The following is a 57,671-nucleotide window of genomic DNA, read 5'->3' as shown; positions in this document are numbered from 1 at the left end:
ATCAGGATTACTGATTCAAAATTCTCGCTCTGAAAATTAAAAATCCTGTGTGTCCCTTTGCTTTCAATATATGTATATGCCTGACTCACTTTTTTTACTTCCAAAATTGGTACGGACACATAAACCATATCTAACTCTCTTTTCTGACCCAGCTTCCAATCTAAACGGTTAACGGGCAATGAGTTTGTAAAAGGGGTGGCAGATAAATCAACATCAATCGCTCCAGCCAACTGATCCATTCTGTTTCCATGCTGGTCGAACCATTCCCCATTTCCATCAGAAGTGATTTGAAGGATTTCCCCTCTTTTGCTAATGATATTCACGCTTTTTGTTCTCCATAAATGGTCCAATTCAATTTGATAATCGATTTGTACAGGAGCACCGGTTTCCAAATAAATTACTGTACTATGGGCGGAAATGGTACTTCCATTAATGAAAAGCCTTAAATATTCACAGCCGAAAGTTTCTTTATTTTCCCAAACCAACTCACTCGAAAACATACTCACACCCCTTAAAGAAATCGTTATTCACCTACTGCTTCTTGGAGAAAATTGATGAATGAAGAAGTAATTTTTTATTCTTGTCAAAAATTCCATGCCATTGCTGCTTTCGCTTCAACACAAAAGAAAGTGAGCCTGTCCTTCTTTTAAAAGCATTCTCTCTGCAAATATATCAGATAAATCCAGTTGCGCATACAATAATCAAAATATTCATTTAAAAGGTATCAATAAAATCTTCTTTAATTTTTGTGCATAGATTAGTTAAATCATTAATGTAAAAAAGAGAAAAGACGTCATGATCGCATCTTTTCTCCTTTTGCATAAATTCTTTTTTCTTCTATATAAAAGAAAACATTTAAGCTGACTATTCGACAATATTGTTCTTGTTTTTGTCTATATGCTTCTACTTAATAAACTTACTATTTTACCTTAATAGCCTAATCTTTTGATATTGAGTAGTCCTCCGCTTATTGAGATGATAATCACCACGGTTGTTTTGTCGGTCCAATAGTAAACTCATTTATATTCGTGTCTTCTGGCTGATCAATTGCGAATGCCACCACATTGGCCACTCGGTCAGGTGAAATGCCATATTGTTCGTAAATCGCTGTCATGCCTTCTGAAGTAGTCTGGTGTGTAATTAAATCCAATAATTCTGTATTAATCGCTGCTGGATAGATAGTCGCTGTTCGGATGTTCGTCCCTTCCAGGGCGGATTCCATCCGCAAAACTTCCATTAAATCACGGACGGCCCACTTTGTCGCTCCGTAAACCGCACCGCCTGGATAAGCCTTAAGCCCCGCGACTGATGAAGTAGTGATGATATGCCCAAATTTTTGCGAAGTAAATGTTGGAAGCACTGCGGCAATCCCATTCAAAACACCTTTGATATTCACATCGACCATATTGTTCCACTCATCAATTTTCAATTCGGAAAGCGGAGAATTGGGCATAACTCCAGCATTCAAAAAGATTGCATCGACGCCACCAAACGTATCTTTGGCCAATTTGACAAGCTGCTGGCTATCCTCTGGGTTGACAACATCAGTGACACGATACGCTACTTGGCCACCCATTGATTGGATTTCTTCAGCCAGTTTTACCAAGCGGTCTTCACGTCGAGCTCCAAGGACAATTTTAGCGCCTTTTTCTGCTAACAGCTTGGCAGTGGCTTCCCCAATACCTGAACTTGCACCCGTAATAACAATCACTTTATTTTCGATAGCCATATTATTTCTCACCCTTTCTAAAATACTACAATTGATGCTTTCTCGACATCTGTAAATAATCTATAATATTAAAATAAATTAAACAAGGCATAAAAATCGTTAATTTTAGCGGTTCTGTTGTTTACACGACAAACAAGCGAAAAATGTCGATTATGTAGAGAAAGGCATGGTGTTGAGAAAATGGCCAAAGTGGATAGAAGAATTGCTAGGACGCAGGATGCCATAAAGAAAGCATTCCTTGAACTGATGTCCGAGAAAACCTTCGATAGCATCACCATTCAGGATATTTCTGACCGGGCGAATATTAACCGCGCAACTGTGTACCTTCATTACTTGGATAAATTTGATTTGCTGGATAAAATCATCGAAGAGCATGTCCAAAACATGGCTAAGCTTTGTGAACTGGACGCTGACATGGATTGGATTGAAGCTACAGTCCACTGTATGGAGTACTTGGAAAGCAATTACTCTTTCTTCTCTCCAATGCTGGCAAGCGAAGGAGCTCCTTATTTTCGCAGCCGGTTCGTCCAGCACAATATCGAAGAATTCAAAAAAGACTTGGATGTCACGAAAGGCAAAAATCTTGGCCAAAATGAAGAGATAGTTGCTGAATTTGTTGCAAATGCGTACGTAGGGATAGTGGAATGGTGGCTAAAAAACGAAATGCCTTATCCTCCAAAGGAAATGGCGGAAAAAGTGGGAGATTTGTTAGACAGGATTTTATAATTTTCATGCCTCAAAATAAAGAAAGTCCGTAAAGGAGAGAATCTTCCTTTACGGACGAATAGATTGCCAACATCATTTACCTTTAAAGCAAATAGCATGTCATACATCTCGTTTATTAAAACTATAAATCGAAAAAAGAACTGCCGCTATTCCATAAAGCACCGCATACCAGATCATCACATTGCCGGGAACCGAGACACTTGTGAACATCCCGCCTTGCGCCATGGAAAGTGGGTTATCCGTTGTATCAAATAACAAAATGGTCATTTTGCGGTACATGGAGTCTATCGGAAAAACAAGGCTCATGATGATGCCGATGTTTACAAGGCTCGCTTTCTCGATTATTGCTCCAAATTGTTCGATAAAGCCTCCGATAAAGGCTGCCCCATACAAAATGATGGCAACGATCCCTCCATTTAAGGTTGTCATTCGTGTGCTTAATAACAGCCCGAACGCAATCAACACAAACGGCTGAATCGCAAAGACGCTGACAGCTTTAATCATCTGCATTGGAGTAAGGTTCAGCGCCATCCATTCCGCTCCAATCCCTTGATGCAGAAGGATAATGCTAAAAAAGAGCGAGATGGCATAGGCAATCATCAAAAAAGCCAATCCCATGAACTTTCCGAGCACAAATTGCAACCGGGAAATCGGCCGCATCAGCCATGTATCGATTTGGTGGCTGGATACTTCGCCTGAAATTGAACTGACACTGGACATGATTGCCAGCAACGCTGTTATAAAAGAAGAAAAATAAAGGCCGACTCCTAGAAGCTGAGAAGCGATGAACTGCTGCATTAAAACGACTTCAGTTCCTTGGCCAGCATTGCCGACTTCTTCTGCTCCTTCTTTTCCGGCAAAATAGATAGCAGTTCCATAAAGCGCCAGAAAAACAAGCGTCATAATGACGGTAATCAAGAAAATCCGCTTGGATATCATTTCTTTAACGGTTAATTTACTGATTGTCCACATAAGCGCTCTCCTTTTTCTGGTTCACCCAATACATGAAAACATCTTCTAGATGAGGGTTGATCGGTTTCACTTCAAAAACATCAATTTTTTGGGCAGATAAATAATGAAGAATCTTGGGTATATCCTTCTCATTCTCCAGCTGGATCAGCCAACGCATACGCCCTTGTTCCGCTTTGCCTTTCTGATAACTTGTCACAAATGAAGGAAATGGCACGCCAATGGAACCTTCTGTAACGACTTCCACTTGTGCTTCTGTCATCATCAATTCCCGCCAAGGCCCTTGTACAATCATTTCTCCTTCATGGATAATCGACACTTGGTCACACAAGGACTCGACTTCATGCAGCAAATGGCTATTTAAAAAAACCGTCTTTCCTTGATCACGCAGATACCCCATGAGATCTCGTACATCTTTGCGCCCAATTGGATCAAGTGCAGAAGTGGGTTCATCCAAAAAGATCACCTGCGGGTCATTTAATATGGCACAAGCAAGGCCGATGCGCTGCGACATCCCTTTTGAAAACCCACTGATCCGCCCATTTACCCTTCCGGTCATTCCCACTAACTCGATGACTTCTTCAATTCGTCTGTTCCGTTGCCGGATGGGAATTTTGCATAACTCCGCATGGCTGTCCAACAATTGCTTGCCTGTCAGCCAATCAGGATAACGGAACAATTCCGGCAGATAACCCACTTGTTCCCGCGACTTTGTCGTTCCAATCGGCTCTCCGAGTATGAACCCTTCTCCGCTTGTCGGCTTCAATAATCCAAGAAGAGTCCGAACGAAAGTGCTTTTTCCGGAACCATTCGGCCCTAAAAAACCATAGACTATTCCCTCTCCGATGGACAAAGTCACATTTGAGATGCCGCCTTTTCCATCATAGGTTTTCGTTAACGAATTTGTCTGAATAACGTTCATTCTCTTCCTCCTTAAGGTGCATTTAGAAAAGTTCAGAGGGCAACGGGCCACTCTGAACTTTAATATGAGTCAATTAACTTGTTCGCTTAAAGCTATCAATTCATCTGTGCTCATTGCGCCTTCAGCAAAAATTGTATGGATATCGCCATTCACCTGCCATACAATATAGGAATGCTCCTCGCTTTCTACGGCGACTCCTTGAGCATCGCCTACACGGACTTCGCTCATCTTAGATCCTTCTGTGGCTGCATAAGGAATTGGCAATGTCGATTCGATATCGTCGATTCCGGCCAATTGGGTCTTCACATTTTCAGGCAGGAATGGAAGAGATAGCAGCGTAGTTCTCAACTGCTCGATCGACACGCCTTCAGGAACATTGATTTCTGGGGATTTCGTGTGCATATAAGAGATATATTGGCCATCCATCACGTAATCTGTATGAATAGCTTCAAATGTTGATACGGAAAAAGGCTTGCCGTCTAATAAGGCTTCAAACTGTTGGTCTGAACCTAATTGAGCCAATAATTGATTCGCTTTTTCTACATCCAAAGTAAAAGTGATCGTAGATGCCGGAATCACGTTCACTCCTTCAACGTTTAAGTCACCTAGAGCAGGCACTTGATGGCCGGCTTTTTCAGCTGCCTGTTGGGTTTCAAAATACATTGTCTCCCCTGCAGACTCTGACTTTTCCAGCTGCCCAATTCCTTTCAAGTCGAGTGACCCTTCTTTGTTCTCGCTGACCCAGTTCTCGATTTCACTTATATCATTTGGTGTCAATGTCACCACTTCAAACTGATTGACGCGGAATAAGGATAGAAATTGATTGGCTTCCACCCGGACTTGAGGGTGGGCAAGTGAGCTGAAGATCGCTGCTGCAATGGCTCCTGATACAAGTAAACGTTTGGTTTTCGTTTTCAATGTACTCCATCCCTTTCTGTTTTTCGTCACTTTCTCTTCTGCCAGTTTTTGTTTTCCAGCAAGTTGCAGGTTTTCCTCGAACTTTGCCCAGGCTTGATTTGTATCGACATGAACATCTTGCGCCTCTAAAGCTTTCTCACAAAATGAGTGCAGTTTTTGCAATTCATCGATATTACCGCGGCAGCTTTGACAGCTCTCTAAATGTTTCATGATTTGTTTTTTCTGTTCGCGGCTGACTTCTCCATCTAAATATGCCTGCAGCATCCCCACATTGTGACAAGTCATTTATCTTCTCTCCTTTCTTCTATATATGAATCTTTGAAGCGTTTTTTGGCCCGAGCCAATATAGTTCCAATGGATAATTTTTCTACGCCTTTATCTTTGGCAATTTCATCGTAGCTGTATCCCGAAAATTTCATGAGCAGAATATCACGATCCCGCTCAGGCAATTTCATTAAAATTTTCTGAACTTCGCTGATGTCTTCAAGTTCCACGTATTGGTCTTCGATGGATCCAGCCGCTTCATTTTCATATACTTTTTGTTTGTTCATTCGGGCAAGATGGCGCTTTTCGGTTCGAATATGATTATAGGCTGTATTAACAGTCACTTTTGTCAGCCAGCCACTTATATTTTCGATAGTTTGGCGATCCGCATGATATAACTTTACAAACACTTCCTGCGCAATATCTTCTGCAATACTTTGTTCTTTAACAATAATGAGAGCTTTCCGAACGACAAGAGAGTAATGTTGTTTGAATAAATTTTGAAAGACATCTTCTTTAGACGAATTCCTGTTGTTATCGGACAAATTCGCCTTCACCTCCATCATTATTTCCTCCCTTCAAAAAGCCCTTATTATAATGACACCGGAATTCTTAATTTTATGACAATTAAACCGGCATTTCTTTTATTTTTTTCAAAAGGGGTGGAATAACACACCAAGCCAGACAAAGAATTTCCTAGAGACTATTGATTTCGTGGATAAAAGCAGCACGCCTTGTTTTCACAATGCAGTTTATTTAATTAATTTCATTATGAATTTAACACGATATTTATTGATTTACAATAAATATTTATTCAATTCTTTTAATTTAATGATTGGCTTTGCTTCCCGAATTTCGTATCATGCCAATATTCAAAGCAAAAGAAAACCGAAAAAAAGCATCTCATTTTAAGATGCTTTATCTGCCACATGTTGATTTCTCTTGTTTTCTTAAAATTTTTCAATTAGAGGAAACTGTAATTCGGTTTCTTCCTCCTAATTTCGATTCGTATAATGCGCTATCTGCTAATTCAAAGAGTTCATGCAGCGAATTTGTATGCTTTGGAAATTCCGAGAGTCCGATTGAAACCGTGATGGTTTTGCCGGGAATGATCATGGTCTTTTCGATTTTTTCCCGAATCTTTTCCGCTACCTTATTTGCTTCTGCAGCATCACTGTCAAGCAAGAGAAGAACAAATTCTTCTCCGCCATATCGAAAGCAGTAGTCATTTTTCCGTGTTGCAATCTGAATCGTCTCAGCCAGCATTTTTAATGTTTCGTCACCCATTTTATGTCCATACGTATCGTTGATCGATTTGAAATGGTCGATGTCCAACACCAGCAAAGAAAAAAGCCGCTCTTCTTTTGACCAGGCGTTCAAAACTTCGTCTAATTTCCTTCGGTTCGGTAGACCGGTCAAAGGATCGGTTAAAGCGGACTGAGTGAGCTGCTGATTATTTTTTTCCAGCAATTCAAGCGCGATACTGACACTTTTGGTAAGCGCATCGGCTTCCCGGTTCCAATGGGACTCTACAAGAGTGTCCTTCAGGGAATGAGAAACTTCTTTTCCTTCGGCCATTCGATTTGCCAGGTTGGCTAACTGGATAAAAGGTTTCGCTAACTTTCGGGCGATAAAGACCGATAATACAAGCAATATCAAGAATGGAAGCAATACATTCACCAATAGTTTTTGAAACTGTTCGACCAGCAAGTTCTGAACGAATGAATAGGGGGTTTGCTGCACAATTCCCCACCCTATTTCGGGCACCGCACTATACGCGGCAAGCATGGGAATTCCTTTCGTGTTGGTAACCAGTTCCATGCCACTTTGTCCTTGAACTAACTTTTGGACCATCGGATTTTCGAGCGCCCTCTGACCGATCAATTCACGTTCCGGATGGAATAAACGCGTTCCTTTTGGACCGACGACATAGTAATAAGAGCCATTTTTCTCAACCGCGTCGTTACCAAGAATCTGGTTCAAGGCATTTTGCTCCTGCAGATAGATGGTTCCGCCAATTATCCCTCTATAAGTACCGTCTTTGGAGTATAAGGGTTGGCTCATCAAAATCAGCAAGCGATTTGATGGTCCGATATACGGTGTAGTCAACATCGGTTTTTTCGCATCTAAAACTTCTTTTGTTACACCTGAAGTGATAGTTGTCCCTTGCAGTCCAACGCTTACCGGACTAATTGAGCGAACAAATCCTGTTTCATCTACCCATGAAATGGAGTTAAAAAAGCCACTGCTTTTTCGCAAAAGTTCTAATTGTGCATGGATTTCCTGATCGCTCATTTCTTCATGTTCTTGCATGAAGTCTGTCGTGGATTCCAGATTATTTCTCATCGAGACGAATAATGATTCGACCGAATGGCTCATTTTTTCAGATTTGGAGTAGTTCAGTGATAAATAAGTAGACATCAAGGATTCCTTATTGGAATGGTAAGTCGAAATAGTTAGAATCAATAGAGTGAAAACGACAGAAGTAGATACAAGAAAAGTTAACAGTGTTGCCAAGTTCACTTTTCGATTGGCAAAAAATTGTTTCATTTAGGAGTCTCCTTTAATAATATAAAAAATCATATTAACGTCAGTGATTTGTTGACGTTTTGTCTACTTTAAAATTGAAGTGTAGAGAATTGTAGTTCAATGGTCTTATTAAAAAAATAACATCTTCCATTATATAGTGTGCGTTAAGGAAATTATATAGGTATAAAGGTATTACATTAAAGATATTTTTTTGTTGCTATGTATTAAAAGTAGATGAATGAGCATAGAAGTGTTTGAATAATTTTGAACCGGCATCAATCTTACTGATATCTATTTCTTCACCCTTTCAGTCGATTCATCGCCTTCTAATTTGAATTTTTTTCTGTTCCAGTAAGCTTTGACGTTTCACTATTTTTCTAACAGTATTTTATAAAAGTAAGCCTATTGGTTCGATTTTTATTTTTTGTAAAAAATTTATATTAAATTAATATTGAATCCATACTGGCGAAATATTCTTGCCTTATCCTAATAGGTGGCATCACAACTTGCTTATATTATTTTAAGGAGGAATATGAGGATGAAACGCAATTTAAAAAAGAAGGCGGCTGGAGTATCCATAGCTGCCGCTGTAGCCATTTCTTCTTTAGGCTTGGCTGCAAATGGAACGGTAACAGAAGCAAAGAATAAGAAAAATGAGCCGACCAACGTCATCATGATGGTAATGGACGGAACAAGTGCTGGGGCTATCAACTTGGCAAGATGGTATAAAGGCGAAGATCTGGCAATGGATCAGATTCTTGTCGGGGGCATGCGCACCCATTCTGCAGAAGCTGCCATCACTGATTCGGCGCCTGCTGCTACTGCTTTAGCAACTGGAAACAAATCGAACGACAAAGTTGTCGGCCTTCTCCCTAAAATCGTCAATACACCGGGCGTCGATCCAGTTGACCCCGAAGATACATACAAACCGGTCGCTAACGTATTAGAAGGAGCACAATTGCTCGGAAAAGCTACAGGAATCATCTCAACCTCTGAAATCCAGCATGCAACGCCTGCCGGCTTCTCTGCTCATGCCGTTCACCGAAGCAACTACCAGGATATCGCTGAGCAGCAGGTATACCAAGAAATCGATGTTGTTCTTGGAGGAGGAAAAGAATCACTGTTGCCAGGAAGCACAAAAAATGCACGGGTTGATGGCGAAAACTTAGTTGAAGTGATTGATGAAAATGGCTATGATTTCGTGGAGACAAAAGAGCAGCTTTTGAATTCGGATTCTGATAAGTTATGGGGCTCTTTCGCTCCGTCAGCTCTTGCATATGACTTTGACCGGAAAGCTACAGAAAATGACCAGCCTTCTCTTGCTGAAATGACGAAAAAAGGAATTGATACCTTGTCAAAAGATGAAGATGGATTCTTCATGTTTGTGGAAGGAAGCAAAGTGGACTGGGCGGCACACGCGAATGATACAGTCGGAATCATTAGCGATGTACTGGCTTTTGACGCAGCCGTAGAAGAAGCGGTAGATTTTGCGAAAGCGGATGGCAATACAATGGTTATTGCTGTCAGTGACCACGGAAACAGCGGAATCACTATCGGAAATATGAATACCAACTCAAATTATCCTGAAATTCCCGTGTCCACTTTCATCGATCCTTTGAAGAAGGCATCCATGACCGTTGAAGGGGCATTGAAAACATTGAAATCAGACCGCTCCAACATGGAAGAAGCGGCTGCGCTTTATGGGTTGGATAACTTAACTGCGGAGGAACTAAATGCATTAAAACAATCGAAAAACTTGCAGGCTGACATGACCAACATGCTGGCACAGCGCGCGAACATCGGCTTTACGACTGGCGGCCATACGGGGGAGGACGTCTTCTTATACGCTTATGGACCGTCCAAGCCGTTTGGTCTGGTAGATAATACAGACATTGCAAAAACGATGGCGAAATTCATGGAATTTAATCTAGACAAAACAACTGATAAGTTATTCGTGAACGCGAAAGAATCCTTTGAAAACAAAGGATATACTACGCGCATTGATATAACGGATGCGAATAATCCTGTGTTTGTTGCAGAAAAGAACAAGATCACCATCGAATTGCCGATCAATAAAAATATTGCTCATGTAACTCAGAACAAAAAATCGTATACGAAGACGCTAGACGGAGTCAATGTTTATAATGGAAAAGACTTCTATGTGTCAGAAGATGCTTTGAATCTTTCAAAATAAAGTTCGTAACAAGTTGCTTTCTTCCAATCATTTTAATTTGGAAGAAAGCACTTTTTATTTAAAAAGAGAAGTGCTGCTGCAAGAAATTCCTCTTCGCGCCACTTTTTGATGTCCATTTTATCCTTCTCCCTCCTCCAAGAGTGCCTGTAGATTTTCCACGTTACATTTAAACCAGCCTTGTTATTCCTTTTAGGTGTTAGGTCGTTAAACACAAGGATAATCGATTATCCTAATACATCAACACAAAAAAAGGAGAGAAGCTGATCTTTAATCAGCTTCTACTCCCTTGTTCGTTTAAGCAGCTTTTCGTGTTTCGGCATATGTATACTATTTATCTAATGCGAATCTTTACAAAAATTAAAGCTGGAAAAACCTTTGCTTGAACTAAACAGCACAAAGGCTTCCCCTTAAACTTGATTGCTTAATTCAAACGATTTTGACCGATAGGCCGGAAAGAATTCCGTTCCTTCTTTTACATCGAGGGTTGCGCAGAGCTCTTTATAAATCTTTTCATCCCAAATTTTGCGTCCCGTATAAAATTTGAAAGCGGTCTGTCTGCCAAATTGCTTTTTGAATACGTAAAGATTGTCTTCTGCGCTGTTGGTTCTTCCTCCTCCGCCATGTATGAGGTCGATCCCATGCTCTTTCCCCCAAAGTGTCAAGGCATAATTCAAAATGGAAGCCGGCGAAAAACAATTGAATTCCGACAATGTTCCGGATAAATGGGTGTGTGCTAAATTTTTATAGACAAAGTTCAATCCTGCACCGATTACTTGGCCTTCATACAGCACTTCAACAAGCAAAACGTTTTTCCCCAAAAGTGAAAGCAAGTCATCGAAATACTCATCGCCGAAAAAATAATACGTATCGGCGTGATTGCGCTCCATGGTTGCATAATAGATTTTTTTGAATTCGGTCAAGTTGTCGGGGTTCAATATTACACGGTATTCCACACCTGCTTTTAATGCCTGCCGGATGTTTTTCCGGGCTGATTTTGAGAACTCGATCTCCACCGGCTGTTCATAATCCTTCAAATTGGTTCCGACCGTGTCACGAAGCTGAGTGACCTCGTAGCATTTATCAAAACTCTCTGCATTATTAAGCAAAGGATGGAAACGGATAAATTCACTGACGATCCGTCTTTCGGTGCAATACTGCTGGAAAGCAGCTTCGAAAGCTTTGATCAAATCATAAGTGCGGCCCTCTTCACAAAAAAGGATTTGAGGTCCGCCATAGCCATAAGGCGTCACCAAGTCATAATATATTTCCGCTCGGACCCGCAACGGAATTTCACGTTTGATGAAGGAGTGCCTCACCGTCCCATATTTATGTTGAAAGTTGAATATCTGAAAAGCCCCATTTTCCACTTTTTCAAACAAGCGGCCATAATTCTCCTCGAAATAGATATCTTGCATCCTATCGCACCTCTTCTCTTTCCAATTAAATGCCACAGCGAATTTAAAGTCCTTGTACATTAGTTGTTTATCGAATCATATTCAAAAGGAATAAATCTATAAGGTTTCAATTCTTTTTCTTCACAAATACACATCCAATTTATCGGAGTATGCTCTGCTTCTAAGCTTTTCGTCTATCCATTTTCAGAAGTGATTGATACATATCTCTATGATAAAAGAGCTAAGTGAAAATTAAGTGAAAATTCCGCATTTATAAAATAAAACCTTTTATTTGCTGCAGGATTTCAATTTTGAACTGGAGAAATTAATTACACATCAACATTAATCATGATAGGAGGAGCTACTTCATGACAATCGAATTTAAGCACATTCTCGCAGCTGTTGATGGATCAAAAGAAGCTGAAAACGCATTTAGAAAATCGGTTGAAATAGCCAAACGAAACAATGCCATACTTAACCTGATTTACGTAGTGGATACCCGCTCCTACGCAACCATGACCAAGCGGATACCGGATCCTACTGACGAATTCTTCGAGTATAGAAAAGAGCTGCTCGAGAATTATAAACAGAAAGCCCAAGATGCTGGCATCGCTGAAGTCAATGCGTTTGTCACGCCTGGTTCCCCCAAAAAAGTAATCTCACGTGATTACGCAAAACGGGTAGAGGCCGACTTGATTGTATGCGGTGCCCAAGGCATGAATGCAGTGGAACATTTTTTAATGGGAAGTGTGTCTGAACACATTGTCCGAAACAGCCCTTGTGATGTTTTAGTCGTCCGTCAAAATGAATCCGGTAAGGCATAGGGCGGAAAAAGAGCAGTGAGTAGATTATGAAATTGTGACAGGTTCCATGGTATACCTCTAAATTAAAAAAGCCCGGTTATCTTGATAGGCAAGTTAACCGGGCTTGCATGAGTAGCTGTCTCTCTTTTCATAAAAAGTACTAAAAAATTTTCTAAGATCCATTAAGAATAAAGAAAATAGAATCTTCTAAAGTACTGCTTTATTCCAATTTACTAGCTGCCATATAGGTGCAGCTTTTCAAAGAACATTTTAGCTTTCCCCTGTACCTGGCGCTAGTCATCTTTATCCACGAACTTTCCATGGCCCGGGACGGCTTTTTCCTTGAAATGTTCTGCCAGATCTGCAAGTCCGTTCACCAAATATTCACCGCTGATCGGTACACCGTGCCCTGTGAGAGCCAGTTGAGGCTGCAGCTGGGCGAGTGTTTTCACCGACTGTTCTGCGGCTTCCCAGTCCGGAGTTAAGTATACCGGCGGACCGCTGATCTCGAGCTCCTGTGTCATTACCTTATACAGCGAATCCTGTTTCACTGCGACGAATGCATCGCCGACGATGAGCGCTCCATCCGATTCACGGAAGAGCGATACATGCCCTTCCGTGTGGCCAGGTGTATGAATCCAGCGCCAGCCGTCCATTCCTGGCACCGTTCCGTCTGCCGGCAGCTCCTGTGCCCGGTTCCCGATATCGATCGCCTCGGTCGGGAACAATTTTGACATTTTCGCGACCATGCCGCCTTCAACGGTCATGTCCGGGTCCGGATATTCCCGTTTGCCTGTGATATAGGGAATCTCAAGTGGATGTGCATAGACCGGCACGTCCCACTGCTCCAGCAAGTCGATGAGGCCGCCGATATGATCAAAATGTGCATGCGTCAGGATAATCGCTTTCGGCGGATTTCCGTCACCGAAGCGTGCAGCTGCAGCTTCCTTGATAATATGTCCGGATTTCGGCATGCCCGCATCAATCAGCACCCATTCATTTCCGAGGCCGGGCTGTCCATAGAAAATGACGTTCACAATCTGGATGGTATAGCTGTACAAGTCCTTACCCAGCGATACGCCATCGTGGCTGTTTACGGAAGTCACCGGTTGGAAACGCTCCGTTGAAGAACTTCTTTCCATATCCATCGATAATCTCCTCCTATTTTAAAATTCTCCCCTTCTTTTCCCGTTGCATTGCAAACTAAACTACCGCTCCCTGTCAAGCCTTCTTGCTCATCTCCCCGTGATATACTGAAGAAAACACTGCTTGACTGACCTAACTTCTAAAGGATTTCGGTTTTAGATGATTATGTTTTAATCGAACAACAGAACTAGATGGAAGGCGGTGAACCATATGGCGGTTTTGGTAACCGGTTTTACGGGAAAAGTCGGCCATGAAGTGGCAAAAAGCTTAAAGAAAAGAGGGGTTCGCATCAAATGCGCTACCCGGGATGTGAAAAAAGCTCACCAACGCTTTGATGATGCCTATGAGTTCGTCCAGTTGGACTTTGCCGATCCAGCAACATTTGCTCCTGCACTCCAAGGAATCGATAAAATTTTTCTGATGTACCCGCCAGGAGAAAAGCTGCATTTCGAAAAATTTCTGGAGGAAGCGAAAAAAAGAGGCATCCAGCATATCACCTATCTTTCTGTAAAGGACGTCCAGTTTCTGCCATTTATCCATCATTTTAAAAACGAAAAGCTGATTAAAAAGCAAGGCATCCCTTATACTTTTATTCGGGCGGGCTATTTCATGCAAAACCTGAACGATTTTTTGTGCATGGAAATAAAAGAGCGGCAGCGTATTTTTGTTCCTGCAGGCAAAGGAAAAACCAGTTTCGTCGATGTACGCGATTTGGCAGATGTGATTTCTTTGTCACTTCAAGAGTCCCGGCAACACCAAAACAACGCCTATACCGTGACTGGCGCGGAGGCAGTGGATTTCTTTGAAGTGGCGAACAGGATGACCAAAATTTTGGGTAAAACCATCTCTTATGCAAATCCATCCTCAAAAGAATTCAAAAAACATATGTTAAGCAAAGGGCTAGACACAACATTTATCAATGTGGTCATCGGCATCCATTTCCCTACTAAATTGGGGCTGGCTAAAGGAATCAGTACTGATTATGAAAAATTGACTGGCATGAAGCCAACTAAACTGGAGAAGTACATTGAAGATTATCAAGACGCTTGGAACTAAATAAGGGGCTGGGCAGTCGACTTAGGAAAACAAGGCTGAGGCTGAAATTCGGATTTTTTAAATACAGCGTGAAGAACAAAACCTGCCTTGATAGCAAGTGGATTTTCTGGGATATTGTGCTAAAATTCAATAAATCATTCATTAGTTAATCCAACTTTATTCCATCAGTTTTTAATGGCTCAGACTTAACCACTATCACGATTCAAGAAAGGAAGTGCGTGAATGGTATGGATTTTCTTTGTTCCGGTGACTGTCCTCTTGGCATTAGGCACGCTGATCGAATGGAAACGAAAAAGAAGAAATGACTATTCCCATAAGGGCATCAATATTCATGCAAGACCTGGAGAAAGTTCGAACTATAAAATGGGGGATAATAATTATACCAGCGGAGGAGAATGAACATTATCTTGTTGTATTGAGGGCCGTTCGAATGTTGATGTTTAACCTGGGCATGGATGTCCAGGTTTTTTCATTTAACCAAACACCAAGTTCAGAGCCTAAAAGTGAACCGGATCAATAGCTATCCTTTTCAGGATTCATTTCACGCTTAGACTCCATCTTACTGTTTTTTAATCTCTGCATAATAATCTGCAGTTTTATTGATTTCTGATACTTTGAAGATTTCTACTGATTGATCAGAAAAACAGGGGCTTTTTATTCTCTCCTTTTGTAAAAGTGAAAAGGGCAGTTGCCGGTTCCCAACTTAGCTGTTCTCCCTTATATAACTTTCCAGCTCTTCTTTCTGGCGCAAATGATGGCGACTATGCATTTCGACTAAATCGTACCATTCCTTCGCATTAAGCCACCCGAACCCTCCGTGCTCCACTTTCTGTTGCGGGTTGATGGTATCCACTTTCGTTTCCCATTGTGCTACTCTTTCAATTACCCCTTCCACTCTACTAATCAGCTCTTCTTTGCTATCTGAATTGTTGGGAGGTGCATTCATTTCATCCGGCAGTCTGATTTTTACTGGCGGAAAACCGCCATCTCTGACTAATTGCTCACCAGATCGGGTTTTCCCGAGAGGCTGGTTCTCATTTAACGCAGCACATGTTTCCATGTTGTCGAGGTACTCATGCGCGACCAGAATGATGTGGTCATACATCTGTCCAATAGACCAAACACCTTCAGCAGGAATACGCTTCAGCTGCTCCGGCGTATAATTGTTGAGGTCGTTTTTGAAAGTGATCAGCAGTTCTTTGCCACTCATCTAATCCCTCCTCCAAAATAATTATTTGAAATCTGATTTTTAAGTCTTTTTCACAAGCGATTATATCATGTCTGGGTAATAAGCATCTTTATTTTTTGGACAATCAATACAAACAGACATAAAAAGTAAAGAGACAGCCTCAAACAATTGCCAGGTGGCTTAAGGCTGTCCTATTTCAAATTAACGGCAAAAGGAAGCATGCGAAGTAAAGATTATCGCTATTATTTTAGCTATTGGAAAATTGTTAATCTGTTTGTATGTTAGTCATTTCACCCTGCCAGTTATGCATGAAACACCCAGTTTACCATTCCTTAATTCGAATAAATTTTGGCAACATGTATTCTTTCAAGCTATCATTGCTACTTTCTAAGCCCAATCCGGATTGCTTATGGCCACCAAACGGCATTGTTGGAGTTAAAGTTGAACATTCATTAATCCAAGTAGCTCCTGCATCCAAACGCTTTGCGATTGATTTCGCAAGTTCTAAATCTTCAGCCCATATAGAAGCCGCTAATCCAAAATCAATGCTATGTGCTCTTTGGATTACTTCGTCAATATTTCCTTATTCTTACAGCATCCATTGTTAACAATATAGTCACTTGAAATTTACACTTACTTCTCCTAAAATATCAAACTTCGCTGTAAAAGTATCCTCCTTCCCAACAGCAATCATTCCAGACAAAGCACCTGAAAGAATGATTTCTCCTGCCTTCAAAGCAACTTGATAATCCATTAAGCGATTTGCTAACCATGCCACACAAGTCACAGGATTTCCGAGTGCAGCTGCTCCAGTTCCCTTATTGATCACATTTCCATTTTGTAAAAGCTCCATGTGAATACTCGGCATATACAAGTTTTCAATTGGTGTTTTTTGACTGCCTAATACGAACAAACCTGATGAGGCATTATCCGCTACTGTATCTGGCAAGGTAATGTCCCAATTCTCAATGCGGCTATCAACAATTTCTAGAGCTGGCACTACGTAATCTGTCGCCTTTAATACGTCTTGTTCTGTTATATTTGGTCCCGTTAAATCTTCCTTTAATATAAAAGCAATTTCACCTTCGATTTTAGGCTGTATTAAAGTTGAAATATCTACCGTTCCATTTGTTTCAACTATCATATGGCTTAATAGATGGCCAAAGTCCGGTTCATCCACTCCAAGCATTTGCTGAACCACTTTAGATGTTAAACCGATTTTTTTCCCGATAATCCGGTTTCCTTGTTGGACTTTTTTATTGATATTTTCTAATTGAATTGCATAGGCCTCGTCAATGGTTAAAGAAGGATCTGTTTTCACACCTTTCTTGATGCCGCTCTTTAAATTTTCTGCTTGTATTAACTGGGAAGCAAATACATTCACTTTATTTTTCATCTCGATACCTCAAGCTTTTTAAGTTCCAGTTTATGTGAGCGCTTTAATATCAATATTAAATCAGTTCCAATGTTGCCTGAACCAATGACTGCAGCTTTGGCTTTAGACATATTGTATTTCCTCCTCTTCTACCTCTTTCGCTACTTTAACTGGGGCAGTTTCTTTCAAGAATAAAGAAACGAAACAGGCGACTGCCGCACCAAAAGAGCTGATAAAGAGGGGTGCCGCTAGTCCCCAAGCATCCGCAGCCATCCCGGTAATGATCGGACTTAATACTCCGCCAATAATTTCAGTAGCAGCAAGGATGAATCCCATTGTTGCTGCTGCGTATTTAATCGGAACTGACTCGGAGGGGATAATGGTTGTCAGCATCGCCAATGCACCAATGCCGGCTACAGAGATGAAGAGCAAAACAGCCATCCATACAATATTGTTAACGTAAATGATCACGAATGGAGTAAATATTGTTAAAAGCATGAAAGCGAATGTAGCCGGTTTACGTCCCACACGGTCTGAAATTGCTGGAACAATGAATCCCCAAAATGCAATCCCTGCTCCAAAAGCAGCCATTATAATACTCATCGTACTTGCCGACAATCCTTTTACATTCAATAAATACAATGGTGAAAAGATGGAGAACGGCAGCAGGAATACCCATAGGCTGCATGCAATTACAAGGCATAGCCAGACGTTCCGATTCTTCATGACATTTTTTAAACTGACTTTTTCGGCTTTGGCGGTTGCAGGAATTGATTCTTCAGGATTTTTATGAGGATTTTTTACCGTTTTCCAGATGAAGAAAGCAATGACAAGACCAGGTACAATAGTCAGATAAAAAGCAGTTTTCCAATCAAACGCATTCGCTAAGGCGACAATTATCAGTGGCGCCAATAGTCCGCCAAATACACCATAGGATGTTCCTGTTGTAAACCCTAAGTTAAATCCTAAACGCTTCTTGGACGATTCTTGTGCCAAAATAGATGAACTGATAGGGATGATTGGTCCTTCAGCGAATCCCATCAATAACCGGAGGATCAATAATGAACCGAACGTTGCAGCTAGACCATGTGCAAACGAGAGTAATGAGAATAGCAGTACAAAAATCAATAGAATAGCTGTTTTACTTTTCGCCTTTTCGGATAAATAGCTGACAACGGGGCTCGAAATTGCCCAAGTGACAGCTAGAGCAGACGACAGCATACCGATTTGAGTATTAGTCAAATTAAAATCATCTTGCATATATGGAATCAGGAAATTGATTGCCAGCCTGTCAAAAAAGACGAATCCAATTGCAAAGAAGAAAATCATGACCAACTTATTCTCATAACTCAAAAATTTTCGGTTTTCCATTTGATCACCCTATCCTAATTTATTTTGACACTACTAAGTGGCTGTTATGCCGGAATCTAGTTATGGCCACAAACCGAAGCTGGGTAAATGTTGGGTCATGCAAATTTCCAAACTGTCTTGGCTACTAAAAAAGGCTTAACGCCATTGCTATTGACGAAAGCCTTAATTAAAGTACAAACACCTACATTCCTTCCCTGTAAAGCCTTTTGATATCTTTTTTCATTATTATCGAGAGATGCATCAAGAGAAGTGGATGGACGCCTGCTTCATAGAGCTTCGTAGCGTTGCAAGTCACAACAGCTTCTTTCTCCTCATGAGACAATCCACATTCTTCCAAAATAGATGTGTCCCCTTCAAGAAATTTGGCGCTTTTTTCTTCATCCTGTGAAATTTGAGACAGCAGATTATTAATCCGAAAAGCGTTCATTTTTTATTCACCGCCCATAAAATCCATTATCCCGATTCCGGTTGCCCATTCCGCAACTGGTTCGTAGCAAAGAAGTTCACGTTTTTCATTCGGAACCGCCCCTGCTACTGCGACCCAACAACGAATTTCTAATGCGCCATTCCCGGCTTCTTCCAGGATGTCTTCATTTTTCAATTGCTGGATTTCATGATTTTGATTTTTTAATAGTTTGTCTATAAACTGATTGTCAAATTCTTCTGCAACATCGCCCATTCGTGGTACAGCCACCCAATGGGATAAACCGCCCGTAGCGATCAGAGCAACTTTCTTATCTTCTTTCCATTCGCTTACTGCTTGAGAAATCATCTCTCCGAAACGGTACATTCTTTTCAAAGGAGAGATGGGCAAAGTGGCCGAATTAATGAAGATCGGCACAATTGGAATATCCATTTGCGGCATTAAATAATGCAGCGGCGCGATAAATCCATGATCCAATTTCATTTCATAGGAAGATGACAAATCAAAGTCATTTTCTAAGCCGAAAGACAACAAGTGCATCGCTAATTGTTGATTGATATCTACATCATATTGCGGAACCCCTGCGTCTCCCCAGCCTTTTCCTTTATCACCGATCCCAATCGAAATGGAAGGCATATTGTCGAAAAAAAACGTTTTTACATGGTCTGAAGAAAGGACAATGATGGTATCCACTTCCTTTTCCTTCAGTCGCCTTCCCAATTCAGAAAAAGCATTAAAAACATTTTCCGCTTGCTCTTTCGGCGCTTTGTCTTTCGCCCTCACCATTAATGCAGTATGTGATACTGCCCCTGCTGCTACAAGTTCAGCCATAGCAATCCCTCCACTTCCTATACGATTTTTACTGAAGTTTTCAAGCTCTGTATGAATTGTCGAATCAAATTGTCAAATTCCTCAGGCTGTTCGTATTGCGGCCAATGTCCACAGTCTTCCATTAAATCAAATTTTGCACCTTCCACCAATTTGCTCGCGCGTTCACCCGTTTGCCAAGGTGTACTTGGATTATGCCGAGTCCAAACAATATAAGTCGGTACACGGAAAGCTTGAAGATGTTCTGGTTTGATATACCATTTCGTTGCACGTTCGGGATCCATCATCGCCTGTATTTTCGGCTGGATGGCTTGCCACTCGGGATTTGAGTATAAACGATACCGCATTTCCACCAATTCATCTGTGATTGATTTTTTAGGTTCATAGAACAGCCACTTTAATCGCTCCCTGACAGATTCACGGGTGATCCCATCTGAAGAAGAACGTTTGCTTAAATTACGCAGACTTTTTAGCGCATCTGATCTTGTAACATCAAAATCATCGACCAAGAGCCCGGCTCCAGTTACGGAGATGAACGAATGCACCAGTTCCGGATTATGGTAAGCCAACCAAAAACTGACCCATCCACCGAGTGATTCACCAACAAAGTGAGCCTTATCAACGCCCATGGCTTTCATTAAATCCTTTAAATGATTAACGTAATCCGGAATTTCGTAATCGCAATCCGGTTTATCGGTTAAACCATGGCCCAACATATCTACTGCCACCACATGATACTGGTCAGCTAAAGTCGTGACATTTTTATAAAATGCTTCGGCATGTCCCCCGATGCCATGAAGCAGAAATACCGTTTCTCCATGGCCAGCTTCAAGGCAACGGGTTCTCACACCTCCCGCATCGTAATAACTAATCTGGCCTCCAAGAAAATCAATCCAAGCAGTATTCATCTGATTATCTCCTTCCTTTTCAACTAGTTGATAGGCTGATATCATGCAGTGGAAGCGTTCCTTTGCGCTTTACTTCCACAAAGTGTGCGATGCCGCAATTTGGGCAAGCATATTCATGCATTTCAAGCTCTTCATGGAGCTTTGCCCGTGTACCGATGTTTTTTGCTTCAATTTGCTTGCCCCCTAAATAGGATTTCACATTGTCTGCCAAAGGGGCAATGTTATAATCGCAGCCGCATTGAACATATTGTTCCTGGCCGATTTTGACACGTTTGAATGATTCACCTATGGGACCTAGTACAGTTGCTGTTTCTTGTTGAAGATCTTCTGATAATCGCTTAACTGCCTTATATGCTTTCCGCTCTTGGCGCTTTTGCTGCCGAAGTGTCTCTGTTTCGCCATAGTCGATGCTGTCTTCTACAATCGCGACATCAAATAATAGCTCGGCGGTTTCTTTTTGATAGACGCCACTTTCAACATCTTGGCGCACAAGTTCTGGATCGCGCATGATAGCGTCTCCCCAGCCTCCACCACCTTGCCAGGACCATTCGAAAACATCACCCGGTTGAAAGAATATCGGCCCCGGTTTGGCTGTTAATCGTTCTGCTTGTGCTTGCAGCTCACTTGGATTTGAAACCCATTCGCCGTTTTCCAAGCGGCTCTGAATATCGGTTGTGCGATACATCGTCCGGACAATCGAGGAGCCTGGTTTTGCCCCCCATAAGCCAAAAGCGTTCGGTACTTCTAAGCCGTGTGCCATCGGAATGCCCATTAATTGTTTTGAATCATGAACTTTGAATGCTGAACCGACAGACATGCCTCCCCGATTGCGGCCAGCACCAGCAGTATCCGCTATATATTTACGGTACAAGTACAGGATCGGCGTTCCATTTTCCATAAATTCAACATTCGGAATTTTTTGGGCAGGAATATGGTGGCAGCCTCCTGCATCGATGCCATCCCGATGTCTGAATGCCCCTGCACCAGAGGCCATTTGTTCCGTAAAGGTGTTTCCAAACCGCTCATTATATTGATTGAGTCCCGTGACATTCAATAGATCTGCACCGCCGAAATATGATGCATGTGCTTCTCCGATAAAGTCATCTGTACAAGCAAGCATTTTAGAAATCGCTTCTACTACAAGTGATTCAATCAGCCACATTACACTTAATGTCGCATGCCCTACTGCAGCTGGCCATTTCGCATTGCATATCAACCCTTCCGGAGCAATGATATCCACTTGCTCCAACACACCGTCATTCCATGAGATATCATATGCGAGCAGTGGCAGCATCCCTGAGAAAATCCCGCCAATCAAGGCGCTTTCAGTGCAATTGGCAAAACCTGGTGTCTGTTCGGAAGAACCACTGAAATCGAATGATAAGCGATCTCCCTTTTTTGTCAATTCCAGCGAAATATGATAAAGCTTATTACTTTGGCCATCATGGTCCAAATAGTTTCTTGAACGATAGATTCCATCCGGTAATTGAAGTAGCCGTGCCGCGATTTTTTCTTTAGTTAATTGAATGATTTCTTCAAATACAGTATGGATCGTCGCACAACCATAACGGTCTACAAGCTGCAGGACTTGTTTGATCGCCACCCGATTTGCCGCTGTCATTGCCCGAAAATCCAAACTGAAGTTTTTCGGCAAGCGGCTCATGCCGGATATCATATTCAGTACATCGGTGCGCAATTTTCCCCGTTCAATAATTTTTACAGGAGGTATAATCATCGCTTCCTGATAAACTTCTGTCGCATGCGGTGCTAAACTGCCGAACACCATTCCCCCAACGTCCAATTGGTGCAGACAGGCGCCAGCCCAGCCAATGCATTCACCTTCGTAGAAAATCGGTGCCAATACCCCCATATCGGGTGCGTGAAGCGCTCCTTTATATGGGCTATTGACCACGAACATATCGCCTTCATAAATGCCTGGGTCTTCTGCACAGTCCTTCACAATATGCTCCAGCATTTTCACTAGAGAGCCTGTATGCGCGATGACTGTTTTGCCCATTGTGACAATATTGCCATCGCGTGTAAAAATGCCGACGTTAAAGTCTGCCGCCTCTACTACGACCGGTGAACCGGATACTGATCGCAGTGTGATAGACATCTCTTCTGAAATAGCTACTAACCGATTGCGCAGTACTTCAAATGTGACCGGATCTACTTTTACTGTTTCGATTTCATCAGGCATTAGCTTTTTCAATATACAGCCTCTCCTTTACTATGGATTTGAATGTGTGCTGCCTCCGTTTGTTTAGCTGTGATAATCGTATTCAAATATTCATCGATCCGGGCCATTTGTTTGGGACCGACAACGACTGTTGTCCCTGGATGTACAATTATAGCTGGCCCTTGAATTTCATCATGCGGGCTTAAGTCTTGCTCGTTGTAGATGTAGGTAGTCACGAAATCGGCATCTTCCAAGTAATATACTTGGCGTTCACCATATGGTTTCGCTTCTTTTCCGTGCTTATTTTTTACTTTGGCAATAGTGGCTTTGGGAATCGGAGCACGTCCATTGATGCGGAAACCTGTTATTTCAACACCCGCTTCACGGTAGCCCGTTCCTTGGCCGTAACGTTCTTCATATTTTTCTTCGAAATAGGCAATCATATCGTTTACCCGATCCGGTGTTATGTCTCCTTCTTTTACTTCTATCGTTAACTCATGGAATTGACCACGGAACCGGACATCAATTAACCGGATCAATTTGATATCTTCTTTTGAGATAAATTCATTTACTAAAGCATCCGTTGCTTTTTGTTCCAGTTGTGCAAACAGCCCATTAATATCATCTGCTGCAATGAAATCCGAAGCTTTTTCAAACATCGGTGCCGTTTGCAGCCGGGCAGACATATAATATGACCGCTGAATATCGGAAGTGCCTGTTCCGTAAGCGGAATGAACATTTGCTGTATAAGGTACGACAATCGCTTTCACACCACTTTCAGCCCCGAAGCTATAACTGTGTACTGGACCGGCGCCGCCATAAGCGAATAAAACGAAATCACGCGGATCGTGCCCTTGATTAATCGTGGCTTGGCGCAATAGATCAGCCATGCGATTATCTGAAATGGTTCGAATACCGGCTGCCGCTTCGACAATACTCAGGTCAAGCGGTTCTGCGATTTTCACACGGATCGCTTCCTCAGCCTTCTTTTTATTCAGCTTCATATTCCCGCCTAAGAAATTGTCGGGATCAATCAACCCCAGTACAACATCTGCATCTGTAATCGTCGGTTCTGTTCCGCCTTGATCGTAGCAAACCGGTCCCGGCAGTGCACCCGCGCTTTCTGGCCCTACGAATAAGCGCCCATTTTCAACATAAGCGATACTGCCGCCGCCAGCACCGATTGCTTTCACTTTGACACGCGGCTGAACAACATGATAGTTTCCGATTTCCGATTCATTGCTGATGAGTGGTTTTCCATCAATAATCAATCCCACATCAAAGCTCGTCCCGCCCATGTCAGAGGTAATGACATTCGCAAAGCCCATTTGCTGCGCCAAGCGCAAACTGGCTAATACCCCGCCTGCAGGACCGGATGTAAGCAGTGCCACTGCTGTTTCACGTGCTTCTTCAGCAGGAATGACGCCGCCATTGGAGTTCATGATTGTTAAAAAGCCATTAAAGCCTTTCGCTTTTAATTTATCTTCTAAATTCGTCACATATGATGCAATACTCGGTCCGAGGTAAGCGTTGATTGCTGTTGTTGCTGTGCGTTCATATTCCCCTAACACCGGTGCAATCTCTGAAGAAATTGATAAAAAAACGCCTGGCGCTTCTTCTTGTACAATGCGTTTTAATAATTGTTCATGTTGAGGATTGGCGAAAGACCACAGCAGACTTACAGCAATCGCTTCTACGCCTTTTGATACCAGCTCCCGAACTGCTTTGCGTGCAATTGCTTCTTCTAAAGGAACAATAATTTCCCCTTTGTAATCTACTCTTTCTGGAACTTCGACAATGAGTTTCTTAGGAATAATCGGATCTGGCATTTTGCGGATGCTATAATGCGTTATTTTTTCTTCTAAGCCGGTCCATTGGCCCATGGAACGTTGAATCAGCAGCGTATCGTCAAATCCTGCGGTTGTAATCAGGCCCGTTCTGACCCCTTTTCGTTCAATAAACGCATTCGTAGCTGCAGTCGAGCCGTGGCCAAAATACCGAACTTTCTTTAGGAATTGCTCATCAGACAACCCAAGGTCTTGTGCAGCCATCGTTACCGCCTTCATGATGCCGATACTGCGATCTTCAGCCGTTGTATGCGTTTTATACATTTTCAGTTGGCCTTCTTCATTCATAACAATGGTATCTGTGAATGTTCCCCCTGTGTCTGTTCCGATATAGTATGTCAAATGAAATTCCTCCCCTTTGTGCATCTCATACACTGCAGCAAACTATATCACGTACTCTTCTAAAGTAGTTTTGGAGAAAATGTCTTCCACTTTCAGTTTCTGTTTGATGAGGCCGTCTTCATAGGAGTATTGAAGCAATGTTTCCAAGGTTTTGCGGTTTTTCTCTAAACCGTATGGCCAAAAATCTTCACCTAAGATTTTGCGTGTCTGCTCCAATTCAGGTATCAGCCAAGGGATAGTCGCCTTTAATGCAGCGGTTTGTTCATACCCCTCATAAACCAGGTCCTTTGATTTTACAAAAGCTTGATACAAGTTTTGTGCTACCCAAGGATGCTTTTCTAGAATTTCATTTTTAATGGCAACAATATGCATTATTGGAAAAATGCCAGTCTCTTTAAAATATTCTTTTTCAACGGATACATAATCCCCAAAAAGGCGTTTCACATTTGGCGAGCCTTTTAAAAAGCTTGATGGCGCTCGAGGGCCAATAAACGCATCAATTTTCCCTTCTTCCAATAACCCATTCAACGTCTCAAATTCACCAATCGGTTGAATCCGGATATCGCTTGGCAAATCAACTTGCACTTTTTCAACACGTCCAGGCTTTTCTTCGCCGCCGATGAACCATTCCACATCGGATCGTTTTATGCCATAGCGATCATTTAAAATACCGCGGATCCACACACAGGCTGTCAACTGATATTCCGGAATTCCAATTTTTTTGCCAATCAGATCCTGCGGCTTCGTTATCCCGGAATTTGTGTTGATATAAATACCTGAATGCCGGAACATCCGGGATAAAAAAACCGGAATCGCGGTAAAGTTAGGGATCCCTCTATCTTTCGCAATCAAATACGACGACAGTGATAATTCTGCTACATCAAATTCTTCATGGCGCATCATCCTGAAAAACGTTTCCTCTACCGGCATATTCAGCCAGTTCAACTCAATTCCTTCGGCTTGCACGATGCCATCTGTTAATGGCCTGATTCGATCATAATCCCAACTACCAAATGATAATGGCATTTTCATTGATTTTTCACCTCAGCTATTTTTAATTGTAAAAGGAAGAAATGGTAGATAATTTCAGCTTAATTAATAAATTCTAATGTAAAGCGTTTACAAATTTATGTTATCACACGATTCTGACAATTAAAATTTCAATTAAATAGTGTATAGTTGAGATTTGTCTCATGTCAGTTAGCTAATTCATTTTTGATTGACTTGATAAGCTCCCGTTCTACTGGCAGAAAATATTTATGGGGGCGATAGGCTAAATAGATATCCCCATGAAGTTTAAGAGTATCAAATGCAACTTCTTCAAGAATTCCGAGCTTTAGCTCATCCTCTACTGCAAATCGGAAATTCATCCCTAATCCAAGTCCGGCACGCACAGCTTGTTTTGTTCCTTCTGGATGCCCCACTTCCATGACAATATTGGAACGAGAGATGCCATGCAATTCAAGGGCCTGATCAATGATTTTTCGAAACTGTGTTCCTTTTGGTGCACAAACAAACGGCAGTTGCTCAAAATCCTTTAATGTCGAAGCCGCAAATTCAACCTTCCGATGCGGTGCAACCGTCATGACAATTTCTTCCGTCCGAATATGTTCATAAATTAAATGCTCCGATTCCATTTTGACCGGTACAATGCAAAAGTCCAATTCACCAAGTGCAGTCAATTTCAAGGCTTCGTTGCTATTATGAACTTGCAAATTTAGATGCAGCTCTGGATATTGTTCTTTGAACCGGCTGACAATCTCCGGTAAGACATATGTACCTAAGTTAATGCTCCCAGCAAAGCTGATTTCACCAGATTTTGCTGTTTTTACATCTTGCACCGCCACATGTAATTTATTAAATTCATCCAATATGTTTACCACATAGCTATAAACTACGTGGCCTGCCTTTGTCGAAACGATATTGCGCCCTCTTCTTTCAAACAATTCCACCCCGAAATACTTTTCCATCACCCGTAATTGATGGCTGACCGCTGATTGAGAGATAAACATTTTCTCTGCAACATCTTTCACACTTTCTTTTTCATAAAGTATTCTTAAAATTTTCAAATTGTAGAGTGATAAATTCATTTCGCACCTCCAAATCTAAATTTGCTTCCCCGAGTAAATACTTAGTATATTATAAAAAATTTAAAAATAGGAGATTGTCAAAAGCGTAGAGAGCGGCATCTTTTTCTGATGAGAGTCTTTAAACATCGCCTCCATTTCTTTAAGAGCTTGATCGAATCTCAAAAGGCAGCTGGTTGAGAAGTTCTGGTTGCAAATTTCAGCTGGAAGAGCGAGTGAAGAAATTAGGTAATGCTTTCTTTTTTTCAAAATCTTGCATGAATAAGGGCATAAATTAAGTCAATGGCTAGCCTCTCTTCATTAAATGAAGCTAAGTGACTTAATTCTACAAGAAAAGGTCTCCCTATTTCTATTTATACTTTTACACATAATAATTTTTACGCTTAAAAAGTTGGTAAAATATATTGAATTAGCTTTCCTAAAAGTATACTTAACAGACAAAAGAGGAAGAGCATCACTAGTCAAGGTAATGCTCTTCCTCTTTTGTATTAATGCTGCTTTTAGCATTTGCTGCTTTGGCTTTGATATTTTTTATGCCGAAAAAGCCAAAAGAGAAAGAAGTTACAATTGCTGTCGAATCGTAAATAATCGAAACAAAAAACAAGTTCTGCTTTTTGGGTAGAATTTGTTTTCATGTCTAATCCATTTGTATACAGGCTGTTAAATATAACTGTAGGCTTGGTTTCCCGGCGAATTCATCCTGACTTTAGGATTGAAGATTCCTTTTTCAGAAGCCACTAACTTTCCATCCATCATTAGCCTTATACTTGTTGCCACTTTAAAAGGTAACTTGACACCGCAAAGAAATGTAAATCAGCGTATTCGAGGAAGAAGAACTGCTCAGCCAGTAAATTAAAGTGGACATTAAGAAAGAGAATGCGATTAAAGTAATCGCATTCTCTGAGCTTGTAGACAAAAGAATATACTTTCAATCAAGTGAATAACTATCAAAAATAAGGTTTTCCGCTGCGGAACCTGAAATGAAATAAAAACCAGATGCCGCTTCTTCTCACTTGTCTGAAAAGCGACATCCCCAACCGATCCGACCACGAGACTCCTGTGGGACCAGCTCGAGCTGAAGACCCTGGAGCGAACGCAGGGAGTGAGGCGGCTGAGGCCGTGCCCACGGAAAGCGAAGTGGCCGGAACGGTTGGGGTTTATACCGTCTTATTCATTTCAGTCACACTTTTTATACAATCTGAAAGAATGCTTTTAAAGTAATCGCATTCTCTTTCGTTCCACATTAGTTGAAGCTGATTTTTTCCATCCAAATATCAGCCGAATATTAACCCGAACTGCTTGTTCACTATTTAAAATTTAACAAGGTCGAGCAAATGAAACTCATTCAATGTGATCCGGTCCCCACAGCCCCTGCAGGTAAAACTCAAGTCAAAATCGATGGTCTCAGCGAACGCATTTTCTGACAGCCCTTCCTCCAGGATTTCTTTCCGTTCATCGTTGGAATTGGCCTTGCCCAATTCCTCGACGAACGCTTCCTGAACATCCTCGATCACTTCGTTCTTCCAGTTCACACCTAGAAGAAATTGGCGGTCGATCGTCCGAATCCCCACTTCCTCTTTATTCTGCTGAGGTATGAATTCACCTATACTGCTGCATGTCTCACAAATAATTTGGATTTTCATAGCGCTCCTCCTTTTAATCAGTCACCATCTGCTATTTTAAGCTTTTTTAAAAGCCAGTTATCTTTCTGTCCTATGCCTTATCATGAGTTTATCTGCTGATGATGAAAAACAGATGAAAAAACCGGTCTACCATTATTATTTCAGTCTATGTTTCAAGAAAAGGTTCTTTTTTTACCTGGTTTAGTTTCTTAAGAAGATGACACTAGCTTCAGAACAGGAGAATGGCATGGGCAGAGCTATTTAGATCATTGGCCAGCTATACACAAAAAGAAAAGGAGCTTTATACGAAGCTCCTTTTCTCCCGCTAAATGTTCATATGTTAACCAAACGTCGTTGTCATCTACAAAATTTAGCTGCTTCTATTTTTAATGATAAGCAGGCATTTAGGGTTTCTTTAACTGCTAAATCAATGTAATCTAAAATTTGTTTCAAGGAATATACTTCTAATTTTCTCTCTAAATCATCTTCTGTGTAAACAAAGTCTCCTAGGGTCTCTTCTTTGAATTCCCTCAAATTTTCCGGGCTGATTTCACGTATATTGTTTTTCACAGGATCTATTTCTAACAGTGCATTTTTCAACTCCTTGCAGTCAAACCATTCAATCAATTTTCCGTTTAATTTTCTGAAATCGTTATGCCACCTATCAAGCAGCCCCGCATCCGCATCTACACGGTTCTTAAAATCGTTTTTAAAATAAATCTCTTTCATCCAGACATCATCGGAAATCAAGTGTGTTAAATAGCCAAGTGCATAGTCACTTTGAATTTCAGAACGGTATTTTTCGGCGAACCACTTAGAATTCACGAATCTGGTTCCATCCTCCAAGCTTCCCTCATAAAAATGGGATTCCGTTTTTCTTTCTCTTGTGTAAGCTGCATCCGGTGCAATTCCACCTAAAAGAAAAATTTGCTTATTTTCAATCGGCAAATTTTTGGATACTTGATCGGCAATGATTAAATGCATGATTCTTGATCCCACTATGATCCCCCTTAATTGTAGAAGCTGTTATGACAATCGTTCATTGAGGCAATTAAATTCACTATTACTGAACAAGGGCAATGATTTTGGAAATGACAGATTCACTTTCCTTAGCATCTTTAATGACAAACAGATGATCCGCTTCGCTTTTGGACGGAACAACCAACTTGTCTTGTTGAGCTTCGTTTTGCTGTTGAACAAGCACTTCCTCAAAAGAAGAAACCGTTCTCAGTATGGCTGTACTTCTTAGGCTTTTCCGGATTCTTTCTTCAAGAAGTTGATCCGGAATATCAAAGTCCACAAGAATACGAACAAATCCCTTTACTTGAAAATTGTCCAGGAGATTCTTCCGGCTTTTGTGATTCCGGTTTGAATTGCATAAGATGACATGACAATCCGTTTCATTCACTGCATGATCGACAATGGTTTGAGTAAGTGCATGCTTTATTGTATTCGGCCCCTCCTGAGGCACCAATGCCGGATAATAAGTGGCGAGGATTTCAGCATGATTATCCTGGTCGACTACGACAGAATTGGGCATCCTCTGTTCTAGCGCTTTAGCGAAAGTAGTTTTTCCACTATGCGTTTTCCCGACCGTCATAACGACTAACCTTTTCATATATGCAACTCCATATCTTATTTACAATAAAACTTCATTGGTTTAATTAGGGAGACTTTTGGTGGACTTCAAGATCTTCAAATCTGCTTTTAAATAATTGCTTATACAGAGAAATTTTCCTGATGAAAATACTCTTTAGCTGAAGCCATCCTATTCGAAGGAAAATCAGTGGGATTTTTTTCTTTCTTTATTTATAAAATAAACTAATCCCCATAACAATATAAAACCTAAAATCATTAAAGCAGTGGTGATTATATCTGTAAATGAAGCAAACAAATCTGTTTTAGATGAAATAAAAAGACCTAGTCCTGTGGTCAATAACAATACTAATAAAATTTTATACATAGCTTTATCAAGCCTTCCCATTAGATTTGGACATTAGAATACAACAGCATAGACTTTTGTAAGCCGTCTTTTACTTATTTGTTGCCAAGTTGTTCTGCCAAACCGATTAATAACCCTTCTTTTTCGCGGATATAGCAAAGCCGATAAGAATCCTCGTACTGTACCACTTCGCCAACTAGCTGAGCACCATGCTTGGTTAGTCTGGATACCAGTTCTTCAATGTCTTCAACGGTGAACATGACGCGTAAATAACCGAGGGCATTTACAGGAGCAGCCCGATGATCTGCTATCGTGGGCGGGGTAAGAAATCGCGATAGTTCAAGCCGACTGTGGCCATCCGGGGTAACCATCATAGCAATCTCTACACGCTGGGAGCCCAATCCGGTTACACGGCCCGCCCAGTCCCCTTCGACAATGGTTCGCCCTTCAAGGTTTAGGCCAATCTCCTCAAAAAATGCGATTGTGTCATCAAGGGATTCTACAACGATTCCGACATTATCCATTCTTAGTAATTTGTTGTTCCCCATAATTTTTCCTCCTTTTATACAAAAATTTATAATCTATTCATCGTAATTATTCTTTCAAAAAGTTACAGAAGAGAGACTGTTCAGAAAATACGGAATTGCAAGGGTAAACCGATTTCCTCACGATCCGTCTATACAAACCAATCGTAAATGTCTGCTCTTGCAGACGAAAAGGGAGAGAAGATGTGCTTCTTCCGCCTCTTCTCTCCCTTCCTCTTCAATCAGCTTCTGAAAGGAATCAGGCATCAACTAATTCATTTTCATTTTGGAGACATTAAATGAACAGTGCCGCTCCATTGATTCCATCTTTTTAGTTAGCCGTTTTAAGTTGTTCGTATAATAGATTCAGCTGCCTTTCAAATTCAATTTCAAGCAGTCTTTTCTCTTCCCCTTCTGGCGCTTCAACATGGGGACTTGTAAGAGCAAAAGCCTTTTTTTGAAGCAGATCAAATGCTGCAGTCATGCTAAGATTTGTGATTTCATCTTCATAATAGTTTACATACGAAACAACTGAAGCAAGATTAGCATGGTTATTTTTGTTCTCTTTCCAGCCCTCATAAGTTCCAACTACGAAACGCTCAACACTTTCATGTTCTGCCTTTTCAATTTGATACCACCTGCTTTTAGGATTTGCATAATCGTTCCAATGATATTGTTCACGCATTTCTTCCGTCACAACATTTTCCCCCTCATTCTCAGGTGCCCGTACAACTTTCTTTGGTTCGTCTTCACTAATGTTAATAGATATGATTAGGAGTGCTATGGCTCCGAGCATAACAAATGGAATGGCCAATATGATTTTCCCCATTCATGTTCCTCCTCGTTTAAATATCTTCAGCCGAGCGACATTTCAATAAGCTGTTATATTCCCAGTTCATTTTCATCGTAATAGACCAGGTCATCAATCTCAGTTCCTGTGACATTCTTGAATGCGCTGTTAAAATCGTTGGTCGCTTGGGTTTCGTTTAAAATGTCCATAATAACCGTGGCCCCATAAGTATGAATCAGAAACCGTAATGCTAAATATGATTGTAAATAGATATTGTAATTTGGATTTAAATCGTATGTCCGCCATTGGTCCGGTGTTATTAATTCTTTTAAGGGCAAGCGTTCCTGCTCCATAAAAGTGGTGCTCATTTCTTCATTACCTATGTATTCAGCAAATCCTTCTGTGAACCAATACGGTATATCTTCCAGTGAAAGCCCCAACTCCACCAATTTGTGGGCAATTACATAATGCGTATACTCATGCATGACGATTTGGTTGTATGCCCAAATCATAGGACCAGGTCCATTAGCCAATGCCTCTCTGTCTTCAGGAACTATCATGGCCAAGTTCATGTCATGCGAATAAAGTCCATTTCCGATACTCATATCCACCCGCTCTACGTCTTCTCTGCTTTTTAAAAGCACAAGATCGACAGGTTTATGATAAGAGCCGATGAACTTGCTGTTTAATTCGATTCCACGATCTAAAGCATTCTGTGTCAAAGTTACGAGATCTTGATCCTGATCTGAATAATACATAGTGATATGCTTATGCTCTGCTCTTCGGTCATAACCTTTTAGAAGCTCTTTCTTAGTATCAGCTGCCACTTTTTCTACTGCCAACGAGAAAATCAACTGGGAAGCAGGTTCTTTGTATTTTTGAACAGCGAAACCAAGAATAGCTAAAAAGAAAAAGAACACAATAAAAATGAATAAGCCTTTTTTCCGCACAATGCACCTCCGGTAATAAAAGAAAAAGGTCCACTCAGTTCCCGGCCCACTTCTCGAAAATTTATTTTTCTAACATTAATTAATAAATTAATTATAGAGCTTGAGCAAGCTGATTACTAGATAATTCTGGAAATTTATTATTTGCAAAAACGCACATTTACAGACATAAAGAAAGAGGAGATGTGCTTTAAGCAGCATCTCCTCTTCCATCGTGTTCAAGCAGCTTCTGATTAACCCTCATATGCCCAATAAGTCCAGTAACCCGATAGCAAACCAACCGATAAATTTAACAAAAAAATCAAACGCCCTAAGGAATATGGGCGTTTGATTATATATAATCACAGTTTATTTACGGTTTTAAAATAACTTTTGTGCAGTCATCCGTGTGGTCATTGAAAATTTTGTATGCATCACTTGCTTTTTCAAGCGGCATGATGTGCGATATGATTTCACGCGGATCAAATTCGCCGTTTTCGATTTTTTCGTACAGCATCGGCATCAAATGGATAACCGGTGCTTGTCCCATCTTCATGGTAACGTTGCGCTCAAACATATTGCCGAGTGGGAACATATTGTAAGTAAGACCGTATATACCTGTCAATTGAATCACACCGAATTTGCTGACTGCATCTTTGGCAATATCGATGGCACTAAGCGTTCCGCCTTGCAGCTTCAATTTTTGCTGGACTGCTTCAGCCGCGGATTTCTTGCCGTCCATTCCTACACAGTCAATAACGATGCGCGCGCCGCCGCTTGTAATTTCGTGGATGAAGGCACCCATATTATCATACTGGGTAAAATCAAATACCTCTACATTATTCATCTTTTTCGCCAGATTCATGCGATATGGAATTTCATCAACTGCAATCACGCGTTTGGCACCTTTCATCCAGGCAAATTTCTGTGTCATCAGACCAATCGGTCCACAACCGAGGACCACTACCGTATCGCCTTGCTGGACTCCTGCATTCTCCACACTCCACCAAGCGGTCGGCAGAACATCCGATAGGAACAGCAAAGATTCGTCTTCGAGTTCTGAGGATTCCGGAATGACGAATGGCATGAAATTACCATAAGGGACACGCATATACTCTGCCTGACCGCCCGAGTAGCTGCCATACCGTTCAGTAAACCCGAAGTAGCCACCCGTATCAAAATGAGGGTTGCCATTCGAATTATCGCACTGGCTCTCCATATCGTGGTTGCAGTAGAAGCAATGTCCGCAGCTCACATTGAACGGCAGCACAATCCGGTCACCTTTTTTTACCTTGGTGACTTCTGGTCCTACCTCTTCTACGATTCCCATCGGCTCATGGCCGATTACATAATCTTTACTTGCAGGCAAAGCTCCTTGATAGATATGTAAATCGGATCCACAAATCGCTGTCGAAGTAATTTTTACGATGATATCATCCTTTTTTTGAATTTCAGGAGCTTTCACGTTTTTCACTTTCATGTCCTTCACGCCTTGAAAAGTTACGGCTTTCATTTTTATCCCTCCATTTTATTTCACAATAATATTCCCCTTCCCTTTTTTCAGCCAATCAAAACGTAGCGAACAAAAGAGAGCGATTAACTCCCATCCTCTCTCTACCGTTCGCATTTTTGTCTGGTGTACATTCCGAATCTTTGATTTAGCCGATGGAATAATTTCAAACTGGTCACTCCTGCTTGTCTCTTTTCGCCGGCTGCAAAAGCCAAATCACAGCTGTCGCAAACCACGCAAATAGAAGCCGCATTAGCCCGTTTGAGAAATCGAGAAAGAAAGTGACGCCGAAAAACAGCAGGAAAATCAGAATATAGCGGTTTAACATATTCCAAAACTCCTTTCGACTTGCTATTGGGTGGCTTAGTACTAGAAAAATATATATAACGGATTATTTGAGGGATTTCTTGAAAAGAAAAAGAGCGGCACCAAAGAAAAGCAAAGACAGTGAAATTAATGATTTCTATATATCTTTTTCTGGTAACTTTATTCCACTTCTTTTAAGTAAAGTCCAAGGAATCAGCTTTCAAGGGGTTTGAGGATCATGGAGATCGGTTTGGCAAAGAAATGGCCGTTGTAAAACAGCTGACTGATCAATGAAATGATAAGTATTTTAGTGAAAAGGACCTTTTTCAGGGTTCTTTTTCTTTTATTGAAATCAGTAGTTCTTTTGATTTGAATGTTACTTAACCTTCAATAAGATAATTCAATAAGAATTGCGACTTCTCTTTCTTTCTGCATTTTTTCTAAGATTATAAAGACTATTGATTGCGATTAGAATAATAGTAAACATACCTATGCCATGAAATATTGATTTTGCCGTATGACTAATCCAATCAGTATTACTAATAGCAGCTGATCCTAAGACGAAAAACAAGATAACTGCGAACAAGATTCTATCTTTCAAATAAATTATCCTTCCTTTTGCCCTCAATAAGTCGATACATGTGACTTAACTGCCCATTAGCTACATACCAGCTTTGGCCTGTTTGCCAATACTTTCATTCTTTTTTTGTAGAGGCTTTTTTCATTTTAATCTTTTGAAAAGAATTGAAACGATATGTTAAATATACTTAGAACTTAAAATAATAGCTAGATAATTTTGGAAATGAAGCTGTGCGAAACGGTACACTTATAGAAGTAAAAGAAAAGAAGAAGCTTGTCCTTTACTTCATTCCTATAAAAAGAACGCATCGAGTCCAAGACTCGATGCGTTTTAAATAAAGAAGCGATATCGGACTCATTTGATATCTAGTAGTATAAAGAGTATTTTATTCCTATTTAGTCGTCACTTTCGGCTAAATCAAGCACGATTTTCATATCATCGTCTCCGACAGCTTGAGCAAATCTTTCCGCATCTTCGATATATCCGAGACGAGTGTAACTATGTGAAGTAGAAAATTTTTCATAAAACAATACTAGACAATTGTCCCCGTAAAGCATGATCTCTCCCGCATTAACAACACCGGGGCTTTCAGAATCTGTCGGGAGTCTATCTGAAAGATAATAGAACTTTTCATTTCCATGGAGATCCTCCATGTCCATGCTTAAAGGAAGCATTTCAACCAGTGCTTGTGTTGTCTGGTTATCATAAAGCCTTGCTAAGAATACGTCATCTCCAACAGTTATGTTTAATTCAATCGTTAGTAGGGCTGACATATCAACTTCATCCCTTTCTTGGTTAATTTCACTGCTCGAATCTTCTGCCACATTCGCCCCTTCATTTTCAGTATTATTTTCACTCCTTTGCATTTCCTCTGCATTCATCTCTTCACTTTCATTTGTTTCACTAGCAGAACAGGCTGTGAGGCCACTACTAAGTGCAAAGATACACAGTATTAAAGAGATTTTTTTCATTTTCGGAACTCCTTTCTTCAAAGGATTATTGATATTTTTTAGTTCAATACAAATCACCTTGGATATGCAAAATATACGAAAACAACAGGAATACTTCAAATCGTCATCAATTTTTCAATTTTTTTTTGCTATTACACCACCAACAATAACAAAAGGCTATACACATTCACGGTGACAATAATTCCTAAAATGAGTTATCACTTGGAATCAGGCCTTCAAGATTTATTCTTTAATATCCGGACGTCTGTTCTTTCACTCCCCTGAACGGATGTCCGGCAATAATTTCAGGTAATCTAGCTGAACTATCCATGTCATTAGAGACATACAAATCGGCAACCAATTCAATCACGAGCCTGTTTTCGAAAGTTATTTTTTCGAGAGTCACCTCATCGCTCTGAAGGAAAGTCTTGTTCCATTTCGAAGCGTATACTCTATCCTTTTGAATCGATCTTTTTTCATTTTGGCTGCTTCCATTATTGACTGGATTGCCTTCTCCGCCTGTGGCAAAGACAAAAGAGCTAACTATAATCAACAGCAGAGCAATTGTTGCAAAGGCTGCTATTAATTTTTTACTTATGTTGAACCTCCTGTTATTTTTTATTTTCAATAACATCATAAAACGTCCGAAACCAAATAACCAATACCTATACCAAATATTTTGATATACGTAATAGGCATATAAAGTCGCATTCAGGAAATCGATTATTACGTAGCTTTATCGCTTCCTCACTTCGACAATGTATTTCTAGTGTTAAATTTATTGGAGCTGCGCAGGACATGGAAAAAAGTGTTGATAATAATTTTTTCACTTTCCCTCACTCCTAATTTTCATGTTTGTTCTTTCGAAAAATTGATCATAAAAAATGTGCAGAAAAACGAAATGGACGCACGTTTTTCTGCCAGGTATTTCAAGATCTTTTAAACGTGATTGTGAATGTGTTTCCTGCATCGCTATGGCTGTCTACACTGATATTTCCATGATTTCAAGCGCAAGTGGACAGCCCGAGATTGCTTTCGGGACATGTATGCGAAAGATCCTCCTTGTTGAACCGTCCGAAAATATGAGGAAGGACTTCCATTGAAATCTCCGATCCGGCGACTTAAATGGATAATTACCTCTGATAACCCCTGAAAGTAAACTTACATGATAAAGCAAGCTGATTTGAGGCGCTGATAAAAGTTTTTCTCGCTATCAAAAAAGGGGAATCCCCCTTTTTCTTTAGATAAAGCTGATTCCCAAACCGGTATGATGGCAATATATTAAAATTGCAGAAACTGTTCATATCCTTCTGTAAAAAAATTGAATCTGTCTTCTTCGGCGTTTTCAGGAAGCAAAAAAGTCAAAAAATAGTCTTCATCATACGTATATGTAATTTTGAAAAGCCATTTTCCCTCAACTTTTTCATTATTCTTGAAGACAGTCATTCGATGCTTTGATATTATTTTGAGATTTTCTACATAATCAGGTTGTAATTCATCTTTAGCTTGGATTTGATTGACAGCCTGGTCATCATCAACCGTTATTCTCAAACCCGCTTCTATCATCACATATTGATTCTCGTACTCCCTGCCTTTGTCTAAATTCTGTTCTACGATGTAAATGCTGTGTTCATTGTAAAAACCATAGTTTCTTGGAGTATGGAGATACGATCCCTCCACCTCACCGAATTCCGTAAGGTCTCTTGCGCTTACCATTTCTTCGACATTGTTTTTACTCGGCGTAGGTCTATAATAGAACATGGACAGGAATATGAGATAACCAAGGGTGATTAAAGCAATTAATGAAGAAAAGAAAATTAACAATCTCTTTTTCATATCATCTCTCCTTCAAAATCCTCTAATTTAGTAGCGCTTCTTCCACACAGTTCACCATAAAAATCCATTTACCAAATACCAAAATTCCTAGCAATGGTGCTTTTTATTTCCAATTCTTTATATATTTAATAACCATTCGAAAAAGTAACCATATACAGACAAAAAGGAAAAGCATATTGATCAGTTCTGCTTTTCCTCTCCGTATTTTGCTATTAGAATAACTACTACTCCTGGTTATTTCCGATATGTATATTCGTTTTAAAAAGGAGTGCTCCATCTCTTAGCAGCAGTATGCTTCGCGTAATATTTCGCCTGGGATTTGATCGATTGCCATTCCGGTTAAGCCATCAGCCGAAAAATGCACATCAACAGGAGCCGGGAAATACAACCCAAGCTCCTGGCAGGATAACGTCCGTTGGTTAATCACCCATTCCGTTCAGTCATTCAAAACATTCCACCTTGATTGTTATCCCGTCCAGCTCCTCTTCGAGCCTCTGCTTCAGCTAAATTCTGGTTCAACGTCTTTTCCTGGTTGCTTAAGTTATATTTCCGCCGAGTTAAAACATCCACCAGACAACTGCCTAAAAATAAAGCGGCCAAGGAGCCCCAAAACACCCACATCATCCAATGCATCCATTTCCCTCCTTTTTCATTTTGGCCATCGCTTTCATCGCCTATCTATCTTAATATACGGTTTATAGTCGAAAGAAGTTTCAATAATTTTACTTTTTAGAATAAAAACTTATCTGTTGATTTGTGCCGATTAGAAGTTCAAATGATATGGGAGTTGCTGAAACAGCGATTCCGCTAACCCGTATCGTTACTTTAAGAGTAAACTTATCATTTACATAAAACGAAGTCACTTCTTATTAGGAAGCTATTCTTTCACTTGCTGATTAAACTGTTCGAAAAGTGTACGCTTAAAAGTGCAATGATCGAAATCGGCTTATCTTTACATGGCCTCTCTCTTTTTCATTTTTTACAGCATTCTTTTGTTCTTAAACGAAAGAAAGGAAAATTTAAAATATTTTTCAAAAAACACGACTTTTGTTTTTTTGATTACGTCTAACAGGTAGCAACAACAAATTAGGGGGCGGGGTTACTTGACCAGTGAAAGAAAAAGCGAAATCACTGAGTGGTATCAGCAGCACAGTGATTCGATATTCAGGTATATTTTGCTGATGGTCCGTGATCATCAGCAGGCTGAGGATTTAACCCAAGAGACATTTATCAAAGCATTCAAGTTGCTCTAATGAAATACTCCGCTCTCCACCAATGTTCCCGCTGGATACATGCTCTGACATGCAGCGCATAAATAGCGCCTACCCTAACCAAATGAGAAGCAACTGGGGGGATCTCCTCTGCCCGATTTCCACACCGCAACTTAAAAGCTGGTCCCCTAGCACCAAATTCCGTAAAAGAACAGAATGCAAAATCAATCTGCAATTTGTTCCGAAGAAGAAACACCCTGTAAGTTGCCGTACCTGAAATTACATCAAGGTGATACACTACTTCATGTTTCCTGTACATCATCTCCGCCCAATCCGCTAAAGTCTAATGCAGCAGTATTTCGTCAATCCTAAAAAGGGATCAATATCCGACCATCGATCTTCTTTACCTGCTGAAACAGAACCAATAATCGCTGCACAGCTGATGCAAGGGTCTTTTCGTGCTGTTTCTATTAGTCCAGAACATAAGTTTTCATAGTACTGCCAAGAAAAGATCATATGATTTTCGCCCTTCCGTAAGAAAATGCAGAAGTTACTCTAACCCTCTCTTTATAGCTAAATTTGGTCCTTTGGTGAAGCAAAAATGATGATTTGTTCCTCTCCTAGAACTCAAGCTCAGTTTTTACATCGGTTCTACAGCATCAATTTCCATTCCCTCTATCCCTATTTCTTGCGGAGACCATAATTTACTTAAATCCCTTTGTTTTCTTTTATGCTACGGGAGAAAACAGAAAATTAAAAGACTTATAATTCCAAAAAAGATGATATACTGGGAATATGAGGGAATACAAAAATTAATTCAAAAACAATATTCTTCACTTCACGAAAAACAACATAAGGAATATCTGAATAAAGGGGTTATCTTTATTTACCGAGGGAGACAAACGATTATGACACACTTTCCAGAAAAAATCGGAGCAGATATTTTAGCTTCCACCGCTCTTTTGGATCTGATACAAGATTTAGTTTTTTTAATGGCAGAAGATCAAGGGACGTTCCGTTATATTTACGCCAATCCTGCAGCATTTGCAACTCTGCACCTAGAAGAGACAGTGATTGGAAGCCGAATCGAAGACGTGATGTCTCCCGAGCAAGCTCAGTCAATCATCCGGAATTACCAAAAAGCACATACTACGCAGAAACCGGTTGAATTTATCCAAAAGATTGAATTAGAGGACAAGGAACTGGCTGGAGAAACCATACTCAACCCGATAAAGAATGATAGAGGCCAATGCGTATACATCTTAGCAATCGTTAGAGACGTCACGGAGAGAGAGCGCAAAAAACAGGATTTGCAAAAAGCACAAAAAGAAATGGAGATCGAACGAAGAAGGTTGAACTCCTTGGTCGCAAACAACGGGAATGCGGTGTTTGAATTTGATCGCCAAAAAAACTTTATCAGCATCAATCCCATGGTCACAACAGTTACCGGGTTCAGCGAACAGGAGCTGCTCGGCCGATCGGTTCTTTCGTTAGTGGTTGACAGCTATGTGGAAAAGACGTTGGCATACTTCGAAAAGGCGTTGGAAGGAAACCCGATTGAATTTGAGACTGCCATCTATACCAAAAAGAATGAAATCGCCCTTTTTCACGTTAATACGATCCCCATTGTCTTAGAAGAGAAGCTTATCGGCATCTACGCCATTGCACAGGAAATCACCGAACAGAAAAAAACGGTGCGCCTTTTGCGAGAAAGTCAACAGCGATACAAGTCCTTGTTCGATAACCACCCACACGGGATTTTCACTTTTGATCAAAACGGCCATTTGGAAAACATCAATGCCGGAGCTGAAACCATGACCGGCTATTCCATTGAAGAATTGCTGGCAAAATCATTCATGTCGATGGTTGTTCCCGAAGATATTGACAAAATACGGCATTACTTTTACAAAACTATCCAGGAAAAACAGCCGGAGCGTTACGAAATGTCCGTCCGACACAAAAACGGCCAGTACATCGACCTTCAGGCAATGAACATCCCGATCCTTGTAGATGATCAATTGGTTGGCATTCATGGAATTGCGACCGATATCACCGAGATCAATCGAGCACAAAAGGCATTGATCGAAACGAAAGAAGAACTTGAAGTGTTTTGGCAAAATTCAACGGATCCTATCTTTTTAATTGATACTAAGGGAGACATTCTGAAAGTGAATCGCGCTTTTGAAGCAACGTTCGGCTACTCGGAAGCGGAAATGATCGCCGGAGAAGGCACCATCATTCCAGCGAATCTGAGAGCTGTTCAATTCAGTGTTATCGACAGCATCTTAAATGGGGAAACGGTGAATTCCCATGACACCATCCGCATTACTAAGGAAGGAAAACCGCTGAACATTATTTCCTCATACTCGCCGGTGCGGAATGCGGACAAAGCAATAGCCGGTGCCACAATTATTTATAAGAATGTGACAGAACTTAAAAAAGCTGAAAAGGAACTGCAGAAAAGCCAGGAGAAATACAAGCTGATTACAGAAAGCACTTTTGATATCATTACGCTGATCAACCTTTCTGGACAGATCGAATATGTCTCGCCTGCCAGTGAAAAAATTTTGGGACATCCTGACCAAGTATATATCGGAAGCCCCTTCACCACTAATGTCCATCCGGAAGATGCATTTGAGTTGATGGAAAGTGTAACTTCCCTCATTCATGGAGGACAACCGACCACTATCGAAATTCGTTTTTTGCATCGGAATGGACATTACATTTGGATGGAAGTTTCCCCTACTCCCGTCGTAGTGGACGGAGAAGTAAAGCAGTTGTTTACGATTGCACGGGATATTACGGAGCGCAGAAGACTGCAGGATAAAATCGCGAAAATGGCTTTTTATGACCATTTATCCGGCATCCCCAATCGACGGACTTTTGATGATAAGCTGCAAAAAGCCATTTCTCAAGCAAATCGCTCCGGCAAAAAAGTGGGGGTTTTGATGCTCGATGGACGTAAATTTAAGCAGATCAACGACCAGTTTGGCCACGATGCTGGAGACGCTGTCATCAAAGAAATGGCCAATCGGCTTCAGGCCTGTATCCGTCCGGTTGATACGGCAGCACGGTTAGGCGGGGATGAAATGGGGGTTGTCTTGCCTGAAATTGATTCAGTCGAAGTGGCTGAGATCACAGCCAAACGAATTCTAAAGTCGTATGAAACACCTGTTATCTTCAACGGCTATAAAATTAATATGGGGGCAGGGATTGGCGTTTCCCTTTATCCCGATGACAACATCAATGTAAAAAAATTAATCAAGTACGCCGATATGGCGCTGTACGAAGCGAAAAAATTAGATAAGGACGAGTACAAAGTTTATAGTAAAATGCAAAACGATTGATTTTTTGAATTCCTCTGGCTAGTTGGCAATGAATTTGCTGAGAAAATAGGAACCTGAGAAAAAGTCTTGTGCTTTCTCTCAGGCTTTCTTTATGATAGTTCAAAGTAGTTTTCATTAGTAGAAGCGAACCTCGAAACGTTTCTTGATTCATTTTGTAGACAAACCGATAGAGAATTCTTCCGGCTTCGATTCTTCCCCAATAAATAAGATGGCCACAAAACGTTGATCAAAGCTTGTCCCCCAATCTATTTGGGAAAAGGTTGATTTCCAATTTCACTTTCATTGGAAAAATCCTTCATTGGCTCTCTCGGCTGTCCCGATGATGAAATCGCAGCCACTCGCCGATAAACTGATCCTTCTCTCGTTCACCTCTCTTCACCCCGGCAGCCCTTCCGACTCTTTTCCTTCAACAACACCTTAGATCTTTTAAGTCTGGTCTTCTCATCGTATTTTAATCTTCTACTCATATTCTTCTCATTTTCAAATGTTATTATTTTCATGAATAAAAATAAAGGAGGAAAAAATTTGAAGAAATATTTTTTAATCGGTTCAACAATAGCTCTTGCTGTTTCAGGCGCCGCAGTCGCAGGAGCTTCAAATGACAAAGTCATTGGTGAGCATAAAGAAGTATCCGCAGACCAAGCGCTTCAGGCAGCATTCGGGCAAGTCGAGGGATTTGTAAAAGAAGTGGAACTTTCCTTCGAAGGAAAAGAAAATCATTATGAAATTGAAATTGAAAGCAGTGTAGATGAGTATGAGTTTCACGTCGATGCTGCATCCGGAGACATTGTGTGGCAAGATCCGAAGAATGCATCAAAAGAAGTTAATACGGAGGACGCTAGTGAATCCCCTTCTTTTAAAGGCGATTCCCACTTAACTGAAATTGATGATGTGGCATCCTTTGAAGAATATAAAACAATTTCCGAACAGGTAAATACAGAGAACCTGACTTTCTACTTGGGTACTGACAATCGAGGAAATCGCGTCATGTTCTTGTTAGATGAAAACGGAGAAAAACGGTTTAAAACCATTTTTGTAAAATACAATGGCTACCTAAAAATCATTGATGTAGACGGCGGCGGAGAAGTTTACTACGGAAAGCTTAAATAAATAGCGCTGTTTTCCATAATCTCTTAATGTCAGCTAAGCTTTCAAAGAACCTAACTATCAAAACTGAAGCTAAAGCTCTTAGACCTTGAATGGCTTTTCGGGCGTTGTCGTTTAAAATCATGTGATAAAAGTAGATAAATGCAGAAAAAGGGGAAGAAATGCGAAATGAAAAGCATTTCTTCCCCTTTTTCATATGAATTTCACTTTCTCCTTATATAGTGAAGTTAAGTTAAAAGCCAAAACTTTTTCGGCTCCAACTGGCTTGAACATCCTGTTCTAAATGGAGGGAACTGGAAAAGGATTTACCTGAAGTTATCGCTGACCATAATCTCATTCACCGAATGAACATCGGGGAGGTTTCCTAGAAAAAAGCATCTGCTTTTCTTTTAGAGCAAGAATGGCAAACTTGACTGCCAGTAGTTAAAAGAAAAAGTGTATAAATAGAACGGAGGAAGAATGATGAAAATTGAAATCTTGCAGCCAACCATTGAACAGAAAAATGTTTTGCGGGACTTGCTGGAGTTGTACCAGTACGATTTCTCTGAATTCGAATCTGAAGATGTAAACAAAGACAGGGGTTACGGATACAGGTACTTGGACCGCTATTGGACCGCTCCCGGGCACTTCCATTTCTGATCAAAGCGGACGGGAAACTGGCAGGATTCGCTTTGGTACGAGAAATTGCTGTGATGGATTCGCTGCGTTCCTCCTATTACAAAATCAGCGAATTTTTCATCTTGAAGAAATCTCGCAAAGAAGGCATAGGCAAACACGCTGCATGTCATTTATTCGACCTCTTTCCTGGAGAATGGGAAGTGGCGGAACTGGAGACCAACCTGCCCGCCCAACGATTTTGGCAAAAAATGATTGAAGAAGCGGTAAATGTTATTTACAACGCTCTCTATCCTTCAAGGAGGTTTTTATTGTGAATAAAAGAAAGTGGATTAAATGGTTTGTACTTGCGGTTCCATTCTTATTGCTTTTGGCTTTTGCATGTTCCTATCTCCCCCATAAAGTTGTAAGCATCGAACCAACAAAGGTTTCTAAAATAGCAATTTCGGATGAGAACTCGATAAAATTAATAGAGATAACCGAAGAAAGCGAGATCAATCATCTTCTCAACAACTTGAATCAAACCACTTTTCAAAAAGGGACACCCTCAATCGGGGATATCGCATTTAGTTATCGAACCGTCTTTTTCGACGATAAAGGAGAAGCAATCCAAGACCTTACCATCAATTCAAGGGATACAATTAAGTATAAGGGGTTTTTCTATAAATCAAAAGATGAGGTGATCGCTTATGAATACATCGAGGAGTTAGTGAGAAAATAAATGAATCAAACGAACATAGGACGATAATTAGGCAAACTTTTTAAGTTTTTTAATTTTAAAAGCTTACTCCCTCCTCGGTGTCTCTTCCCTGAGTATTTCTGTTTTTACTTTTAATATAGCAAGAACTAAAACTGCTGCTGTAACATAATTGAATGTCCAAATGATTAACTATCATTTTCAATACTGCTCCAAAATTATAGTTGCTAGTCGGTAAGCAGTTTGTCCAGCAATCATTAAACTGAGCTACAAAGTTTATCTCTAAAGTTATAAAAGCCCACCACTTCAGCATGGCAAATGTCTGTTTTACATATAGCATTAAAATTATATATTGACGAAAATGAAAATCACAAAATTTCATCCACGTAATTCACAAGTGATATGCTCATTAACTAAACTAGCTGACACTATTAAGAATAAAAAGGAGAAAACATATGACATGCCTTCTCCTTCACTGCCTATGTGAGTATCAATATGATGAATAAGAAAAAACGAGTGGGTAAATAAGCCAGTTGGTTAATTTATGAAGGCTCTAAGTTTATCCGGATTTCTAATAATGTATATATTGCCGATCAATTCCTCTTCGATATGAACCAAAGCCACAGCTTCGATTCCCTGAGCTGAACGGATTACAATTCCATGCTGGCCATTCACTTCAAGAATTTCAAAATCAAGTATTTCCCCATCTTGATGAGCTTTACGCATCAAGCCAAATAGGAATCGGGTAACTGACTGGCGTGATTCAATAGGGTGGACAGCAGCAATTGCTTTTCCTCCTCCATCAGACACCAGGATAACGTCTTTGGACAGCATGGAGACTACCCCGTCAACATCGTCCTGTTCGAGAGCTTGCATGAACCCCCAAATCCACTCTTTGCTGGCTGCCGGGAAGCGGTGTGACTCTGGTGAATCCATCGGCAGTTTTCCTTTAGCGCGCTTAAAAATTTGTCGGCAATTCACTTCACTTTTTCCTACAATATCGGATATCGCTCCATACTCAAAACCAAATGCTTCACGCAGCACAAACACGGCTCTTTCCGAAGGGGACAACTTTTCGAGCAAAACGAGCAGGGCATATGATACCATTTCACCTTGGATGACCGGCTCAAGCAATTCGTCAGTAGAAGTGATAATAGGCTCAGGAAGCCATTCTCCATAATATTGTTCACGTTGCTTGCGTGCTGATTTCAAAAAATCCAAACAGCTATTTGTCACCATTTTGCACAAATAAGCTTTGGGTTCCGTCAATTTCTCCGGTTTAACTTCAAATAATTTTACGAATACATCTTGTACAGCGTCTTCAGCATCAGAAACGGAGCCGGTTATTTGATAGGCAAGCGTGAACAGAAGCCCTTTGTATTGCTCGAATAGTTCCTGCAAATTGAAATCCTCCTTCTTATTCTGCTTTTTTGATTAGTTTACTTGATTAAGCTTGCTGAATTCCATGTGAATTTTCTTAATTTCCATCCCAGCTTTCCTTTTACCACAATGTTGAGTCCTCCGAGGCCTATCCATGCCATTCCTTTATCCGGTCCTAAACTAAAACAGAAAAAATCCATGAAACCCTTATGCAAAGGAGCTTTTCGGCCTTGAATATCGGCTGCTACAATTTTCATCAATCGCGTTGCTTGGGCAGTTGCTTCCTTACATGTTTTACCGTCTTCTTGACCGTTAGATGGATCAATGATTCGGGCGCAATCGCCGATACTATAAACACCTGGTGCACCTTTTACCCGATAACTTGAATCCACTACCAGATAACCCTCTGGGGTGACGGGCAAACCAAAATTGCGCAATTGTGGATTAGGCAACAGCCCAAGTGTCCATATACACAGACCTACCGGCAGTTTTTCACCGTTAGTTAATAAGAGCATGCCCTCTTTTTCTTGAACGGCTCTTTTCTCATGAAGAATGGTTATGCCAGCATTGCTTAACCAATGCTCCAACTGGGCGCTCACCTTGGCTGGTCCAATTGAAAACAGCCTTTTTTGAGTATTAATCAAAATTATTTTCGCTAGTTTCGGATTTAATCCCATTTGCTTCGCATCTTCCTGAACCCGGTAGGCAAGTTCAGCCGACGTCTCGATACCACTGATGCCGGCTCCTGCAACAGCAATCGTCATCAGTCTTTGGCGCTCTTTCACATCTTTTTCCTGGCTGGCTTTTCGTAAATTTTCATGCCAGAATTTTCGAATCGTATTTGCATCTTCCAAATTCGCCAAAGTGATGCCGCCTTGCAATTGATCCGGTTGACGCACAATACTGCCCATAGCCACAACAAGGATGTCATAAATCAATGAAGTTTGATCGCCTTGGGCATTTTGATAGAAGAGCTTTTTAGTCTTAGATTCTACTTTTGTTACCTCGGCTTGGATGATTTCCACCCTTTCAGGAAACAAAGTGCTCAAAGGAACGGTAATATCCGTTTGACTGGCCGCTGGCTTAAAAAGCAAAACTTTTCGCAAATGGTAAAGATTTTTATCTAATAAATAGACTTTCAGCTTTTTCTTGTTTTTCAACTGTTTTGAGTACTTAAGCATTTCTTTTACTGCATTAATCCCTGCATATCCTCCTCCAACAACGACACAAGTTAATTCTGTCATAATTCTTTGCCTCCATTCTATTATTTATACATAGAACGATTTAGAAGCTTATTTTGTGACAAAATTAATTTCGCGAGCTCATTTGCTTTCAGAAAATGCTCACCCTTAACTTAATTTAGAATGAGCGTTTGAATTAATGGATAGAGGCACTTGTAACTGAAAGAGTCGGCTGATTAATAAAAAAATATTTTTTGTTATTCTCTCAAGAATTAAAATAATTAAAGAAATATCCCAGAATTATCAAAAGCTATGTAAATATAAAGGGAGAGAAGAGGCAGTTTAAAAGCATAGCTGCTGCAACCTCTACTCTCTTTTATATTCATGTTACTTCTGACAAGTGCTGATATGTAAACAGATTAACTCACCAAAAAAATAAAACGTAAATATTAATTAAGGAATCTCAATGGCCCTGCCTTTGATCTCCTGTATACAAAGAATTAATTAAATGCAGGTGCAGTGATCCCGGTCACTATTATTAATAATGATAAAGAAGCAATTATGATCGGCTTCATTGATGCTCCATCATCTTTCACTAAAGAAGCAATTGCATAAACCAATGAAAAAATAAAAACAAATGGCCAGATAAACCAAGTCCAATAATAGAATATCGCGATATCTTGCATTAAACCGATCAGCATACGATTCCCCCTTTCTCCCTTAACAGCCATAGCTATATTATTCCGACGATATGTAAACTGATTGAACTGCTTTACTGAAATTCTGCATAACTCCTGGAAATAGTAAACTTCATTTTAGCTATCAGAAGGCTAATGCAACCTATTAACCAATACAGCTTTTTCATTAATGAAAAAGCCTTCAAAATCAATCGTTTGTTCCTTCAATGCCCCTAAGTGACGATACTCAACAACAATAGCTTGGAAATCCTGGTTGAAGGTTTTATCTTTTAATACAACCTTAAATGCAATATTGTGGTGGCAGTTTTTAAACTCAAACCCCTGAACAGGAATAAGGCCTTTGCTTATTCCTTCTTCTATTACATATGCCTCTTCCACAACTCCTATCCTTTCATCTGTATCTATAAAAGGTGTTATCGAAACCTGTTTATTATTCGGTTGGTTAATCGTTCCATCCGTCTGGACAACATATACATTTTCAATAGTGGGGATGCCGTAGCCTTCAAAATAAAATTGATAACCAAAATAAATTGTTCCGTGTTCTTCCATCGCTGTTCTCAAAATGCCGCTAGAGGTTCCAAGTTCAAAATTGGAATGAGTTGATAGATAATAATAGACTCCTGAAAACATCATTACTAATGAAAGCAAAAGCACAAGTAGTCTTCTTGTTTTTCTCACTTTCTAGCCCTCCTTCACAATATGATGTTGTAAGGAAGCTAATTAAAAGCTTCTGATTTAAATCTCTTAAACTATTTCCCGAAGTATAATCCTTATTATTCCGACATCTAAACTGATACTTTTATAATTCTCAAAAATGAAAGGATTCATTCTTCTTTAACGTTAAGTGCTATATAAAAATCATCAACAATTGGATAAATATCTGGCTCTGTATAATAGTAATTGCCTTTTACTTCATTTAGAGAAAATGTAAGTATCATTTCTTCATTCTGATAAAGCGCAATAGCATATCTAAACCCTTCTCTATCTTCCTGATTTTCTTCCGGTATAAACTTGATCCCCTTTATTTCACTCAGGAAATTATCAATAACTTTTTTATCGTTAATAATCTTTTTAGCTCCTGTAGTACCATCAAGTATTTGGACTTTAGTTACATCATCAAGTTCTTTCTCATAAAATTCAGGAAGCGTTTTTGTTTCTAATCCGCATCCAGGTAAAAGAGAAAGAAATAATAACAAAGGTAGCAGCAGTTTTTGAGCTTTCATAATAACCTCCACATATTTTAAGACGTTATTAACTGGTCTTCTTCCCTATTTTTTCTATGTATTATTTTCAAGTGAGCTTAGTCTTCATAATTAGCAGTATATCCTATGCAATCTAAGTCAAATTTTCTTATCCGTTCGTAAAAGTACATGATTACGACCAAAGAGAAAATCTGCTGATTCTTGAACCGCTGCTCTTCATTAGAATCGGGTCCTTAGTTAGTAAAAAGCTTACTAAATCGGAATTTCGCGTAACCTAAAATCCGCTGAAAGGTGAAAATCTTTCCTAATTCTTCTTATCATGCTTTTAGAAATTTAATTAGAGAAATAAGCGTAAGCCAACAATGCAATATAAAATAAAAGGGGCAAAAAGCTAATCATTAATCCGATCTTCACCGTTTTTTTTATGAAGGAAAGAACCGCTCCAACCACCCAGACAGCAATTGGGATAAGCCAGTTAGGATACGGATAAGGATTCTCCGTAAAATTCTCTCCAATTCCACCTGAAGCAAAAAAGGTGGAAAGAGAAATTACAAGAAAACCGGTCACCAACAAGTGACAAATTCGATATAGTTGAAAGCCCATTTCTATTCCCTTCTTTCTATGTTTTGCTTTCTAAATGCCATTATTGAAGCATCCATTTGTCTTGTTATTCCATCATTCGGAAGATGCTTTTTTATTGCCGTTATTACATCTACTCCCACCTCTGTCAATCCTAAGCTTTCAGTCTTCTTTACAGCGAACATAACGAATCCCTGCTATCGCCACGAGTTCTCTTCTTTAACCACGCGTCTATTTCCTTAAATAGGTAATTCGCCAAATTCCCCTATATTCCTTTATATAAGTCACCCCGTTCTTTCCAAACCATTCATTAAAGTACACTCATACGAAAGAAAAAAGGAAGAGACTTTTTATTAAGTCTCTTCCCTACCGATAAACTTCATATGTAAACCAACTATCCCTCTAACTACACGTCATTAGGATGTTTCCCTTAACCCGTATTTGTAAATCATCTGGAATTCAAAGCTCTTACTCGGCATAAATCAAACGCCCCTCCCATTCAAATATAAAAGGTGTTAACCTATAAAATTTTATATTCATTGTTGAAAATGAAACATTGAAATGCAAGGGGAGAAACACGCTCATTACAGGAAGAAAATTGTCACCCATGAATTTGCTGATTACAGCTTCATTCAAACACGAAAGCAATGGAACTAAAAAAGCGATGATACTGATACAATGATTAAACCACTGTATCAATATCATCGCTTTGGAACAAAAGCTTTTTTAAAAATTATCCAAAAGTCAGGGCACATTCAAAAAAATCATCGTTCTTGTCATACATTATTCAGCCACCGAACGAAGCAAATTAATCAACGGTGCTTTGGTCTCAAAACCTATTCCTGGAACATCAGGCAACCCGACATACCCATTTTCAACCGGAATATCATCGGCAAATCCACCGAATGGTTCAAAAATTCCCGGGTAAGATTCATTTCCACCAAGACCTAGTCCTGCTGCAATATTCAGCGACAATTGATGCCCTCCGTGCGGAATGCAGCGGCGAGAAGACCATCCGTGTTCCTTTAACATCTCCAATATTCTCATATACTCCACAAGCCCATAACTTAATGCACAGTCAAATTGCAGATAATCCCGGTCCGGTCTCATGCCCCCGTAGCGAATGAGATTTCGCGCATCCTGCATGGAAAACAAATTTTCCCCAGTAGCCATCGGGTTTTTATAATGCTTGGAAAGTTCCGCCTGAAGCTCATAATCCAACGGATCTCCTACTTCTTCATACCAAAACAGATTATAGGGCTCTAACTTTTCTGCATACCGGATCGCTGTCTCCAAATCAAAACGTCCGTTTACGTCCACCGCCAGTGATTGCCCAGATGGTACCACGTCCAGTACGGCTTCAATTCTTCTAAGGTCTTCTTCTAAACCGTTCCCGATTTTCATCTTCACAACTGAATACCCCAGGTCCAGATAGCCTTTCATTTCTTCTTGAAGCATTTTATCGTCTTTTCCTGGCTGATAGTAGCCGCCTGCCGCGTATACAAATACTTTGTCATCCGGCTTTCCATCTCCATAACGATCGGCCAGCAGTTGATAAAGCGGCTTCTCTTCTATTTTTGCAACGGCGTCCCAAACGGCCATATCAAGAGTTCCCACCGCGACTGACCTTTCCCCATGGCCGCCTGGTTTTTCACCTGTCATTAAAATATCCCAAATTTTATGAGGATCAAAATTTGATCCCTCATCATTTAAAATATCATTTGTTTCCGCTTCTAATAAACGAGGGATAAACCGTTCGTGAAGCAGTCCGCTTGGAGCATACCGGCCATTTGAATTAAAACCATACCCTACCACTCGTTTACCATTCTTAAACACATCCGTTACGATGGCTACAACAGAAACGTTCATTTTTGAAAAATCAATATAGGCATTGCTGATACTCGATTGAATTGGTACTGCTTTTTCTTTGATATCAATGATTTTCATCTTAATACCGCCCCTTTCGTGTATTTCATTTGTTTAAAGTATAATTAATAAATACATTAACGTCAATATAAAGCTTAAAAATAATTAAAAATGCCATTTTAGCTTAATAATAAATTTTTTAATTTCTATGCACATAAAAAAGACGCTTCTTATTCAGAAACGTCTTCCATTATTTTTTCATTTTATTCATTGGCTTGCTTTCGATAATCCCCAAGATTTCCTGCCCTCCCCGATGCCTGTGGGAATGCATGAGGAGTTGAGCCGCTTTGCTGTCTTGGGCTCGCATGGCAGCTACTATTGCCCGATGTTCCTTAATGGACCGAACAGGAAGCTTTCGTTCATTAATGGTAAACAACCTCGCCCGATACAATTGATCAGAATGACTGTCCATTATATTTTTCAGCCGTTCATTCCGGGAGCACTCAACGATTAAATTATGAAATTGGTTATCAACATCTAAATAAGCCTTTAAATTATTTTCATTCAGGTGCTTTTCTTGTTTCGCAATAAGGGAATCCAGAATTTCAAGATGCTCTTCGTCAATGTTCAATGTGGCTAACTCAGCTGCCACTCCATCTAGCGCTTCAGCAATTTGACAAATTTGCTCAATATTTTCTTTTATGATGGGTTCAACACTAAACCCCTTTCGAGGGATTAACCTAATCCAGCGATCCATCTCCAATCGAATCAATGCTTCACGAACCGGCGTACGGCTCATTTCCAGCATGTCGATAATTTCACGTTCCAAAAAAGCCTCATTAGGTTGAAGCTGTAGATTTCGGATCGCTTTTTGAATTACTATATAAGCTTGTTGAGGCAAACGATCTTCGTTTGTTTCTTCTTTATATAGCAATAAGGTCTTCTTTAAAGCAGTGTGATCGCTGCTTCGTTTATCTTTTTCCTTCATGAGATTCACCAAATTTCAACTTATTAAAAGTACCGGTATGGAATAAATTATATCAGATTTCCACCTAAATGAGCGCGGTTTTAAATGTAACTACTATGGTGCACTTTAATGCTTTATAAAGAAGCTTTCTTGTTTGTAATTTTCTCCGGCGTTAAAGAGTAAGCTTTTATCTACTTTTCATAATTTTGGCCACGCTGATCTTCCACTGCAACTATCCCGCAAGTTCTAAGACGTTATTATTTCCTCTTTGGACTTGAACGCTATAAACCTTTAGAGGAAAAACGTCTTTAGAAATAAAACCGTTAAAAAAGTACACATTTACGACAAAAATGAAGAGACGCTTGAATCAGCCTCTTCTCTTCTATTTAATAGCTGAGGTTTCTTCGTTAAATAGGTATTTCACGAACAAATAAAAACGAGAAAAGAAAAATGGCCTATATATGGCCAATTCCTTTTCTCTATTTTTTACAGTTCAAACATATTTAATCAGGTTAGTTGTTTGCCCTTGTCGCTGTTCTTACCGCCGATTCCTGTGTTCTTCTTTCTCAGGAAATATTTATTCTTTTTTAAAACTTATTTAGAATCTGCGTTGCCCAGTAATAGAACCATCCCATCCCGGCACAGACGATTCCGATTCGCACAATGAAAAATGGCATTCTAATAATCTTGAGCATTCCACCCACCAGCAAAGGCAGAAGCATGCAACCTGCCGCCAATATGCCAATAAATAACGCCATCCTGTCAATGACACCCGTATCAACTTGAGAAAAATCGATCTGCATCTTTTTCCACGCCTCCCGCTTATATATATCGGGAGAAGCAATCCATTTATTTAGCTGCCATTATACTGATGTTCATTATTTTTCTGCTGTGCAAATAATCCCTCATATGTAAACTAAATTTTACGACCTAGTATCCTAAGGAGCATACTATTCATTTTGAGTTGGTTTTCTCCGCCTATAATGAGTTTTCTAATTATATATAAAAAATTATATATAATTTGATTTTACATAGAAAAAAATATATATTTGAATAGAATTTTAAAAAATGGGGTTGTTAGAGATGACAGAAATCAAGCGTATATTAGAAAGTTATATTCCTTTAGCCAAGTCCACCGCAAAAATGTTCGGGCCGAACTGTGAAATCGTGATTCATGATTTAACGAACCCTCATGCTTCCGTCATGTTTACCGTTAACAATCACGTTACAGGCAGAGAAATCGGTCAATCTTTCGATCACTTGGTGAAAACTGTATTGCAATCCGAACATTTTAAAGAAGATCATCTTGCGGGTTATTCATTCAAAACAGAAGACAATCGCACCATTCGTTCTTCAACTTCATTGATCCGGGATAACGAGCAAAAAGTCATCGGCGCGTTCTGTATCAATTTTGATGTGGAAGCACTGAATCAAATGCAGCACTTTATGGATGCGCTTCTTTCTCCACCAGTCGATGTGCAAGAAAATCGAACTCCTTCGTCAGAAGATGAAATTGAGAATGTGGAAGGAATAGTGGATCAGCTGATCCAGCAAATCATTCAAAACAGTGTTCATCCCGTCATGAAACGCCATGAAAAGATTGAATTAATAAGATTTATGGACGAGAAAGGCATTTTTCTCATGAAAGGGTCGGTTGAGAAAGTCGCCTCTTTGCTGGGCATTTCTAAAGTAACGGTTTACAGCTATTTGGACGATATCAAAACTAAATCAAGTTAAGGAGAATTACATGAAAAGTCTTTTTGAAGTAGGAAATTTAAAATCCAACGGCCACTATGCATTGGCCACCATCCACGAGAACACGGTCTACGTATCGGGCCAGTTTGCCATTAACCCAGAAACCGGTGAAAAAGAATTTGGCACGATCGAAGAAGAAACGTTAAAAGCGCTGAAGAATGTAGAAAAGATAGTGGAAGCAGCTGGAAGTAAAAAAGAGCAGATTTTGCGCATGACGCTGTATATTCCAGATGTGCAGCTTTGGAGTAAAGTGGATGGCGTCTATAAAGCGTTTTTTGGTGAATCCAAACCGGCTCGGACCGTTGTTCCGACCAACGAACTGCACTTTGGCTTTAAAATTGAAGTGGAAGCCATCGCCTATATCTAATTTTTTTTACTTATATCATATAAAAAAGTCTATATTATATAAAAAAGTATTGAGAGGTTGATAAAAGATGACTCAATTTAGTTGCAATAGCTGCAGTAGAAAATACGATGTGACGCCTTCTCTATGGAGATGCGAATGCGGAGGAGTATTAAATATAGCAAAAGACACCCCTAAAATTGATGTCAGCTCTTGGAACAACTACCCGAATTCTTTGTGGCGTTATTTCGAAACCATGCCCTTTGCAAAAGATTCCAACACATGGAAGTCTGTGACAATGGGTGAAGGCCAATCACCTTTAATCATGTTGGATCCTGCAGAACCGAATGTGTATGTAAAAGTTGATTATATGATGCCTACCTTATCCTTTAAAGACCGAGGAGCCGCTGTTTTGATGACAAAGGCAAAAGAATTAGGCGCAACAAAGGTAATTGCCGACAGCAGCGGGAATGCTGGAACAGCCATTGCCGCGTATGCAGCCCGCTGTGGGATTCCGTGTGACATTTATTTAAGTGATGAGACTTCACCGAAGAAAATTGCTCAAGTCAAAGCGCACGGCGCCATGATCAAAGAGATCCGCGGTACACGGGAGGATGTTGCAGCTGCGGCACAGCAGGCTGTGGACGACGAAAACGTGTTCTATGCCAGCCATGTGTACAATCCTTATTTTTACGAAGGCACGAAAACCTATGCTTATGAAATTTATGAACAACTGGCAGGTGCGCCAGACGCTTTAATAATTCCGGTTGGCAATGGCACCCTTCTTTTGGGAGCGTATTATGGCTTTAAAGAGTTGCTCGAAAATGGCTTAATCGATAGAATGCCGAAAATCGTAGCCATTCAAGCGGACAATTGTGCGCCTCTATCGAAAGCCTTCCGAACCGGCGAGGAATCCGCACACCCTGTTACGAATACAGGAACTTTAGCGGAAGGCATCGCCATTGCTGCCCCTGCCCGTTCAGAGCAAATTTTAGAAGCTGTACGCAATACTGGTGGCACCTTTATTAATATTGAAGAAAACGAAATCCTGAGCGCACGTGCTGCCCTGAGTGACAAAGGATTCTATGTGGAAGTAACATCAGCAGTAAACTATGCGGGCTATCTCAAGTACGCAAAAATACCCGAAGAAAAAATAATCATCCCTCTTTGCGGTGCAGGGATTAAATCAAAATAACCTTAGAAGGCCGGCTCGGTAAAAAACATTGAGGAGCGATAGCATGAAAGACAAGTCAACTATCAAAATCATTGCAACTGGCGGAACTATCGCAGGGGCTGGCAGCTCACGTACCATGACGAAAGGTTACAAGCCCGGCGCTCTTCCTATCGAAGAATTACTGACGGCAGTTCCTGATTTGGCAGATGTTGCGAACATACAGTTCGAGCAGCTGTTCAACATTGATAGCGTTGATATGACAACCGAGCGGCTTCTGGCACTGGGCAACTATGTGAATGAAACGTTGGCGGATGAAGAAATAGACGGCGTTGTGATCACGCATGGGACAGATACGCTGGAAGAAACGGCTTATTTTTTGCACTTAGTAACAAAAAGCCATAAGCCCGTCGTCATTGTTGGAGCGGTCAGACCCGCAACAGCCATCAGTGCAGAAGGCCCACTGAACATTTACAATGGCGTTAAAGTCGCGTGCAATGAACAATCATCTGGAAAAGGTGTACTGGTTGTTCTTAATGACCGCATTGGGTCTGCGCGTTTTATCACGAAAATGAATACCACCACAGTAGATGCGTTCAATGCCATGGAACATGGTAACATCGGTTCGATCGTCGGAGGAGAAGTTTACTATTTCTATAAAGATATTGCACATCTCCATACGGTTGAAACCGCCTTCGACGTAAAAATGGCCAATGAATTGCCCAAAGTATCAATCATCTATGCGCATCAAGGCGACGACCGGTTTTTATATGATGCAGCGGTACAAGCCGGCGCAAAAGGAATCGTCGTAGCTACGGCTGGTGGCTATACCCTTTCTGCACAATCACAGGCTGGAATTCAGGATGCGTTAAATAGCGGAGTCTCTGTTATACGGTCTTCACGGCTCCCTACAGGAATCGTAAGCCGTACTGAGATGGACAATCAACACGGTTATATCGTTTCTGGATCACTAAATCCCCCGAAGGCACGGATTCTTCTAATGTTGGCATTGAGCTTAACAAATGAAAAAAATGAGATTCAAAAGTATTTCCATCTATATTGAGTTTTTAAAAATACCTAAGAATAATAAAATATAGATTGAAACAGACATTTTTAGGAATGCCGTTCGTAAAATTGCATTTTTATAAACAAAGAGGGAGAGAAGATGGTAAACAAATCGCATCTTCTCCCCCTTTCTATTTAGTCAGCTACCGATAATCTGCTGATATGTCAACTAAGATTCAAATGAATTTTTCCTAGTTTACCTCCATAATTCATGTTTCAAAAGAGAATAGAAAATAAATTCTTCTAAGAAGCTTACCTCTTTTAATGTATAGTCGTTTTTTTGCTCATCGGAGATATAATA

At 40.3% G+C, this 57,671-nt stretch carries 56 protein-coding genes and 1 pseudogene (1 of these 57 running past the window's edge); 15 read left to right on the top strand and 42 right to left on the bottom strand.

Annotated elements, in window-relative coordinates; all coding sequences use genetic code 11:
• Positions 1-500 carry the 5' portion of a putative glycolipid-binding domain-containing protein gene (locus AC3AQ9_RS03265; protein ID WP_488306018.1) on the bottom strand. The gene continues 55 nt to the left of window position 1, outside the view, so only the first 500 of its 555 coding nucleotides appear in the window; it begins with the start codon at positions 498-500; its stop codon lies beyond the left edge, outside the window.
• Positions 501-982: 482 nt separating this feature from the next.
• Positions 983-1,729: an SDR family oxidoreductase gene (locus tag AC3AQ9_RS03260; RefSeq protein WP_488306017.1), complete on the bottom strand. Its 747-nt coding sequence runs from the start codon at positions 1,727-1,729 to the stop codon at positions 983-985.
• A gap of 180 nt (positions 1,730-1,909) precedes the next feature.
• Here AC3AQ9_RS03260 and AC3AQ9_RS03255 point away from each other — a divergent pair, with 180 nt between their 5' ends.
• Positions 1,910-2,455: a TetR/AcrR family transcriptional regulator gene (locus tag AC3AQ9_RS03255; protein WP_488306016.1), complete on the top strand. Its 546-nt coding sequence runs from the start codon at positions 1,910-1,912 to the stop codon at positions 2,453-2,455.
• A gap of 99 nt (positions 2,456-2,554) precedes the next feature.
• Here AC3AQ9_RS03255 and AC3AQ9_RS03250 read toward each other — a convergent pair whose 3' ends face one another.
• The 5 genes from AC3AQ9_RS03250 to AC3AQ9_RS03230 all read right to left on the bottom strand — a co-directional run bounded on the left by AC3AQ9_RS03250 (position 2,555) and on the right by AC3AQ9_RS03230 (position 8,078).
• Entirely contained in the window at positions 2,555-3,427 is an 873-nt protein-coding gene (locus AC3AQ9_RS03250) for an ABC transporter permease subunit (protein ID WP_488306015.1), read from the bottom strand.
• On the bottom strand, positions 3,411-4,346 hold the full coding sequence (locus AC3AQ9_RS03245) for an ABC transporter ATP-binding protein (protein WP_488306014.1): 936 nt from the start codon (positions 4,344-4,346) through the stop codon (positions 3,411-3,413). The genes AC3AQ9_RS03250 and AC3AQ9_RS03245 overlap by 17 nt, the downstream gene beginning before the upstream one ends.
• A gap of 69 nt (positions 4,347-4,415) precedes the next feature.
• Positions 4,416-5,549, bottom strand: coding sequence for an anti-sigma factor family protein (locus AC3AQ9_RS03240; RefSeq protein WP_488306013.1), 1,134 nt, complete (start codon positions 5,547-5,549; stop codon positions 4,416-4,418).
• A complete protein-coding gene (locus tag AC3AQ9_RS03235) occupies positions 5,546-6,094 on the bottom strand; it encodes a sigma-70 family RNA polymerase sigma factor (RefSeq protein ID WP_488306012.1) in 549 nt (182 codons plus the stop codon). The genes AC3AQ9_RS03240 and AC3AQ9_RS03235 overlap by 4 nt, the downstream gene beginning before the upstream one ends.
• 394 nt (positions 6,095-6,488) lie before the next feature.
• Positions 6,489-8,078: a sensor domain-containing diguanylate cyclase gene (locus tag AC3AQ9_RS03230; RefSeq protein ID WP_488306011.1), complete on the bottom strand. Its 1,590-nt coding sequence runs from the start codon at positions 8,076-8,078 to the stop codon at positions 6,489-6,491.
• Positions 8,079-8,595: 517 nt separating this feature from the next.
• On the opposite strand from AC3AQ9_RS03230, the gene AC3AQ9_RS03225 reads away from it, so the two are divergent.
• On the top strand, positions 8,596-10,251 hold the full coding sequence (locus AC3AQ9_RS03225) for an alkaline phosphatase (protein ID WP_488306010.1): 1,656 nt from the start codon (positions 8,596-8,598) through the stop codon (positions 10,249-10,251).
• A 407-nt stretch (positions 10,252-10,658) separates the two neighbouring features.
• On the opposite strand, the gene AC3AQ9_RS03220 is transcribed toward AC3AQ9_RS03225, so the two are convergent.
• Entirely contained in the window at positions 10,659-11,666 is a 1,008-nt protein-coding gene (locus tag AC3AQ9_RS03220; protein ID WP_488306009.1) for a peptidoglycan bridge formation glycyltransferase FemA/FemB family protein, read from the bottom strand.
• A 347-nt stretch (positions 11,667-12,013) separates the two neighbouring features.
• Here AC3AQ9_RS03220 and AC3AQ9_RS03215 point away from each other — a divergent pair, with 347 nt between their 5' ends.
• The gene (locus tag AC3AQ9_RS03215) at positions 12,014-12,469 is read left to right on the top strand and encodes a universal stress protein (protein ID WP_488306008.1); all 456 of its coding nucleotides are present in this window, start codon (positions 12,014-12,016) and stop codon (positions 12,467-12,469) included.
• A gap of 272 nt (positions 12,470-12,741) precedes the next feature.
• On the opposite strand, the gene AC3AQ9_RS03210 is transcribed toward AC3AQ9_RS03215, so the two are convergent.
• Positions 12,742-13,596 (bottom strand): MBL fold metallo-hydrolase, encoded by an 855-nt coding sequence (locus tag AC3AQ9_RS03210; RefSeq protein ID WP_488306007.1) that lies wholly within the window; start codon positions 13,594-13,596, stop codon positions 12,742-12,744.
• Between the two features lie 208 nt (positions 13,597-13,804).
• On the opposite strand from AC3AQ9_RS03210, the gene AC3AQ9_RS03205 reads away from it, so the two are divergent.
• Positions 13,805-14,650: an SDR family oxidoreductase gene (locus AC3AQ9_RS03205; RefSeq protein WP_488306006.1), complete on the top strand. Its 846-nt coding sequence runs from the start codon at positions 13,805-13,807 to the stop codon at positions 14,648-14,650.
• Positions 14,651-14,872: 222 nt separating this feature from the next.
• Positions 14,873-15,049 (top strand): hypothetical protein, encoded by a 177-nt coding sequence (locus tag AC3AQ9_RS03200; RefSeq protein ID WP_488306005.1) that lies wholly within the window; start codon positions 14,873-14,875, stop codon positions 15,047-15,049.
• 304 nt (positions 15,050-15,353) lie between these two features.
• Here AC3AQ9_RS03200 and AC3AQ9_RS03195 read toward each other — a convergent pair whose 3' ends face one another.
• From AC3AQ9_RS03195 to AC3AQ9_RS03080, 24 genes and pseudogenes are all read right to left on the bottom strand, one after another.
• A complete protein-coding gene (locus AC3AQ9_RS03195; protein ID WP_488306004.1) occupies positions 15,354-15,860 on the bottom strand; it encodes a DinB family protein in 507 nt (168 codons plus the stop codon).
• Positions 15,861-16,161: 301 nt separating this feature from the next.
• Positions 16,162-16,416, bottom strand: coding sequence for an aldehyde dehydrogenase family protein (locus AC3AQ9_RS03190; protein WP_488306812.1), 255 nt, complete (start codon positions 16,414-16,416; stop codon positions 16,162-16,164).
• Between the two features lie 39 nt (positions 16,417-16,455).
• A complete protein-coding gene (locus tag AC3AQ9_RS03185) occupies positions 16,456-17,235 on the bottom strand; it encodes a 2-keto-4-pentenoate hydratase (protein WP_488306003.1) in 780 nt (259 codons plus the stop codon).
• Positions 17,236-17,255: 20 nt separating this feature from the next.
• Positions 17,256-17,345, bottom strand: a pseudogene (locus tag AC3AQ9_RS03180) (acetaldehyde dehydrogenase (acetylating)); the annotation flags it as partial.
• The gene (locus AC3AQ9_RS03175) at positions 17,338-18,585 is read right to left on the bottom strand and encodes an MFS transporter (RefSeq protein ID WP_488306002.1); all 1,248 of its coding nucleotides are present in this window, start codon (positions 18,583-18,585) and stop codon (positions 17,338-17,340) included. The pseudogene AC3AQ9_RS03180 and the gene AC3AQ9_RS03175, both read right to left, overlap by 8 nt.
• Positions 18,586-18,766: 181 nt before the next feature.
• Entirely contained in the window at positions 18,767-19,012 is a 246-nt protein-coding gene (locus tag AC3AQ9_RS03170) for a hypothetical protein (RefSeq protein WP_488306001.1), read from the bottom strand.
• 3 nt (positions 19,013-19,015) lie between these two features.
• Positions 19,016-19,840 (bottom strand): DODA-type extradiol aromatic ring-opening family dioxygenase, encoded by an 825-nt coding sequence (locus AC3AQ9_RS03165; protein ID WP_488306000.1) that lies wholly within the window; start codon positions 19,838-19,840, stop codon positions 19,016-19,018.
• Between the two features lie 17 nt (positions 19,841-19,857).
• Positions 19,858-20,745, bottom strand: a complete 888-nt coding sequence (locus AC3AQ9_RS03160) for an alpha/beta fold hydrolase (protein WP_488305999.1) — start codon at positions 20,743-20,745, stop codon at positions 19,858-19,860.
• A 19-nt stretch (positions 20,746-20,764) separates the two neighbouring features.
• Positions 20,765-22,957, bottom strand: coding sequence for a hydantoinase B/oxoprolinase family protein (locus AC3AQ9_RS03155; protein WP_488305998.1), 2,193 nt, complete (start codon positions 22,955-22,957; stop codon positions 20,765-20,767).
• The gene (locus AC3AQ9_RS03150; protein WP_488305997.1) at positions 22,954-25,113 is read right to left on the bottom strand and encodes a hydantoinase/oxoprolinase family protein; all 2,160 of its coding nucleotides are present in this window, start codon (positions 25,111-25,113) and stop codon (positions 22,954-22,956) included. Before AC3AQ9_RS03150 ends, AC3AQ9_RS03155 begins: the two co-directional genes overlap by 4 nt.
• Before the next feature lie 42 nt (positions 25,114-25,155).
• Entirely contained in the window at positions 25,156-26,145 is a 990-nt protein-coding gene (locus AC3AQ9_RS03145) for an ABC transporter substrate-binding protein (protein WP_488305996.1), read from the bottom strand.
• A 164-nt stretch (positions 26,146-26,309) separates the two neighbouring features.
• Positions 26,310-27,203, bottom strand: a complete 894-nt coding sequence (locus AC3AQ9_RS03140) for a LysR family transcriptional regulator (protein ID WP_488305995.1) — start codon at positions 27,201-27,203, stop codon at positions 26,310-26,312.
• Between the two features lie 1,307 nt (positions 27,204-28,510).
• Positions 28,511-28,843, bottom strand: coding sequence for a hypothetical protein (locus AC3AQ9_RS03135; RefSeq protein ID WP_488305994.1), 333 nt, complete (start codon positions 28,841-28,843; stop codon positions 28,511-28,513).
• Between the two features lie 336 nt (positions 28,844-29,179).
• A complete protein-coding gene (locus AC3AQ9_RS03130; protein ID WP_488305993.1) occupies positions 29,180-29,821 on the bottom strand; it encodes a zinc dependent phospholipase C family protein in 642 nt (213 codons plus the stop codon).
• Between the two features lie 64 nt (positions 29,822-29,885).
• Complete coding sequence (locus AC3AQ9_RS03125; protein WP_488305992.1) at positions 29,886-30,440, bottom strand: ATP-binding protein; 555 nt, start codon at positions 30,438-30,440, stop codon at positions 29,886-29,888.
• Between the two features lie 419 nt (positions 30,441-30,859).
• The gene (locus AC3AQ9_RS03120; protein ID WP_488305991.1) at positions 30,860-31,312 is read right to left on the bottom strand and encodes a VOC family protein; all 453 of its coding nucleotides are present in this window, start codon (positions 31,310-31,312) and stop codon (positions 30,860-30,862) included.
• Positions 31,313-31,619: 307 nt separating this feature from the next.
• Positions 31,620-32,117, bottom strand: a complete 498-nt coding sequence (locus AC3AQ9_RS03115; protein WP_488305990.1) for a hypothetical protein — start codon at positions 32,115-32,117, stop codon at positions 31,620-31,622.
• 53 nt (positions 32,118-32,170) lie between these two features.
• Positions 32,171-33,028: a peptidase MA family metallohydrolase gene (locus AC3AQ9_RS03110; protein WP_488305989.1), complete on the bottom strand. Its 858-nt coding sequence runs from the start codon at positions 33,026-33,028 to the stop codon at positions 32,171-32,173.
• Positions 33,029-33,377: 349 nt separating this feature from the next.
• A complete protein-coding gene (locus AC3AQ9_RS03105; protein ID WP_488305988.1) occupies positions 33,378-34,517 on the bottom strand; it encodes a zinc-dependent alcohol dehydrogenase in 1,140 nt (379 codons plus the stop codon).
• 172 nt (positions 34,518-34,689) lie between these two features.
• On the bottom strand, positions 34,690-34,842 hold the full coding sequence (locus tag AC3AQ9_RS03100; RefSeq protein WP_488305987.1) for a hypothetical protein: 153 nt from the start codon (positions 34,840-34,842) through the stop codon (positions 34,690-34,692).
• Positions 34,843-35,795: 953 nt separating this feature from the next.
• Positions 35,796-36,371, bottom strand: coding sequence for a cyclophilin-like fold protein (locus AC3AQ9_RS03095; RefSeq protein WP_488305986.1), 576 nt, complete (start codon positions 36,369-36,371; stop codon positions 35,796-35,798).
• 229 nt (positions 36,372-36,600) lie between these two features.
• Entirely contained in the window at positions 36,601-36,984 is a 384-nt protein-coding gene (locus AC3AQ9_RS03090) for an alpha/beta hydrolase family protein (protein ID WP_488305985.1), read from the bottom strand.
• A gap of 647 nt (positions 36,985-37,631) precedes the next feature.
• Complete coding sequence (locus AC3AQ9_RS03085; RefSeq protein ID WP_488305984.1) at positions 37,632-38,186, bottom strand: hypothetical protein; 555 nt, start codon at positions 38,184-38,186, stop codon at positions 37,632-37,634.
• 444 nt (positions 38,187-38,630) lie between these two features.
• Positions 38,631-38,819 (bottom strand): hypothetical protein, encoded by a 189-nt coding sequence (locus AC3AQ9_RS03080; protein WP_488305983.1) that lies wholly within the window; start codon positions 38,817-38,819, stop codon positions 38,631-38,633.
• A gap of 470 nt (positions 38,820-39,289) precedes the next feature.
• Here AC3AQ9_RS03080 and AC3AQ9_RS03075 point away from each other — a divergent pair, with 470 nt between their 5' ends.
• The 6 genes from AC3AQ9_RS03075 (at position 39,290) to AC3AQ9_RS03050 (ending at position 45,187) form a co-directional block, all read left to right on the top strand.
• The gene (locus AC3AQ9_RS03075; RefSeq protein WP_488305982.1) at positions 39,290-39,439 is read left to right on the top strand and encodes an RNA polymerase sigma factor; all 150 of its coding nucleotides are present in this window, start codon (positions 39,290-39,292) and stop codon (positions 39,437-39,439) included.
• Between the two features lie 866 nt (positions 39,440-40,305).
• Positions 40,306-42,744, top strand: a complete 2,439-nt coding sequence (locus AC3AQ9_RS03070; protein ID WP_488305981.1) for a PAS domain S-box protein — start codon at positions 40,306-40,308, stop codon at positions 42,742-42,744.
• A gap of 525 nt (positions 42,745-43,269) precedes the next feature.
• Positions 43,270-43,854 carry a PepSY domain-containing protein gene (locus AC3AQ9_RS03065; RefSeq protein WP_488305980.1) on the top strand — a complete coding sequence of 195 codons (585 nt, stop codon included), beginning with the start codon at positions 43,270-43,272 and terminating at the stop codon, positions 43,852-43,854.
• Positions 43,855-44,313: 459 nt separating this feature from the next.
• Positions 44,314-44,490 (top strand): hypothetical protein, encoded by a 177-nt coding sequence (locus tag AC3AQ9_RS03060; protein WP_488305979.1) that lies wholly within the window; start codon positions 44,314-44,316, stop codon positions 44,488-44,490.
• Between the two features lie 32 nt (positions 44,491-44,522).
• Positions 44,523-44,783, top strand: coding sequence for a hypothetical protein (locus AC3AQ9_RS03055; protein WP_488305978.1), 261 nt, complete (start codon positions 44,523-44,525; stop codon positions 44,781-44,783).
• The gene (locus tag AC3AQ9_RS03050; RefSeq protein WP_488305977.1) at positions 44,780-45,187 is read left to right on the top strand and encodes a hypothetical protein; all 408 of its coding nucleotides are present in this window, start codon (positions 44,780-44,782) and stop codon (positions 45,185-45,187) included. The genes AC3AQ9_RS03055 and AC3AQ9_RS03050 overlap by 4 nt, the downstream gene beginning before the upstream one ends.
• Positions 45,188-45,700: 513 nt before the next feature.
• On the opposite strand, the gene sigJ is transcribed toward AC3AQ9_RS03050, so the two are convergent.
• From sigJ to AC3AQ9_RS03005, 9 genes are all read right to left on the bottom strand, one after another.
• Complete coding sequence (sigJ, locus tag AC3AQ9_RS03045; protein WP_488305976.1) at positions 45,701-46,564, bottom strand: RNA polymerase sigma factor SigJ; 864 nt, start codon at positions 46,562-46,564, stop codon at positions 45,701-45,703.
• 38 nt (positions 46,565-46,602) lie between these two features.
• Positions 46,603-47,787: an NAD(P)/FAD-dependent oxidoreductase gene (locus AC3AQ9_RS03040; protein WP_488305975.1), complete on the bottom strand. Its 1,185-nt coding sequence runs from the start codon at positions 47,785-47,787 to the stop codon at positions 46,603-46,605.
• A gap of 437 nt (positions 47,788-48,224) precedes the next feature.
• On the bottom strand, positions 48,225-48,425 hold the full coding sequence (locus AC3AQ9_RS03035) for a hypothetical protein (RefSeq protein ID WP_488305974.1): 201 nt from the start codon (positions 48,423-48,425) through the stop codon (positions 48,225-48,227).
• A gap of 129 nt (positions 48,426-48,554) precedes the next feature.
• Positions 48,555-49,100, bottom strand: coding sequence for a hypothetical protein (locus tag AC3AQ9_RS03030; RefSeq protein WP_488305973.1), 546 nt, complete (start codon positions 49,098-49,100; stop codon positions 48,555-48,557).
• Positions 49,101-49,246: 146 nt separating this feature from the next.
• Complete coding sequence (locus AC3AQ9_RS03025) at positions 49,247-49,645, bottom strand: hypothetical protein (RefSeq protein WP_488305972.1); 399 nt, start codon at positions 49,643-49,645, stop codon at positions 49,247-49,249.
• Between the two features lie 312 nt (positions 49,646-49,957).
• A complete protein-coding gene (locus AC3AQ9_RS03020; protein ID WP_488305971.1) occupies positions 49,958-50,227 on the bottom strand; it encodes a hypothetical protein in 270 nt (89 codons plus the stop codon).
• A gap of 759 nt (positions 50,228-50,986) precedes the next feature.
• Positions 50,987-52,150: a mandelate racemase/muconate lactonizing enzyme family protein gene (locus AC3AQ9_RS03015; protein WP_488305970.1), complete on the bottom strand. Its 1,164-nt coding sequence runs from the start codon at positions 52,148-52,150 to the stop codon at positions 50,987-50,989.
• Positions 52,151-52,319: 169 nt separating this feature from the next.
• Positions 52,320-53,057, bottom strand: coding sequence for a GntR family transcriptional regulator (locus tag AC3AQ9_RS03010; RefSeq protein WP_488305969.1), 738 nt, complete (start codon positions 53,055-53,057; stop codon positions 52,320-52,322).
• A gap of 566 nt (positions 53,058-53,623) precedes the next feature.
• Positions 53,624-53,839 carry a hypothetical protein gene (locus tag AC3AQ9_RS03005; protein WP_488305968.1) on the bottom strand — a complete coding sequence of 72 codons (216 nt, stop codon included), beginning with the start codon at positions 53,837-53,839 and terminating at the stop codon, positions 53,624-53,626.
• 280 nt (positions 53,840-54,119) lie between these two features.
• Between AC3AQ9_RS03005 and AC3AQ9_RS03000 the strand changes: the two genes are divergently transcribed.
• The 4 genes from AC3AQ9_RS03000 to AC3AQ9_RS02985 all read left to right on the top strand — a co-directional run bounded on the left by AC3AQ9_RS03000 (position 54,120) and on the right by AC3AQ9_RS02985 (position 57,368).
• Positions 54,120-54,773, top strand: a complete 654-nt coding sequence (locus AC3AQ9_RS03000) for a helix-turn-helix transcriptional regulator (RefSeq protein ID WP_488305967.1) — start codon at positions 54,120-54,122, stop codon at positions 54,771-54,773.
• A gap of 10 nt (positions 54,774-54,783) precedes the next feature.
• Positions 54,784-55,158: a RidA family protein gene (locus AC3AQ9_RS02995; RefSeq protein WP_488305966.1), complete on the top strand. Its 375-nt coding sequence runs from the start codon at positions 54,784-54,786 to the stop codon at positions 55,156-55,158.
• 67 nt (positions 55,159-55,225) lie between these two features.
• Positions 55,226-56,329, top strand: a complete 1,104-nt coding sequence (locus AC3AQ9_RS02990; RefSeq protein ID WP_488305965.1) for a threonine synthase — start codon at positions 55,226-55,228, stop codon at positions 56,327-56,329.
• Positions 56,330-56,372: 43 nt separating this feature from the next.
• Positions 56,373-57,368 carry a type II asparaginase gene (locus AC3AQ9_RS02985; RefSeq protein ID WP_488305964.1) on the top strand — a complete coding sequence of 332 codons (996 nt, stop codon included), beginning with the start codon at positions 56,373-56,375 and terminating at the stop codon, positions 57,366-57,368.
• Positions 57,369-57,671 lie beyond the last annotated feature (303 nt).

Source organism: Planococcus sp. VCh962 (assembly GCF_057748275.1).
This window is presented reverse-complemented; position numbering and strand designations above follow the sequence as displayed.

What these genes read in the sequence shown, in the direction of transcription:
- AC3AQ9_RS03005 (WP_488305968.1), bottom strand. Translation starts at nt 53,839, where the DNA reads ATGCAGATCGATTTTTCTCAAGTTGATACGGGTGTCATTGACAGGATG.
- AC3AQ9_RS03220 (WP_488306009.1), bottom strand. Translation starts at nt 11,666, where the DNA reads ATGCAAGATATCTATTTCGAGGAGAATTATGGCCGCTTGTTTGAAAAA.
- AC3AQ9_RS03245 (WP_488306014.1), bottom strand. Translation starts at nt 4,346, where the DNA reads ATGAACGTTATTCAGACAAATTCGTTAACGAAAACCTATGATGGAAAA.
- AC3AQ9_RS03165 (WP_488306000.1), bottom strand. Translation starts at nt 19,840, where the DNA reads ATGGCTGAACTTGTAGCAGCAGGGGCAGTATCACATACTGCATTAATG.
- AC3AQ9_RS03080 (WP_488305983.1), bottom strand. Translation starts at nt 38,819, where the DNA reads ATGCATTGGATGATGTGGGTGTTTTGGGGCTCCTTGGCCGCTTTATTT.
- AC3AQ9_RS03125 (WP_488305992.1), bottom strand. Translation starts at nt 30,440, where the DNA reads ATGAAAAGGTTAGTCGTTATGACGGTCGGGAAAACGCATAGTGGAAAA.
- AC3AQ9_RS03210 (WP_488306007.1), bottom strand. Translation starts at nt 13,596, where the DNA reads ATGGATATGGAAAGAAGTTCTTCAACGGAGCGTTTCCAACCGGTGACT.
- AC3AQ9_RS03185 (WP_488306003.1), bottom strand. Translation starts at nt 17,235, where the DNA reads ATGAAAAATAAAGTGAATGTATTTGCTTCCCAGTTAATACAAGCAGAA.
- AC3AQ9_RS03095 (WP_488305986.1), bottom strand. Translation starts at nt 36,371, where the DNA reads ATGAAAAAAATCTCTTTAATACTGTGTATCTTTGCACTTAGTAGTGGC.
- AC3AQ9_RS03230 (WP_488306011.1), bottom strand. Translation starts at nt 8,078, where the DNA reads ATGAAACAATTTTTTGCCAATCGAAAAGTGAACTTGGCAACACTGTTA.
- AC3AQ9_RS03195 (WP_488306004.1), bottom strand. Translation starts at nt 15,860, where the DNA reads ATGAGTGGCAAAGAACTGCTGATCACTTTCAAAAACGACCTCAACAAT.
- AC3AQ9_RS03140 (WP_488305995.1), bottom strand. Translation starts at nt 27,203, where the DNA reads ATGAATTTATCACTCTACAATTTGAAAATTTTAAGAATACTTTATGAA.
- AC3AQ9_RS03200 (WP_488306005.1), top strand. Translation starts at nt 14,873, where the DNA reads ATGGTATGGATTTTCTTTGTTCCGGTGACTGTCCTCTTGGCATTAGGC.
- AC3AQ9_RS03145 (WP_488305996.1), bottom strand. Translation starts at nt 26,145, where the DNA reads ATGAAAATGCCATTATCATTTGGTAGTTGGGATTATGATCGAATCAGG.
- AC3AQ9_RS03240 (WP_488306013.1), bottom strand. Translation starts at nt 5,549, where the DNA reads ATGACTTGTCACAATGTGGGGATGCTGCAGGCATATTTAGATGGAGAA.
- AC3AQ9_RS03255 (WP_488306016.1), top strand. Translation starts at nt 1,910, where the DNA reads ATGGCCAAAGTGGATAGAAGAATTGCTAGGACGCAGGATGCCATAAAG.
- AC3AQ9_RS03170 (WP_488306001.1), bottom strand. Translation starts at nt 19,012, where the DNA reads ATGAACGCTTTTCGGATTAATAATCTGCTGTCTCAAATTTCACAGGAT.
- AC3AQ9_RS03085 (WP_488305984.1), bottom strand. Translation starts at nt 38,186, where the DNA reads ATGAAAAAGAGATTGTTAATTTTCTTTTCTTCATTAATTGCTTTAATC.
- AC3AQ9_RS03070 (WP_488305981.1), top strand. Translation starts at nt 40,306, where the DNA reads ATGACACACTTTCCAGAAAAAATCGGAGCAGATATTTTAGCTTCCACC.
- AC3AQ9_RS02985 (WP_488305964.1), top strand. Translation starts at nt 56,373, where the DNA reads ATGAAAGACAAGTCAACTATCAAAATCATTGCAACTGGCGGAACTATC.
- AC3AQ9_RS03160 (WP_488305999.1), bottom strand. Translation starts at nt 20,745, where the DNA reads ATGAATACTGCTTGGATTGATTTTCTTGGAGGCCAGATTAGTTATTAC.
- AC3AQ9_RS03000 (WP_488305967.1), top strand. Translation starts at nt 54,120, where the DNA reads ATGACAGAAATCAAGCGTATATTAGAAAGTTATATTCCTTTAGCCAAG.
- AC3AQ9_RS03225 (WP_488306010.1), top strand. Translation starts at nt 8,596, where the DNA reads ATGAAACGCAATTTAAAAAAGAAGGCGGCTGGAGTATCCATAGCTGCC.
- AC3AQ9_RS03205 (WP_488306006.1), top strand. Translation starts at nt 13,805, where the DNA reads ATGGCGGTTTTGGTAACCGGTTTTACGGGAAAAGTCGGCCATGAAGTG.
- AC3AQ9_RS03010 (WP_488305969.1), bottom strand. Translation starts at nt 53,057, where the DNA reads ATGAAGGAAAAAGATAAACGAAGCAGCGATCACACTGCTTTAAAGAAG.
- AC3AQ9_RS03120 (WP_488305991.1), bottom strand. Translation starts at nt 31,312, where the DNA reads ATGGGGAACAACAAATTACTAAGAATGGATAATGTCGGAATCGTTGTA.
- AC3AQ9_RS03235 (WP_488306012.1), bottom strand. Translation starts at nt 6,094, where the DNA reads ATGATGGAGGTGAAGGCGAATTTGTCCGATAACAACAGGAATTCGTCT.
- AC3AQ9_RS03040 (WP_488305975.1), bottom strand. Translation starts at nt 47,787, where the DNA reads ATGACAGAATTAACTTGTGTCGTTGTTGGAGGAGGATATGCAGGGATT.
- AC3AQ9_RS03260 (WP_488306017.1), bottom strand. Translation starts at nt 1,729, where the DNA reads ATGGCTATCGAAAATAAAGTGATTGTTATTACGGGTGCAAGTTCAGGT.
- AC3AQ9_RS03060 (WP_488305979.1), top strand. Translation starts at nt 44,314, where the DNA reads ATGAAAATTGAAATCTTGCAGCCAACCATTGAACAGAAAAATGTTTTG.
- AC3AQ9_RS03135 (WP_488305994.1), bottom strand. Translation starts at nt 28,843, where the DNA reads ATGAAAATCCAAATTATTTGTGAGACATGCAGCAGTATAGGTGAATTC.
- AC3AQ9_RS02990 (WP_488305965.1), top strand. Translation starts at nt 55,226, where the DNA reads ATGACTCAATTTAGTTGCAATAGCTGCAGTAGAAAATACGATGTGACG.
- AC3AQ9_RS03020 (WP_488305971.1), bottom strand. Translation starts at nt 50,227, where the DNA reads ATGGGCTTTCAACTATATCGAATTTGTCACTTGTTGGTGACCGGTTTT.
- AC3AQ9_RS03100 (WP_488305987.1), bottom strand. Translation starts at nt 34,842, where the DNA reads ATGTTAAACCGCTATATTCTGATTTTCCTGCTGTTTTTCGGCGTCACT.
- AC3AQ9_RS03015 (WP_488305970.1), bottom strand. Translation starts at nt 52,150, where the DNA reads ATGAAAATCATTGATATCAAAGAAAAAGCAGTACCAATTCAATCGAGT.
- AC3AQ9_RS02995 (WP_488305966.1), top strand. Translation starts at nt 54,784, where the DNA reads ATGAAAAGTCTTTTTGAAGTAGGAAATTTAAAATCCAACGGCCACTAT.
- AC3AQ9_RS03175 (WP_488306002.1), bottom strand. Translation starts at nt 18,585, where the DNA reads ATGGAAAACCGAAAATTTTTGAGTTATGAGAATAAGTTGGTCATGATT.
- AC3AQ9_RS03250 (WP_488306015.1), bottom strand. Translation starts at nt 3,427, where the DNA reads ATGTGGACAATCAGTAAATTAACCGTTAAAGAAATGATATCCAAGCGG.
- AC3AQ9_RS03035 (WP_488305974.1), bottom strand. Translation starts at nt 48,425, where the DNA reads ATGCTGATCGGTTTAATGCAAGATATCGCGATATTCTATTATTGGACT.
- AC3AQ9_RS03105 (WP_488305988.1), bottom strand. Translation starts at nt 34,517, where the DNA reads ATGAAAGCCGTAACTTTTCAAGGCGTGAAGGACATGAAAGTGAAAAAC.
- AC3AQ9_RS03090 (WP_488305985.1), bottom strand. Translation starts at nt 36,984, where the DNA reads ATGTTATTGAAAATAAAAAATAACAGGAGGTTCAACATAAGTAAAAAA.
- AC3AQ9_RS03115 (WP_488305990.1), bottom strand. Translation starts at nt 32,117, where the DNA reads ATGGGGAAAATCATATTGGCCATTCCATTTGTTATGCTCGGAGCCATA.
- AC3AQ9_RS03025 (WP_488305972.1), bottom strand. Translation starts at nt 49,645, where the DNA reads ATGAAAGCTCAAAAACTGCTGCTACCTTTGTTATTATTTCTTTCTCTT.
- AC3AQ9_RS03215 (WP_488306008.1), top strand. Translation starts at nt 12,014, where the DNA reads ATGACAATCGAATTTAAGCACATTCTCGCAGCTGTTGATGGATCAAAA.